Below are 57,671 nucleotides of genomic sequence, written 5' to 3' on the forward strand. Positions count from 1 at the left end.
TGAATGAAATCGAAACTGTGCCCATGTGGACTATGTCACGCAGTTTCGGTGACAAATTACGCAGGATACGGGCAATGAAAAAGATACTAGTCGGCTTGGCAGCGGTCATCGTTCTGGTCGTTGGCGGCCTTGTTTATGTCTATGTCAATCTTGATGACATCGTCAAAACCACCATTGAAAAGGCTGGCACACGTGTGACGCTGGCCGATGTGACGGTTGACAGTGTTGCGATTGAAACAACGCAAAACACGGCAGCAATCAACGGATTGGTTGTCGGTAACCCGGATGGGTTCAATACCGATTACGCGTTCTCGCTCGGCAATATCTCTGTCCGTCTGGACGGTTCGACGCTGACGAGTGACACGATCCGCATCATTGAAGTGATTGTTGAAGCCCCAAGTGTCACTTATGAACTTGGCAATGGCAGCTCCAACATCGCGACCATTCAGCGCAATGTTGAAAGCTTTGTTCAGCGCGTATCGGGCCCGACCGGTGCCGGTGGCGCCGAAGGTGAAGCTGCAGGCGACGAAGGTTCGGGCACCAAGATCATCATTGATGATGTCTATGTACGTAACGGTGATGTCGGTGTATCGGCGGGCTTCTTGCAGGGTAAAAAGCTGTCGGCATCCTTGCCTGAAATTCATCTGGAAGATGTTGGCAAGGAAGAAGGTGGCGCAACGCCGGCTGAGGTTGCTGGTGAAATCCTGACCGCGATCAATACCTCGGTCTTTAAGGCCGTATCGAGCCTCAATGTTGATGGCCTGATGCAGGGCGTTGGTGATCTGGGCAAAGGTGTCGTTGGGGCCGTTGGTGGTGCCGCGACCACGGGTGGCACCAAGCTTAAAGAAGGGGCCGATGCCCTTGGCGGTGCGGTGAAGGGTCTGTTTGGCGGTTCTTCGGACTGATCAACTTTTAAGACCTTATAGCGACAAGATTTTCTGGCCTGACGGGTGTTTTGTCATCCGTCAGGCCGTTTTATTTTGCGGTATGGGTGGGGGATTCTGCGCAGTCGTTTCGCGCGCTGTGCCAAGGAAACCGCAGGTCGTGGCGTGCTTACGCTGCCAAATGATGTAAGTGGAATGTGAATTTTCACTATCCCACTGCTTTTTTTCAGGAATTTGGCTTCTATATATGTCTGGATAAGGATAAGTATATCCTCATTCCGTGTTGTCTTGGGGCATTTGACTAGGGATTCTTAATCCAAGGTTGATATTCGGGGTCGGGTCTGACTGACCTGATTTACTACAAGAATGGCATGGAGCCAGATGGGCCAGAAGGCCTGCAAACGGGACATGAAAGGTCATCGAGAGAAGATGCCATCACGTTCCGGTATTTGAATGGGATTGGGTCCTGATTGTCGGTCAGACAAGGAGTAACACCGATGAAAGCTAAACTGCTTGCCGTTGTTTCCGCCGCTGCGTTCCTGAGCGCGTGCGCGAATATGAACATTCCAGGGGTACGTTCGATGGCCGACGAAGGTTCGGCATTCGACGCAGCCCTTCACCAGAATTACGCCGATCTTGCCCAGGCTGAATATGACGAAGCCGATTGGACTGATGCGCGTTACTTCACCAGCCGTTCGAAAATGGCTGCGATGAGCCAGGACACTGGCCCGCAGATGATTTCCGAGCGTACGCTTCCGGAAGGCACGATGAGCGAAGTCGAAGTCGCACGCAGCGACCTGATGGCAGCTCTTGATGCCGGTGGCCGCGAGAAAGCAGCAACTGCTGCAGCACGTGCCCAGTCGAGCTTCGATTGCTGGCTGCAGGAACTTGAAGAAAACATTCAGCAGGAAGACATCGACAATTGCCGTGCAGCTTTCTATCAGGCGCTGGCAATCGTTCAGGCTGAACTCGACGTCGCACCGGCACCGATGGCCGCTATGCCGATGCCGGTTCCGATGAATGTCTATTTCGGCTTTGACAGTGCAGCCATCGATGGCAAAGCAATGTCGGTCGTGAACGGTATCGTTGAAGCATATGCCAAATACGAACCGAAAATGATCAGCCTTGTTGCTTATGCTGACCGCGCAGGCGATGCGATGTATAATGACATCCTCGCAAAATCGCGTGTTGATGCTGTGGTCAAGGCGCTTCGTGACGGTGGTGTACCGGCAAGCAAGCTTGCCATTAGCATCAGCGGCGAAGCAAACGTTCCGGTCGCGACCGAAGACGGTGTTCCTGAACAGGGCAACCGCGTTGTGACCGTAACTTTCGAAGACGGCATGTAAGCGCGTCGAACTAACAAGGGGATTTCATCCATGCGTCTTTTGATCGCACTTCTTCTGCCCTGGTTGCTGTTCTTTACCATCGGGCGTCCGATCGCCGGAATCATCTGCCTGATCTTGCAGATCACTGTTGTTGGCTGGGTCCCGGCTGCGATCTGGGCTGTGTATTCGCTTAGTCAGTACAACACTGACAAGAAAATCAGCAATGCCATGGGTGGCGGTCAGGACTAACTGACCCTGTTTGGCGTAAGCACGACAGTTGCTTAAATCCAAAAAAGAAGGCAGGCCCTCTGGCCTGCCTTCTTTCGTTTATGCGTGTTGGCTAGTGCAGCCGACGCCGGACCCCGCCGACAAAGCGCGAAATGATGCGCGATACGATGAAACGGGTCAGAACAAAGGTCACAGCACTGGCGACTGCCGGCCAATACCAGTCCTGAATTTCCGGGCGTGTGCTTTGTTCAACCAATCCATAGATGACTGCAGCCAGCCCGGCGGCAGCAAAGAATGCGGTTCTGCGCCGATAGCGCGCAATAAAAGGACCCAGAAGCCACATCGATCAGTGCTGTCCGCCGCCAATGTCGCGCGCAAGGCGGGCGGCAAAGTCATCGGTCATGCCCGATACGTAATCAAGTATCACAAGATAAAGGTCATAAAGCGATGCGCCAATCGGCATGGCGTCGTTGCCGATCAATTCGCGCACGCGACCCGCGCGATAGGGAAGCTCCGCCTCAGATGAGGCGTGATGAACATCAAGTGCGGTTTTACAAAACGTATCAAGCAGCGTTTCAAGATGGGCGAAGGCACCGACTTCGATCTGGACCTTGCGCCGGTTTAGGATGATCTGCTTTTCCGAGAAGGATTTGGCGGTGGCGATCAGCTCGTTATAGGGGCCATCGGCACAGGCCAAAAGATCACCCTTCCACTCGCCAGCCAGAAGCGCATCTTCGTTGGCAACAAAGGCGTTTACCAGCGCATCCAAAAGGCCGCTCATGATCTTGCCGCGCAGGAAGGAAATCTTGCGACTGACATTGGGTTCGCGGTGATATTCAGCGGGAAGCTCGCCCTCGATACAGGGCAGAAGCATTGCTTCAAGCACGGTGAAATCGACCAGTTCCAGCTCAACACCGTCTTCGATATCAATCAGCGCATAGCAAACATCATCGGCCGCTTCGACCAGATAGACCAGTGGATGGCGGCAAAATGCCTGATCACTTGTGCGGATCAAGCCAGTGGCTTCGGCCACTTCTTCAAGCAGGCTGAATTCTTTTTGGAAGGCGCCGAATTTCTTCTTTTGCGGGAAGGGGCTTCCAGCCGCTGACCACGGATATTTCAGGAAGCTTGCCAATGTCGCATAGGTCAGGCGCATGCCGCCATCATACAGACCAGTCCGTTTGTTGGTCAGAAGGCGGAAACCCTGCGCATTGCCTTCATAGGTCGTCAAATCTGCAAACTGTGCAGCACTCAGACCTTGGGTGAATTCCGGTGCTGCGTCCTCGAACCATTGGCGGATAGCATATTCACCGGCATGGCCAAAGGGCGGGTTGCCGATGTCATGGCAAAGGGCCGCGGCCTGAACGATGGCGGCCAGATGATCCGGTTCGATGGTGTCAGGAAGGCTTCCCTTTTCATGCAAACGATGCCCCACCATCAGGCCAAGCGACCTGGCGATGCACGAAACTTCCAGACTGTGCGTCAGGCGGGTATGGACATTGTCGTTTTCCGGCAGGGGATGAACCTGCGTCTTACGTTGCAGACGGCGAAAGGCGGCCGAAAAGATGATCCGGTCATAATCCTTGTGGAAGTCGGATCGACCAAAGGCGCCAACACTGGAATGGCGCGTGCCAAGACGAGCGGGTGACAGCAGTTTTTGCCAGTTCATCATCTCTTTGGTTCCAATATCCTCATTCCTTTAGGCAATATGGCGTGTGAATGATGACATATGCTTAACACGGACCTCTAATTCGACGTTGGTCAGATTTCCGGGGTCGCAGCCGACCCGGCAAGCAATCCGCCATCGATATTGAGTTCTGCACCGGTCATATAGGCCGTCTCATCCGATGCCAGCATAACAGCAAGCGCTGCGACTTCTTCGGGTTTTCCAAAGCGTTTGACGGGTGTGTCTTCCACCAGCTTGGCCATGCGTGCTTCGCGGTCTGGGCCATCGCCCAGCATCGGTTCCCACATCGGGGTCAGGATGGCGGCGGGATGGATCGAGTTGCAGCGAATGTTATAGCCTTGCTGGGCGCAATAAAGTGCAACCGACTTGGTGTGATTGCGAATGGCGGCCTTTGACGCGGCATAGGCAGATGCAGCCGGGATTCCAACCAATCCTGATCGCGATGAAATATTTATGATCGCGCCACTTGGCCGGTTCTTCATCGCGCGAATGGCATAGCGGCAACCAAGAAAAGTACCGTCAAGATTGACCCGGTGCACTGCTTGCCAATCCTCAAGCGTTGAGTGTTCCGGATCATGATGGACAAATCCGTCTTCAAAGCCGGTGATGCCAGCATTGTTTACCAGAACATCAATTTCCGGAAAGTCGTCTTCGATTTTTGCCCAATGGTCGGGGCGGACGACATCAAGAAGGCGCGATTGGCAACCAAGGTCCTTGGCTGTTTGAAGGAGTGCTGCTTCATCCTTGTCCGTCGCAATCACGGTCGCACCTTCATCAATGAAAGCCTTGGCGATTGCCGCACCGATTCCGCGTGCTGCACCCGTGATCAGACAGGTCTTATTTGCCAGTCTTCCCATGAATTTGTTCCTCCGATCCTTATGCGCTGTCGTGAAAAAGCACAATCAGATCAGATAGATCAAATAGAAATGGCGGGATTAAGACCCCCGCCATTTCCTGTATTCAAATCTTATGAAGCCGATATGTGATCAGAGGCTTTTTTCCATCACCAGATCAAGGCGACGGGCAAAGCTGACCGGATCAGGCAGTGCTTCACCTTCAAGGATGCGCGCCTGATCAAGCAGAAGCAGTGCAGCATCATTGAGGATCGGTGCCTTGGCGTCCTTGATCGCGATGTCAGACAGCTTTTTGATCAGGCTGTGCTTCGGGTTGATCTCAAGGATGCGCGGGCTGATTTCATCAACACGATTGTGCTGCTTCATCAGGCGTTCCATCCGAAGATCCATACCCATTTCATCGGCAATCAGGCAGCAGGCCGAGCTGGTCAGGCGGTCTGACTGGCGAACGTCTTTCACGCCAGTGCCGAGGGCCAGTTTGATCGATGCGATCAGGGCATCAAGCGATGCGTTGCTGGTGGCATCGTCTTTTTTCTCGTCCTTGGCGTCATCCTTGTCATCGGACTTGACGTCATTGAGGTCCGCACCACCACGGGTGACCGATTTGAAGTCTTTTTCTTCAAATTGGCCAACGGATGGCATCCAGAATTCATCAACCGGATCGGTCAGAAGCAGAACTTCGATGCCCTTGGCAGCAAAGCCTTCAAGCTGCGGGCTGCGTTTGAGCGCATCAACATCTTCGCCGCTGATGTAATAGATCGCTTTCTGGCCTTCCTTCATGCGTTCAACATATTGGGAAAGAGTGGTCCAGCCATCACCATGGGTGGAGCGGAACTTGGCGATCTTGAGGATACGGTCACGATTGGACTGATCTTCGTACAGGCCTTCCTTGACCACAGAACCAAAGGTTTCCCAGAAGGTATCAAACCCTTCGACATCCTTTTGGGCGGCGGTTTCAAGTTCGGACAGGACCTTTTTGGTCAGGCCGTTCTTGATTTTGGTGAGAACCGGATTGTGCTGAAGCATCTCGCGCGAGACGTTAAGCGGAAGATCCTGGCTGTCGACCACACCGGAGACAAAACGCAGCCACGGCGGTAGAAGCTCGTCCGCGCCCTCGGTGATGAAGACCTTGCGCACATAAAGCTTCAGATGGCCTTTGCGCTGCGGATCATAAAGATCAAATGGGCGCATGGTCGGCAGATACAGAAGACCAGTATATTCAATAGCACCTTCGGCCTGATAGTGGATGGTTTTCCACGGATCATCAAAGGCGTGGGAATTGTGTTTGTAAAATTCCTTGTACTGTTCTTCGGTAACGTCCGATTTCGGTCGGGTCCAAAGCGCAGATGCCTCGTTCAGCGTTTCATCGCCGTCACCCTTCATCAGGACCACCGGAATACCGATATGGTCGGAGTAGGTTTTAACGATGTGACGCAGACGGTGTTCTTCGGTGAATTCCTTGAAGTCGTCGGTCAGATGCAGGGTGATCTGCGTGCCGCGACCTTCCATCTCGGTCTCGGAGATAGTGTATTCACCCTTGCCGTCCGATGACCATTTCCATGCCTGATCATCACCGGCTTTTTTACTGACGACATCAACCTGTTTGGCCACCATGAAGGCCGAATAGAAACCGACACCGAATTGGCCGATCAGGTCGACATCCTTTGCGCTATCGGATTTCGAAACAGCATCAAGGAACTTGGCAGTGCCGGAATTGGCGATCGTACCAAGGTTATCGATCAGGTCTTCCTTGTTCATCCCGATCCCGTTATCGGCAATCGTCAGAACATTGCGAACATTATCAGTCAGCAGGCGGACCTTGAATTCAGCGTCGCCAGCGAGCAGTTCCGGTTTGGCAATCGCTTCGTAACGCAGCTTGTCGCACGCATCAGAAGCGTTGGAGATCAGCTCGCGCAGGAAGATGTCCTTGTTCGAATAAAGGGAATGGACAACGATATCGAGAAGGCGGCTGACCTCGGCCTCGAACCGCATTTTTTCTTCCGTCATGACCTCTTTTTTCTCCTTTGTTTCAAGCGTCTGTGACCCATCCCCAGAAGCGGCAGAAGGGTCAACAATTCAACGGGCTAAAGCATAAACCGCGCTTGATATGCGTCAACGCACCTTGCAGCGCAAGTCCTGTATCCTAAGTATAAATATAGACGGTTTTAAACGGGGGCGACCAACCAGACAATAGCGCCCCCCTAAAGTCCCGAAACTGCAAAGGTTTCGGGGGTAAACGACAGGGTGCAACGCCCTGTTTTGCGTCCAAGGCTTTAAACAGGAGGCCGTATCATGAAGGTTCCCGTTCAAATCACCTACCGTGATGTTGATCAGTCTGATGCGCTTGATGAGCGTATTCGTTTCAAGGTGCAAAAACTGGAAGAAACCTTCGATCGCATGACCAGTTGTCATGTCGTAGTGGAACGCCCGCATGCGTCGCACAATCATGGAAACCGTTTTGCCGTCCATTTCGGGATTAATGTTCCCGGTAAGGAAATCATGGTGAAACGTGACAGTGCAGACCATGCCCATGAGGATGTCTATGTCGCACTGAAAAACAGTTTCCAGGCCGCGCGTCGTCAGTTGAAGGAATATGCAGACAAGATGCGCAACCACTAAGGTCCCTGAAAGAGTTTGAAAAGGCAGGCGGGGCGACCAGATGGTCGCCCCGCTTTGTTGTGTGGTGACACGAGGTGGTTGGGTCGCTGTATCAGCCCGACATCAGTCGGGGAGGGGCGGGGAATTAAACCGTGCCGGACTGATACAGGATGCTGAAACGGCTGGGAGATGCCGTTTCAATCAGGGGGCGGATGCGCGCCATATGTTCGCCAAACCGATCTGAACGGGCCCAGCTTTCAAGATCCTTGCGGGATCGGAAGCGCGACATGATGACAAAGGATTTGCCATCTTCTGCGGCATAAAACCGTCCGCCAAGAAGACCTTCAATTTCCGGGGCAACGCGCGTTTGAAACTGCGTTTGCATATCGACGAACTGGTCTTTCATCCCGGGCTTGGGGGTGACGTGACTGATGCTGATGATGGCATCATCATCCCGATCATTTGCGGCAATACTCATGATGCGACGACCTTTAGATGTTGGGGCTTACTTTGCGGATAGCGGGCATCACGAAGTGCACCTGCCCACCATTTCAAATCGGTCGTCATGTGATGCAGGGCTGCATTGGTGCCCTCAAGATCTTTGGGCTGACCGGCATCATCGAACTTGTCCCAGCCTTGGGCGAAGCTGACGACATCGCGCATTGTGACCGCATGCAATTCGGCAAACACCAGCCGCAGCTGTTCGACGGCACGAAGACCACCTGACATGCCGCCATAAGAGACAAAGGCAACCGGTTTGCGTTTCCATTGCTGCTTGGCGGCATCAATCACAAGCTTCAACTCGCCGGTGAAGCTGTGATTATACTCCGGCGTGACGACGATAAAGGCATCGGCGTCTGCCAGTGCGCTGTGCAACTGTTGAACTGCCGGGTGGTCTGCGCCGACATGAAAGGCCGGAAGACCAAGCGATGCCGGATCGATCACCTCGATTGAAACGTCCTGATCGGACTTCAGCGTTTCGACGACCCATGCGCCAACCGTGTCACAAAAGCGGCCTTCGCGTGCACTGCCATAGATGACGGCTACATTGAATGTCTCTTTCACGGCTTTGACTCCTTGCTAATTTCTCTTCAATGAGTAAGGTTCTAGAACCTCAACTAAAGTTAAGGTCAAGCGTGAATTTCAAACGCGCATTTTAAAGGGAGCAAGAGGCAGGAAATGGCGGAAAAAGGGGCATTGCAGCGCTATCTAAGTGTTGGCGAGGTCGCAGCACGTTGTGGCATTGCTGTATCGGCGGTGCATTTTTACGAACGCAAAGGTCTGATCAGCTCGATCCGTACTGACGGAAACCAGCGCCGATTTCATCGCGGGGTTTTGCGCAAACTTGCCATCATCAAGGTCGCGCAAAAGACCGGCATTCCCCTTGCCGAAATTTCCGATGCCTTTGACAAATTGCCGCACAACACCGTGCCGAATTCCAAGGACTGGGAAAAGCTGTCCTCGCAATGGCGCGATGATTTGAATGACCGGATCGAACAGCTCACCCGGCTTCGCGATCAGTTGGGCCAATGTATTGGTTGTGGCTGTTTGTCGATATCCGATTGCCCGCTGCGCAACCCTTATGATGCGCTTGCCGGTGACGGGCCGGGTGCACGGTTGCTTGAAGTCGAAGAAGAATAATCGGCTGATATCTTCTGCTTATCGATAATCCTGAAACTGATACAGCGCGAAGACCGCAAAGTTCTGCGCTTTGCGCATGGCCGGACGCGGGCAGAAAGCTTGACACAGCACAAGATCGCGTGTTGAAAGGCCCAATGATTGCGATAGCCCGGATCATTGGGCTGTCGATTGGAAAAGATTAATGCAGATTTCAACCCGAACCGGTCCTCGTATCCTTGCCATATTGGGGCCGACCAACACCGGCAAGACCCATCTGGCCATGGAACGGATGTTGGCGCATACCACCGGGATGATCGGGTTCCCGCTGCGTCTTCTGGCGCGCGAAAACTATGACCGCGCGGTTGCCAAGGTCGGCAAGGGCGCGGTGGCATTGATCACCGGCGAGGAACGAATCCTTCCGAAAACTGCACGCTATTATCTGTGTACGGTCGAAGCCATGCCGGTCGCCAAACAGGTCGACTTTCTGGCAATCGATGAAATTCAGATGTGTGCCGATCCCGAACGCGGTCACGTGTTTACCGATCGACTTTTGCATGCGCGCGGACGTCATGAAACCATGTTCATGGGCGCAGAAACCATTCGCCCGGTGATCCGCAAGCTGGTCGATAATGTTGAATTTGATACCCGCGCGCGCTTTTCGACCCTAACCTATAACGGGGCCAAGAAGATCCAGCGTCTTCCCGCACAGTCCGCCGTGGTTACGTTTTCGGCCCAGGAAGTCTATGCGGTGGCTGAATTGGTGCGTCGTCAAAAAGGTGGTGCTGCGGTGGTGCTCGGCGCGCTAAGCCCGCGCACGCGAAATGCCCAGGTCGAGATGTTCCAGAATGGCGAGGTCGAACACCTGATCGCGACGGATGCGATTGGCATGGGCCTTAACCTTGAACTCAATCACGTGGCTTTTGCCGCGATGAGCAAGTTTGATGGCAAGTTCAACCGGGGCCTGACGGCGGCAGAAACCGCACAGATCGCCGGGCGCGCCGGACGTCATATGAATGACGGTACATTTGGTGTGACGGGGAACCTTTCAGGCATCGATCCAGATATTATCGAGCAGATCGAAGCCCATGAATTCGAGCCGCTGGCAAAAGTGTTCTGGCGAAACGCACGACTGGAGTTCAGAACCGTTGATGCGCTGCAGAAATCATTGCGTCGTAGATCCGATGATCCGACCCTGATTTTGGCGCGCGAGCCGGTTGATGAAATCATGCTCGATCATTTGTCCCACAATGAAGACGTTGCGCGCATCGCAACTGCCCCGGATCGGGTGCAATTATTGTGGGAAGTCTGCCAGATTCCGGACTTCAGAAATATCCATACCGATGCCCATCCAAGGCTGCTAACATCTATCTATCGCTATCTTGCGAAACCCGGAAGTAAACTGCCAATCGACTGGTTGGGCGAACAGGTCTTGCGTCTGGATCGTTATGATGGTGATATCGACCAGTTGTCATCACGTTTGGCAGGTATTCGCGTCTGGACATATGTATCGCACAAGCATCATTGGCTCGAAGATGCCTATCATTGGCAGGAACGTACGCGGGCCATTGAGGATAAGCTCTCAGATGTGCTACATGAACGCCTGACCCAAAGGTTCGTTGACAGACGAACCTCGGTTTTATTGAAAAGTCTCAAGGACAAGTCTGAACTCATGTCTACCATCACTGCGAATGGTGAAGTACAGGTCGAAGGTGAATTTGTCGGCCGTCTTGAAGGATTCCGTTTCATCGCTGATGAAACCGATGCTGCTTTCGAAGGCAAGGCAATCGCCAGTGCCGCCCGTCGCGCGCTGACCGGTGAAATCGCCCAGCGTGTCAAACAACTTGAAACCGATGAAGATGACAAATTCGCGGTGAACGGGCAGCTTGATGTCCTTTGGAACGGTGCGCAGGTTGGCGTGCTGAAAAAAGGTGACACGGTTCTGTCCCCTGATGTCCAGGTGATTGACAGCGAGTTCTTTGACGGTCCGACACGCGAGCGTGTTCGCACCCGCCTGCAGAATTTTGTGAATTCCCACATCGAAAATCGTCTGAAGATGCTGACCCGCCTGCGCGATTGTCAGCTGTCAGGTCCAATTCGTGGTCTTCTGTTCCAGCTGAACGAAGGTCTGGGCTGCGTTCCGCGCTCGGAACTCGAAAGCCTGGTCAAGGATCTGTCCGATGATGACCGTAAGGCGCTTGCCAAGCTTGGCGTGCGTCTGGGCGTTGAAACTGTCCATGTGCTTGATGCGCTGAAACCCGATCCGGTTGAGCTGCGCGGCATTCTTTGGGCGGTGGCACGTGAACTTGATGCGCTTCCGGATCTTCCGCCGGCAGGCCGTACGTCGGTTCCGAACGATCGTGCAAACTCCAAGGGCTTCTATCTGGCTGCTGGCTATATGCCGGTTGGTCCGCTTGCTGCCCGTGTCGATATGCTTGAACGTTTTGCAGCGCTCCTGCGTCAGAAAGCCCGTGAAAACGATGGCAAGGTTCGTCCTGATCCTGATCTGCTGTCGCTTCTTGGCTGTACTGTCGAGCAGGCAGAAGGTGTGTTCACCGCACTTGGCTGGCGCGCAGAAGTAACCAAGGTCAAGAAATCCGAGCTTGAAGCCAAGGAAGCCGAGAAAAAGGCTGACGAAGCTGCAAAGGCTGCTCCGGCAGAAGCAGTTGCCGAAGCTGCTGCACCGGTAGAAGAAAAAGCCGAAGAAGCAACACCTGCTGCTGAAGCAGTCGAAGCTGTGGCTGTTGAAGCGGTTGAGGCATCTGATGCCCCGGCGGCTGAAACCGATGCAGATGGCGACGAGCTGGTTGAAGTTAAATACTTTGTCCGTGTTGATCGCCGCAAACGCGGTGGTGGTGCAGGTCGCGGTCAGCGCGGCCCGCGTCAGGAAGCACGTGGCAAAGGTGGCCCGAAAGGCAAGGGCGGTAACCGTCCGAACCAGGGCGGCAAAGGTGGTCGTGGTGGTAAACCGGGCGGTCGTGGTAACGCGCCTGAGAAGAACAACCAGATCAACGAAGATTCGCCTTTTGCCAAGCTTAAGGAAATGCTCGAAGCCAAAGGCTGATCGTAGCAGCATAATCTTTGAAACGGCGGCCCTTGCAGGTCGCCGTTTCGCGTTCTAAATGTAATATGATCAAACAGTTACAGGAAATGGGCGGCGGTGAAGGAACAGTCTGAGAAGCTCAGGATCGATAAATGGCTTTGGCATGCACGGTTTTACAAAACCCGTTCATTGGCCAGTAAGGCCTGTCAGTCGGGGCATATTGTTCTGAACGGTCAGTCGGTTTCCAAGGCTAGTGTGACGGTCGTTGCCGGTGATCGGTTGCAGTTCTTTCAGGGAACGCATTTGCGTGTGGTCGAGGTTGTCGCCATGGGCGAGCGCCGCGGCCCGGCCCCCGAAGCCCAGACCCTTTATGTCGATCATTCGCCGCCACGAGTCCCGAAAAAGGAAGTAGCAGCCGACATTCGAACAGCCCCGATTGCCGAACGCGAAGCCGGTGCCGGGCGACCGACCAAGGCAGAGCGTCGTGCAATCGACCGGTTGCGCGGAGATGGCGGAAGCGCATAGAGTTTGTTAAGTCTTGGCTGATATAGGTCGGGCGAATGAACCAAGGCCAGGTACGGCGAGTATAAACAGATATCAGGTTGTAGGCAGGGTACGATTTTCTTGCTTTGGATGGGTTGATCCGCTATGCATCCTATCTGATGGTATAAATACACCGCCTTTTGGATGGTATCACGCGCAGAGACCTGGAGCTTACCTGCCAGATGACACGTCGGCCGGGACTAAATATCGGTACATTGTCGCACTTGCGGACAGGCCGCTTTGCCTTGTTGGTTGCAGCTCTTGTGATCAACCTGCTTTCGCTTGCCTTGCCGATCACGCTTTTGCAGGTCTATGACCGTGTGTTGCCGCACAATTCCATCCCGACCCTGACGCTTCTGGTTTTGGGCGTGATGGGCGCGCTGATTCTTGAAGCAGTCTTGCGTCTTGGGCGTGCATATATCTCATCGCTTTCGGCGGCAAAATTCGAACATGAAAGTGCGCAAAAGGCTGTCGGTCATTTGCTTTCGGCAAGTTTGACTGACTATGACCGTACGGCACCCGGCCTTCATTTGCAGCGCTTGAACAGCCTTAACATGCTGCGTGATTTCTATTCCGGGCAGGCAATTGGCGCGATTGTCGATCTGCCGTTCATTGTCTTGTTCCTTGGCCTGATTGCGATCATCGGTGGGCAGCTGGTGATCGTGCCGCTTGGTATTCTGGTGGCGTTTTTCCTGACTGCGATGGTTCTTGGCGGGCAATTGCGCAAGGCGCTTGATGCGCGCAGCCAGTCAGATGAACGTCGTTATAACTTCATCATCGAAACTCTGACAGGCATCCACACCATCAAATCGATGGCGATGGAAAACCTGATGATCCGCCGCCATGAGCAGCTGCAAACCCAGTGCGCCAGCGATGATCTGGTTGCTGCACGCTCAGCCCATGCCGCGGTGAATGCCAGTGCGACTTTCTCGATGCTGACCATGGTGTTGGTGGCGTCAATCGGCAGCGTGCTTGTCATTGGTGGCAATCTGACCGTTGGTGGATTGGCGGCCTGTACCATGTTGGCCGGTCGTTCGATCCAGCCGCTTCAGCGCGCCATGAGCCTATGGACCCAGTTCCAGAACATTCGTGTTGCCCGCCAGCGCGTAAAAGAACTGTTTGAGATTGAAGAAGAAGACAAGCCCGGTGCGGCCGATATGCCGCTTCTTGATGGCAAGATCGAGTTGCTGAATGTCGCGTTCTCTCATGCCGATGGCAAAAAGATATTCGAGAACCTTGATCTGGTGATTGAGCCCGGCGATTCCGTTGCCATCACGGGCGATAACGGTACAGGCAAGACGACGCTTCTGTGGCTTCTGATGGGAGCCCTTCGCCCCGATCGTGGCGAGATATTGCTCGATGGCAAGAAGCCCGATGACTACACCGCTGAATTGACCCGCCGACAGATTGCTTACCTGCCGCAGCATGGGGTGATGTTCAAGGGTACCATTCTTGAAAACATCACAGGCTTCCGCAAGGAAATCGGGGTCGAGCGCGTGATTGAGATTGCCCGTCGCCTTGGCCTTGATGACATCGTCATGCGGATGCCCCAGGGCTATGACACCGAGGTCGGTGGTCAGGCATCGGAAACGCTTCCACGCGGTGTTAAGCAGCGTATTGCCGTTGCCCGTGCGCTGATTGACTATCCACGGATTGTGCTGTTTGACGAAGCGAATAGTTCGCTTGATATCGCCGGTGATAACATCATGGCCAGCCTGATGCTGGAGCTTAAAAAGCACTGCACGCTGGTGATGGTATCGCACCGTCCGTCCTTGATCGCACTTGCCAATAAACAATACCGGCTGGTGGATCAGCATCTTGTGCCGGTGCTGCGGCGGTCAAACAAACGCGTGACCAAGGCGCAATCCGCCTTCAGTGCACCGCTTAAGACGGGGGCACAATGAAGAAACTTGAAAACATGGACTACGCGTTGAATTACCGGATGGGCATGGCAAGCACCGACGCCCAGTCCGATTTCGACGCATGCCTTTGGCCGCTTCTTCAAGCGCTCGGCTGGCGCGGATTGCCGCGTCAGGTTGCCGAAGCCTTGCCGCATATGGATCAATCGCTTGATCTGACGGATTTCCGAAATGTGCTGGCGCATCTGAATTATCAATCGCGTGAAATCGATACGACGTTTGATCAGATTGATGAACGTATGATGCCGTGCCTGTTTGTGCCAGATGATGGCACGGCACTGGTCGTGATCCGTCCTGAAGATAATGGCGTGCGCGTGTTTGATGGCGGCACGGACCGTGAATTGGTGATTAAGCTGACCGCACTTCCGGGCAAGCTTTATCAATTCAGCGTGGCTGATCGTCGCGAACGTTTCTTTGAAGATGACAAGCGCGGCTGGTTTGGCGGGATTGCCGAACGGTTTTCCAAGCTTGGCTATCAGCTGTTGCTGCTGACCCTGATGCTGAACCTGATGGCGTTGGCGACGCCAATCTTTGTCATGGGCATCTATGACCGGGTGATTGGAACCCGGTCCATCCCGATGTTGATCCAGTTTTCCATCGGGATCGGGATTGTGCTGATCCTCACATGGGTCTTGCGCGCGCTGCGCAGTCAGATCGTAAGCCACTTTGGCGCACGTCTGGACAAGCTTGTCAGTGGGGCGATTTTCGAACGGCTTTTGTCTTTGCCGCCAGCTTTTACCGAACGCGCGCCGGTAGGCGTTCAGATTTCGCGTATTCGCGATTTTGAAAGTGTGCGCGAATTCTTTACCGGGCCGATGGCGCTGGTGATGATGGAAATGCCGTTTGTGCCGATTTTCCTGATCGTCATGTTCTATCTTGGCGGTTGGCTGGCCCTGATCCCGGTCGCATTGATTGGTGTTTTTGTTCTGATTGGCTTGGTCGCGTTCCCGATTGTTGCAAGACGCGTGTCCGAGCTTGGTCGTCATGGTGCGAACCGGCAGGAATTCCTTGTCGAGACGGTCGGCAAGATGTCTGCGCTTAAATACACTGCATCTGAAAAACGCTGGTTGTCGCGGTTCCGCGACATTTCGGCCGATACCGCCCATGCCGGTTTCCGTGTGGCGATGGTCAATAACGTGATCAATACATCTGCCCAGATTCTGATGATCAGTGCGGGCGCATTTGTCTTGGCATTTGGTGCCGATCGCGTAATGAACGCACAAATGAGCGTCGGTGCCTTGGTGGCATCGATGATGTTGGCATGGCGTGTTTTGGGGCCGATCAACCAGGCTTTCTTGGGGATGCCGCGTTTGGCTCAGCTTCGGGGCAGTGTGCGTCAGATCAACCGTTTGATGACGATTGCGCCGGAAGGCGACCTTGTGCCGCGCTCAGTCGATCAGCGCCGCTTTGAAGGGGCTGTTTCCTTCTCGCGTGTCAGCTTCCGTTACAGTGCGGATTCTGATCCGGCATTGGTGGGCGTTAATTTTGACGTCAAACCGGGGCAGGTGGTTGCGGTTGTTGGCGCAAACGGCGCAGGTAAGTCATCGCTGATCAAATTGATCGCCGGGATGTATCAGCCACAGGCCGGAGCTGTTCTGATTGACGGGGCAGATATCCGTCAGATGGATCCGCAAACGTTGCGTCAGGCGATTTCATATGTGCCGCAGGATATCGAATTTTTCCGCGGATCGATTGCCCAGAACTTGCGTTTGGCAAATCCGGTGGCATCTGTGGATGATCTGCGCATGGCGTGCATGTCAGCCGGGATCTTGCAGGAAATCGAAGCCTTGCCGAATGGATTTGATACCCGGGTCGGGGATCAGCATTCATCGCGGTTCTCGGCAAGCTTCCTGCAACGTTTGGCACTTGCGCGCGCCTTTGTTCGCGAAGCACCGGTTATTTTGTTTGATGAGCCGACCAACGGCCTTGATCAGCGTGCGGACCGTGCGTTCCAGCATACGATCAACCGCTTGCGTGGTGGTTCGACCATTTTCCTGATTACACACCGGCCAAGTCATCTTGATTTGGCGGACCGCATTCTTGTTCTTGAAGCAGGGCAGTTGCGTGGCGATGGCCCGCCATCCCGGATCAAGCAACAGGTGATAGACGGAGGCTTCCTATGAGTGATGCAGCAGTTCAGAACACTGCGATTGAGCGGTTCCGTCGGTCACGACGGATGGCGCGCTATCTTTCGCATGCGGTGTTGCTTGAAGAAGGTGGCATTTCCGTCTTTGTGCGCTCGGCCATGGTGATGTTGTCGATCGGGTTCCTGGCGCTGATTGCCTGGGCGGCAACCACTCAGATCAAGGAAACCGCAATTACCTTTGGTCAGGTCATGCCGACCAGTGCGGTCAACAAGATCCAGCATCTTGAAGGCGGCATTATCGAGCAGATCATGGTGCGCGATGGTGATCTTGTCGAAAAAGGGCAGGTTCTTATTCGTCTGAAGGCCGATGGCGCGCAGGCAGAACTTATTCAGACGGAAACCAAGCTTGGTAATTTGCAGCTTAAATCCGAGCGTTATCGCGCGCTGGCCGAGGGGCGGGAGCCCGACTTCACAAAGCTTATGGCGCAATATCCGGAACTTGCGCAAAATCAGCAGGAAATCTATTCGATCCAGACCGAGCTTGACGCCAACCAAAGCGAAATTCTGCAGGTCCAGATCAAGGAACGTAATGCCGAGCTCGCCCAGCTGAGCGAACAGGAAGCGACCCTTCGCAAATCGGTCGATCTGCTGAGCCAGGAAGTGACCATGCGTCGGTCCCTCTATGAGCAGGGGCTGAATTCCAAGGTATTGTTCCTGAATATCCAGCGTGAATTGAACGAAGCACAGGGCAACCTTTCCGGTGTGGTTGCGGAAAAGGCACGCGCACGCGAAACCATTGCCGAAGCCAATTTGCGCCTGAATGAGCTTGAAAAAACCCAGCGTGAGGAAGCAATTACCGAGCTTGGCCGTTTGGGCGGTGAAATTGCCCAGACCCGTGAAGCACTGCGTAAAACGCGTGATCGCGTCACGCGCCTCGAAATCACCGCGCCGACGCGCGGCTATATCAAGGGGCTGCAATTCACGACGATTGGCGGGGTGATTGCGCCTGCTCAGGTCGTGATGGAGCTGGTGCCGGTTGATGATGTTCTGATTGCCGAGACCCGTATCTCAACAGAGGATATCGGCCATGTTCACCTTGGTCAGCCGGTGACGGTCAAGGTCAGTGCGTTCGACTTTATACGATATGGTGGTATTTCCGGCGAATTGGTATCGATTTCTGCCTCTACTTTTGTAGACGAGGAAGGCCAACCGTATTATAAAGGCAAGGTTGCGTTACATGACGACTCTGTTGGCGAGGGCGCAACTGCTCAACGGATCATACCCGGAATGACGGTCCAGGCGGACATTCAAACCGGGGAGCGGACATTGCTTCAGTATCTTCTGAAACCGGTATATGTCTCGCTTGATCAAGCCTTTACGGAACGATGAGCATCATAATGGTCCCGCTGGAAATGACTGGTCATTTCTACTGCCTGGCCGCACAAATCCCTGGTTGAACTCAGGGAATCTATACTAATGTATAGAAGTGTGGGCTGGGGTATACTCATCTCATACTTCTCGGAGAGTGGGTTTAATGGCGGACGATCCTCGCGATACTGAAAATTCTCGCGGCGAAGGTAATGGCGACTTCAACAATGAAGAAGCGCCAAACGATCTTCAACGCGCGGACGGTCAGGAAAACGAAAACGAAGAGCTGGTCGAGCTCCATGACGATCAGGGCGATTCGGGTACCCCGCCGGAGCAGGAGCTGGGCTCTGTCCATTATGGCAACCAGGCCTTCAACCCGCAGGCAGAAGAGCAACAGGCTTTTCGTCGCCAGAACGCCGCGTCCCAACGCGAGGAACGCAGCCAGGCTGAAGAAGCCACCGAACAGCAAACCATTGCCCAAAACGAAGCCGCCGAGATCGAAAATGAGATCAATACCGGCGCGGACGAATTCGATTCGACCGATGGCAGCAGCGGTAATGACGATATTTCTCTAAAATCTGATCCGAGCACCGTAGAGCTCCCCGACGTTCAGCTTTCGACGAACGACACCAATGCGTTGCGCGGTGGTGACGAGAATGGGCCGGAAGAACGCGAGGCCCTCGAACCCGACTTTGTTCCAACCGCTGTCGAAGAAGCCATGGAGCTTCAGGAAGAAGTCGTTGAGGAAGTAGAGGAAGTCGAAGAAGAAGTCGCGGTCGAAGAGGTTGAGGAAGTCGTTGAAGTTCCCAAGGTTGCCAATGCGCCGCAGCTTTCTGCTGGCGATGTAACCGGATCGGAAGACGGTGCGATTTCGCTTAATGTGTCGGCATCGCTCAATGATCTTGATGGCGGCAGTGAAACGCTTTCCATCGTGATTTCCGGGGTGCCCGATGGCGCGACCTTGTCGGCAGGTACCAACAACGGCAGTGGTTCCTGGACGTTGACGCCCGGGCAGTTGTCCGGTCTCACCATCACGCCACCAGAAAACTATAGCGGCAGCTTCAACCTCAGCGTGACCGCGACCAGCCGCGAGGCAAATGGCAGTACCGCAACCAGCAGCTCAAGTTTCGCAGTCGAGGTCGAAGGTGTTGCTGATGGTGCAACGCTTGATGTTTCCGACGCCAGTGGCTCGGAAGACAGTGCCATTGCGCTCGATATCGATACCGAACTGCTTGATGACAGCGAAAGCCTCTCGATCACCATCGAAGGTGTGCCGGACGGTGCAACGCTTTCGGCCGGTACAGATAACGGTGATGGCACCTGGACGCTAACGCCTGATCAGCTCGAAGGTCTGACCATTAGACCTGCCGATGATTTCAGCGGCGAAATCGACCTGACCGTTCTGGTCTCCACCACGGATGGTGACGACACCGCTGTTGTGATGGAAGAGATCAAAGTTGATGTTGAGGGTGTGGCGGATACTCCGACTTTGGATGTTGCTGACGCATCTGGCTCTGAAGATAGCGCGATTGTACTTGATATTGATGCAGGTCTCACAGATTCCAGCGAGACGCTGACCATCACCATCTCTGGCGTTCCGGATGGTGCTGAGCTGTCAGCTGGTACCGATAATGGCGATGGCACCTGGACCTTGAGCTCGGATGATCTCGAAGGCCTGACCGTCACCCCGGCTGATGACTTCAGTGGTTCGTTTGATCTGAGTGTTAGTGCCCAGTCTGCGGATGGCGAAGACGTCGCGACCACGACCGGCAGCATCACGGTTGATGTTGCTGGCGTTGGCGATGCTCCTACGCTCGATGTTGCTCACGCTTCCGGCTCGGAAGACAGCGCTATTGCGCTGGATATCGATGCAGGTCTGACAGATTCCAGTGAGACACTGACGATCACGATCTCCGGAGTTCCGGATGGAGCGGAACTGTCTGCGGGTACCGATAATGGTGACGGCACCTGGACGCTGAGCTCAAGTGACCTTGAAGGTCTGACGATTACACCGGCCGATGACTTCTCTGGCAGCTTTGATCTGAGCGTCACCGCCCAGTCTGCGGATGGCGAAGACGTCGCGACGACCACTGGTTCGATTGCGGTTGATGTTGCCGGTGTTGCTGATGCGCCAACGCTTGATGTCGCCGATGCTTCGGGTTCGGAAGACAGTGCGATTGCGCTTGATATTGATGCAGGCCTTACAGATTCCAGCGAGAAGCTGACGATCACGATCTCCGGAGTTCCGGATGGAGCGGAACTGTCTGCGGGTACCGACAATGGTGATGGCACCTGGACTTTGAGTTCGGCTGACCTTGACGGTCTGACGATCACACCTGCTGATGACTTCAGTGGTTCGTTCGACTTGAGCGTTACCGCCCAGTCTGCGGATGGTGAAGACGTTGCGACCAAGACCGGTTCGATCACGGTTGATGTTGACGGTGTTGCGGATGCGCCGACGCTTGATGTTGCTGATGCTTCGGGCTCCGAAATTCCGCGATTGCTCTGGATATTGATGCTGGCCTTACAGATTCCAGCGAGACGCTTACCATCACGATCTCCGGTGTTCCGGATGGTGCGGAACTGTCGGCTGGTACGGATAATGGTGACGGCACCTGGACACTGTCGTCTTCTGACCTTGAAGGTCTGACGATCACGCCAGCGGATGACTTCAGTGGTTCATTTGATCTGAGCGTTAGTGCCCAGTCTGCGGATGGCGAAGACGTTGCGACCACGACGGGCTCAATAACGGTTGATGTTGCCGGTGTTGCCGATGTGCCAACGCTCGACGTTGCCGATGCTTCGGGCTCCGAAGACAGTGCGATTGCTCTGGATATCGATGCCGGCCTTACCGACAGCTCTGAAGTTCTGACGATCACGATCTCTGGTGTTCCGGATGGAGCAGAACTCTCTGCCGGTACCGACAATGGTGATGGCACCTGGACGCTTTCGTCTTCTGATCTCGAAGGTCTGACGATCACCCCGGCGGATGATTACAGCGGATCGTTCGACTTGAGCGTTGCCGCCCAGTCAGCTGATGGTGAAGACGTTGCTACCACCACCGGTTCGATCACCGTGGATGTTGCGGGTGTAGCTGACGCACCGACTTTGGATGTTGCTGATGCTTCCGGTTCCGAAGATGCAGCGATTGCACTTGATATCGACGCAGGCCTAACGGATTCCAGCGAGACACTGACGATCACGATCTCCGGCGTTCCGGATGGTGCGGAACTGTCTGCCGGTACGGACAATGGTGACGGTACCTGGACTCTGTCGTCCTCTGACCTCGAAGGTCTGACGATTACCTCGGCTGATGACTTCTCTGGCAGCTTCGATCTAGGTGTTACTGCGACCTCCGCAGATGGCGAGGATGTCGCAACCACGACCGGTTCGATCACGGTTGATGTTGCTGGTGTTGCTGATGCCCCGACTTTGGATGTTGCAGACGCTTCGGGTTCCGAAGACAGTGCGATTGCACTCAACATCGATACCGGTCTGACAGATTCCAGTGAGACGCTGACGATTACCATCTCCGGCGTGCCGGATGGGGCGGAACTGTCGGCCGGTACCGATAATGGTGACGGCATCTGGACACTGTCGTCCTCTGACCTTGAAGGTCTGACGATTACGCCGGCTGACGACTTCTCTGGCAGCTTCGATCTTGGTGTTACCGCGACTTCGGCAGATGGCGAAGACGTTGCAACCACCACGGGCAGCATCACGGTTGATGTGGCGGGTGTTGCCGACGCTCCGACTTTGGATGTCGCAAATGCTTCTGGCTCCGAAGACTTAGCCATCTCGCTTGATATTGATGCGGGACTTACCGACAGTTCCGAAGTTCTGACGATCACTATCTCCGGCGTTCCGGATGGTGCAGAGCTTTCTGCTGGTACGGATAATGGTGACGGCACCTGGACGCTGTCGTCCTCTGATCTCGAAGGTCTGACGATCACGCCTGCTGATGACTTCAGCGGATCGTTCGACTTGAGCGTTACCGCCCAGTCTGCGGATGGCGAGGACGTGGCAACCACCACCGGTTCGATCACGGTTGACGTTGCCGGTGTTGCCGATGCGCCGACGCTTGATGTTGCAGATGCTTCGGGTTCCGAAGACAGCGCAATCGCGCTTGATATTGATGCGAGTTTGACGGACAGCTCTGAAGTTCTGACGATCACGATCTCGGGCGTTCCGGACGGTGCCGAGCTTTCGGCTGGTACCGACAATGGCGACGGCACCTGGACTTTGAGCTCGGATGACCTCGAAGGTCTCACCATCACCCCTGCCGATGACTTCAGCGGTTCGTTTGATCTGAGCGTTACCGCCCAGTCCGCTGATGGCGAGGACGTCGCAACCACCACGGGCAGCATTACTGTTGATGTGGCTGGCGTTGCCGATGCACCAACGCTTGATGTTGCCGATGCTTCGGGTTCCGAAGATTCAGCCATCGCACTGAACATCGATGCCGGCCTTACCGACAGTTCCGAAGTTCTGACGATCACCATCTCCGGTGTTCCGGACGGTGCTGAACTGTCTGCGGGTACCGACAATGGTGATGGCACGTGGACCCTTTCGTCCTCTGACCTTGAAGGTCTGACGATCACGCCTGCCGATGACTTCTCTGGCAGCTTTGATCTTGGTGTCACTGCGACCTCTGCCGATGGCGAGGATATTGCGACCACGACGGGCAGCATTACAGTCGATGTCGCAGGCGTTGCAGACGCCCCGACTTTGGATGTCTCTGACGCTTCGGGTTCCGAAGACAGCGCGATTGCTCTTGATATCGATGCAGGCCTTACCGACAGTTCTGAAGTTTTGACGATCACCATCTCGGGTGTTCCGGATGGCGCGGAACTGTCTGCTGGTACCGATAATGGTGACGGTACCTGGACCCTGTCGTCTTCTGGCCTTGAAGGTCTGACGATTACTCCAGCTGATGACTTCTCTGGCAGCTTCGATCTTGGTGTGACAGCGACCTCCGCAGATGGCGAGGACGTTGCGACGACCACCGGATCGATCACGGTTGATGTTGCCGGTGTCGCCGATGCGCCGACACTCGATGTCGCGGATGCTTCGGGTTCGGAAGATAGTGCAATCGCTCTTAACATCGACGCAGGTCTTACGGATTCCAGTGAGACGCTGACCATCACGATCTCGGGCGTGCCGGATGGGGCAGAGCTGTCTGCCGGTACGGACAATGGTGATGGCACCTGGACGCTTTCGTCTTCTGACCTTGAAGGTCTGACCATTACCCCTGCTGATGACTTCAGCGGTTCGTTCGACTTGAGCGTGACCGCTCAGTCGGCTGATGGTGAAGATATCGCGACCACGACGGGCAGTATTACTGTTGATGTAGCTGGTGTTGCAGACGCGCCGACACTTGATGTTGCCGATGCCTCTGGCTCCGAAGACTCAGCCATCGCACTTGATATCGATGCCGGTCTTACTGACAGCTCGGAAGTTCTGACGATCACGATCTCTGGTGTGCCGGACGGTGCAGAACTGTCTGCCGGTACCGATAATGGTGACGGCACCTGGACGCTGTCATCGTCTGACCTTGAAGGTCTGACGATCACGCCTGCCGATGACTTCAGCGGTTCATTTGACCTGAGCGTTACCGCCCAGTCTGCGGATGGGGAAGACATTGCGACCACCACCGGTTCGATCACGGTCGATGTTGCCGGTGTAGCTGACGCGCCGACTTTGGATGTTGCTGATGCTTCGGGCTCCGAAGATTCAGCTATCGCTCTCGATATCGACGCAAGTCTGACGGATTCCAGCGAGACGCTGACCATCACGATCTCCGGTGTTCCGGATGGTGCCGAACTGTCTGCGGGTACGGATAACGGTGACGGCACCTGGACGCTTTCGTCTTCTGACCTTGAAGGTCTGACCATTACCCCGGCTGATGATTACAGCGGTTCGTTTGATCTGAGCGTCACCGTTCAGTCAGCGGATGGCGAAGACGTTGCGACCACGACGGGCAGTATCACCGTTGATGTTGCTGGTGTTGCTGACGCACCGACACTTGACGTTGCCGATGCTTCGGGTTCGGAAGATTTAGCCATTGCTCTGGATATTGATGCCGGCCTTACCGACAGCTCCGAAGTTCTGACGATCACCATCTCCGGCGTGCCGGACGGTGCGGAACTGTCAGCCGGTACTGATAACGGTGATGGCACCTGGACGTTGTCGTCTTCTGACCTTGAAGGTCTGACGATTACACCGGCTGATGATTATAGCGGTTCGTTTGATCTCGGCGTCACTGCTGAGTTTGCAGATGGTGAAGACGTTGCAACCACCACCGGTTCGATCACGGTCGATGTGGCTGGTGTTGCTGACGCGCCGACACTTGATGTTGCTGACGCTTCGGGTTCCGAAGACAGTGCCATCGCACTGGACATCGATGCCGGTCTTACTGACAGCTCGGAAGTTCTGACGATCACGATCTCTGGTGTGCCGGACGGTGCAGAACTGTCTGCCGGTACCGATAATGGTGACGGCACCTGGACGCTGTCATCGTCTGACCTTGAAGGTCTGACGATCACGCCTGCCGATGACTTCAGCGGTTCGTTTGATCTCGGCGTCACAGCGACCTCTGCGGATGGCGAAGACGTTGCGACCACGACGGGCAGTATCACCGTTGATGTTGCTGGTGTTGCTGACGCACCGACACTTGACGTTGCCGATGCTTCGGGTTCGGAAGATTTAGCCATTGCTCTGGATATTGATGCCGGCCTTACCGACAGCTCCGAAGTTCTGACGATCACCATCTCCGGCGTGCCGGACGGTGCGGAACTGTCAGCCGGTACTGATAACGGTGATGGCACCTGGACGTTGTCGTCTTCTGACCTTGAAGGTCTGACGATTACACCGGCTGATGATTATAGCGGTTCGTTTGATCTCGGCGTCACAGCGACCTCTGCGGATGGCGAAGACGTTGCGACCACCACCGGTTCGATCACTGTTGACGTTGCCGGTGTGGCTGACGCACCGACATTGGATGTTGCTGACGCTTCGGGTTCCGAAGACAGTGCCATCGCACTTGATATCGATGCCGGTCTTACTGACAGCTCGGAAGTTCTGACGATCACGATCTCTGGTGTGCCGGACGGTGCAGAACTGTCTGCCGGTACCGATAATGGTGACGGCACCTGGACGCTGTCATCGTCTGACCTTGAAGGTCTGACGATCACGCCTGCCGATGACTTCAGCGGTTCATTTGACCTGAGCGTTACCGCCCAGTCTGCGGATGGGGAAGACATTGCGACCACCACCGGTTCGATCTCGGTCGATGTTGCCGGTGTAGCTGACGCGCCGACTTTGGATGTCGCTGATGCTTCGGGTTCCGAAGATTTAGCGATTGCTCTGGATATCGATGCTGGCCTTACCGACAGCTCTGAAGTTCTGACGATCACGATCTCCGGTGTTCCGGATGGTGCCGAGCTCTCTGCCGGTACGGATAATGGTGACGGTACTTGGACCCTGTCGTCCTCTGATTTCGAAGGTCTGACCATCACCCCTGCTGATGACTTCAGCGGTTCGTTCGACTTGAGCGTGACCGCTCAGTCGGCTGATGGTGAAGATATCGCGACCACGACGGGCAGTATTACTGTTGATGTAGCTGGTGTTGCAGACGCGCCGACGCTTGATGTGGCGGATGCTTCGGGCTCCGAAGACTCTGCAACCGCTCTGAATATTGATGCAGGTCTTACCGACAGCTCTGAAGTTCTGACGATCACCATCTCGGGCGTTCCGGACGGTGCAGAGCTGTCTGCAGGTACCGACAATGGTGATGGCACCTGGACGTTGTCGTCTTCTGACCTTGAAGGTCTGACGATTACACCGGCTGATGATTATAGCGGTTCGTTTGATCTCGGCGTCACAGCGACCTCTGCGGATGGCGAAGACGTTGCGACCACCACCGGTTCGATCACGGTCGATGTGGCTGGTGTTGCTGACGCGCCGACACTTGATGTTGCCGATGCCTCTGGCTCCGAAGACTTAGCCATCGCACTTGATATCGATGCCGGTCTTACTGACAGCTCGGAAGTTCTGACGATCACGATCTCTGGTGTGCCGGACGGTGCAGAACTGTCTGCCGGTACCGATAATGGTGACGGCACCTGGACGCTGTCATCGTCTGACCTTGAAGGTCTGACGATCACGCCTGCCGATGACTTCAGCGGTTCATTTGACCTGAGCGTTACCGCCCAGTCTGCGGATGGGGAAGACATTGCGACCACCACCGGTTCGATCACGGTCGATGTTGCCGGTGTAGCTGACGCGCCGACTTTGGATGTTGCTGATGCTTCGGGCTCCGAAGATTTAGCTATCGCTCTCGATATCGACGCAAGTCTGACGGATTCCAGCGAGACGCTGACCATCACGATCTCCGGTGTTCCGGATGGTGCCGAACTGTCTGCGGGTACGGATAACGGTGACGGCACCTGGACGCTTTCGTCTTCTGACCTTGAAGGTCTGACCATTACCCCGGCTGATGATTACAGCGGTTCGTTTGATCTGAGCGTCACCGTTCAGTCAGCGGATGGCGAAGACGTTGCGACCACGACGGGCAGTATCACCGTTGATGTTGCTGGTGTTGCTGACGCACCGACACTTGACGTTGCCGATGCTTCGGGTTCGGAAGATTTAGCCATTGCTCTGGATATTGATGCCGGCCTTACCGACAGCTCCGAAGTTCTGACGATCACCATCTCCGGCGTTCCGAACGGTGCAGAACTGTCGGCGGGTACTGATAATGGTGATGGCACCTGGACACTGTCGTCCTCTGACCTTGAAGGTCTGACGATCACGCCTGCGGATGACTTCTCTGGCAGCTTTGATCTTGGTGTTACCGCGACCTCCGCAGATGGCGAAGACGTTGCGACCACCACCGGCTCAATCACGGTTGACGTAGCCGGTGTCGCTGATGTGCCGACGCTTGATGTTGCCGATGCTTCGGGTTCGGAAGACAGTGCCATTGCACTGGACATCGATGCAGGTCTTACCGACAGCTCTGAAGTTCTGACGATCACCATCTCCGGTGTGCCGGACGGTGCAGAACTGTCTGCGGGTACCGATAATGGTGATGGCACCTGGTCTCTGACTTCCGATGATCTTGAAGGGCTGACTGTAACGCCGCCGACGGATTACAGCGGAAGCTTCGATCTGGAAATCACGGCAAGCACGCAAGACGGTGTCGACATTGCCACCGTTACCGATACGGTCATGGTCAATGTCATTGGTGAAGCAGACCTGCCGACGCTTGAAGTGTCTGACGCATCGGGATCGGAAGACTCAGCCATTGCTCTTGATATTGATGCGGGTCTGACGGACAGCTCTGAAATTCTGACGATTACCATCTCTGGTGTTCCAGATGGGGCAGAACTCTCTGCCGGTACGGATAATGGTGACGGTACCTGGACACTGTCATCCTCCGACCTCGAAGGTCTGACGATTACGCCTGCTGATGACTATAGCGGATCGTTTGATCTAAGCGTTTCGGTTACTTCGACCGATGGTGCGGATACTGCGACGGTTACTGACACCATCACGGTTGATGTTGCCGGTGTCGCAGATGTTCCGACGCTTGATGTGGCTGATGCATCTGGCAGTGAAGAGGGCGATATTGCGCTGAGCATAGATGCCGGTCTGACCGATGCGTCCGAAGTTCTGTCGATCACCATTTCTGGTGTACCGGACGGTGCGACGCTGTCGGCTGGTACGGATAACGGTGATGGTACCTGGACGCTGAGTTCGGCTGATCTCGAAGGTCTGATGATCACACCTGCTGATGATTACAGCGGTTCGTTTGATCTAAGTGTTTCGGTTACTTCGACCGATGGTGAGGATACCGCAACCGTTACCGATACTCTGACGGTTGATGTCGCGGGCGTTGCTGACGCGCCGACGCTAGATGTGTCTGATGCATCTGGCAGTGAAGAGGGCGAGATTGCGCTTAGCATAGATGCCGGTCTGACTGATGCGTCCGAGGTTCTGTCGATCACGATCTCTGGCGTGCCGGATGGTGCGACGCTGTCGGCTGGTACCGATAATGGTGATGGCACCTGGACCCTGTCTGCAGACGACCTTGAGGGGCTGACGATTACGCCTGCGGATGATTACAGCGGTTCGTTTGATCTAAGCGTTTCGGTCACGTCGACCGATGGTGAGGATACCGCAACTGTTACAGATACTCTGACGGTTGATGTCGCGGGCGTTGCTGACGCGCCGACGCTTGATGTTGCAGATGCATCTGGCAGTGAAGAGGGCGAGATTGCGCTTAGCATTGACGCGGGTCTGACCGATGCCTCCGAGGTTCTGTCGATCACGATCTCTGGTGTACCGGATGGCGCGACGCTATCTTCTGGTACGGATAATGGCGACGGCACCTGGACACTGTCGTCTTCTGACCTCGAAGGTCTGACGATTACGCCTGCAGACGACTATAGCGGTTCGTTTGATCTGAGCGTTTCGGTTACTTCGACCGATGGTGAGGACACGGCGACGGTTTCGGAAACCATCACGGTGGATGTGGCCGGTGTTGCGGATGCACCGACGCTGGATGTGAGTGATGCTTCTGGCAATGAAGATACCGACATCGCACTTGATATTGATGCGGGTCTTACGGATGCGTCCGAGGTTCTCAGCATCACGATCAGCGGTGTGCCCGATGGTGCTGAACTGTCGGCTGGTACCGATAATGGCGACGGTACCTGGACATTGTCGGTTGCGGATCTTGAAGGTCTGACAATTCGGGCGGACGAGGATTACAGCGGATCGTTTGATCTGGGCATTACCGTGACCTCGACCGATGGCACGGATACCAGCAGCGTTTCTGATACCATCACGGTGGATGTCGCAGGGGTTGCTGATACGCCGTATCTTGATGTTACGGATGCGAGCGGTGATGAGGGCAGCAGTGTTGCCCTTGATATCGACGCCGCTGTCACCGATTCGAGTGAAACCATGACGGTGACCATTTCTGGCGTTCCGAATGGCGCGACCTTGTCGGCCGGGACGAATAATGGGGATGGTACCTGGACGCTAAGTGCTGCCCAGCTGGTCGGTCTGACCATTGCCGCGGCAAGTGATTATTCCGGCACGTTTGAGCTGACCGTATCGGTTCAGTCCCAGGACGGCGATGACACCGCAACCACAACGGCGATCCTTGAAGTCACGATGGAAGAAGTGGCCGCAGGCGATGAAACCCTGTGGGGCACGGAAAACAACGATGTCCTTGAAACCGGGGCAGGCAACGACACGATCGGCGCCGGTGGTGGTCATGACACGATTTCGTCGGGTGATGGGAATGACACCATCTGGGGCGGCGAAGGCAATGATGTGATCTATGCCGGTGACGGTGATAACTCCATCACCGGTGACGGTGGCAATGACTATATTGAAGCCGGATCAGGCAACGACACCATTCATGGTGGCGAGGGTACCAACACCATCTATGGCGGTGCGGGTAGCAACTACATCACCGGCGGCAGCGGCAATGACACCATCTATGCCAGCGACGGTGACAACATCATCTATGCCAATGAAGGCAACAACCATATCCAGACCGGATCGGGTGATGACAGCCTGTATGCCGGGTCTGGCGATGACACGATCCTGGGCGGTGATGGCGACAACTATGTCAGTGCCGGTGAAGGCAAAAACTATGTCGTGACCGGAACAGGCAATGACAACATCACCGCAGGCAGCAGTGATGACCAGATCAGTGCCGGTGACGGGAACAACAATATCAGTGCTGGCGAGGGTAAGAACACGATCTGGAGCGGGTCGGGTGATGACTCGATCAGTGTCGGTTCAGGCGATGACATCATTTCCGCCGGTGACGGCAACAACACGGTCAATGTTGGTGGCGGTCGTAACTATATCGACACGGGCAGTGGCAATGACACCATCACTGCAGGCAGCGACAACGATACCGTGTCGTCGGGTACCGGGAATGACAATATCGACGTTGATGGCGGCAAGAACACTGTCTGGGGTGGGGAAGGTAACGACTCCGTCCATGGCGGTTACGGAGATGACACCTTCTATGGCGGGGATGGCAATGACATTCTTAATGCCGATGGTGGTGACAACTATTTCGACGGTGGGGCGGATAACGATACCCTGACCGGCGGATGGGGCAAGGACACCTTCTATGGCGGTTCTGGCAACGACACGCTTGATAGCGGAGGCAGCGACGACAAGCTTTATGGCGAAGAGGGTGATGACACCCTTTATGGCGGCGCAGGCAAGGACACGCTAAGCGGTGGTGAAGGTAATGACCTGCTATATGGCGGGGATGATGACGACACGCTAATGGGCGGTATCGGTGACGATACGCTTTATGGCGGCGGTGGTTCGGATCTGTTCATCTTTAATATGGGTGAGGGCAGCGACCATGTTGATGGCGGTGCCAACGGCTGGACCACGGATACGATCGAGCTGAATGGCTATAATGGCGGCAAGCTCGACTCGAGTGACTGGACCCTTGTCCTTGATGAGGGCGAAGTCACGAAAAGCAAGGGGCACTCCCTTGAACTGTCCACCGATTCGTCGGGAACGATCGTATTTTCGGACGGTTCCGAGTTGACATTCTCCAATGTCGAACGTATCGAGTGGTGACGAATTCGCATTTCGGGTGCCGTCGGGACAAAATCCCGGCGGCATTGCCGGTTTTCTGGGGGTAATCACCTTGTCACGAGTTGACAGCTCTGGTGTGAAGCCCTATACAGCGGACCTCGAATTTTATCGGATTACCTTATTTAGAACGGAGTAAGTGCAGTGAAGCGCACCTACCAGCCAAGCAAACTCGTACGGAAACGCCGCCACGGCTTCCGTTCCCGCAGCGCGACCGTCGGTGGCCGCCGTGTGCTGACCGCACGCCGCGCCAAGGGCCGCAAGCGTCTGTCGGCCTAATGTTGTGACCATTTCGGTGGAACGCCTTAAAAAGCGTGCGGAATTCCTCCGTGTTGCGGGCACCCGCCGAAAATGGGTTACACAGGGATTGATCCTTCAGGGCGCCCCGCGCCCCGGGATCAAACCGAATACAGAATACGCCGGTGAAGATCGACTCGCCCGAGTCGGGTTTACCGTCACCAAAAAGGTGGGAAAGGCCGTCGTCCGCAATCGCGTTCGGCGGCGTTTGCGTGCTGTGGCAGAGCAATTGATGAGCGAACTCGCATTGCCCGGTTGGGACTATGTCGTGATCGGTCGTGCCCAAACCATTGATCGGCCTTTTGGAAAGCTGATTGATGATATGCGTTTTGCCCTGCGTCGGGTCCCTGATGCCAAGCCGTCTGCACCTGAGGCGCGCCGTCCCCGTAAAGGACGCGGTGCCAACCAGTCAGGCGGTTCGACGAAGGCAGGAGGTCAGGCGAAATGACCTTACCTAGTCCAGCACCCGGTCCCCTTGCCCGTCTTCTTCAAATCGCAGTTCGCGGTTACCAGCTCTTTTTATCGCCTTATATCGGGTGGTCATGCCGCTATCAGCCGACCTGTTCGGCTTTCATGATGGAAGCATTAGCCCGTCATGGGGCAATAAAAGGCGGCTGGATGGGAATTAAACGGATAATGCGTTGCCATCCATGGGGTGGTCATGGTTATGATCCCGTGCCCGGATGTGGCTGCGAACAAAACAAAGCGTCGTCGGATGGTGAAAACCGGTCCCCGGCGCTTTCGTCATGTAAATAGAATATGCGGTCGGCAAAGCTGGCTGAAAAAAGCGGAAAGAGGCGATGAACGAACAACGTAACCTGTGGGTAGCAATTGCATCGGCAGTTGTGATTCTTATCGGGTGGCAATTCTTCTTCGCGCCCGAACCTGATATGCAGGTTCGTGAAGCGCAAGTTCGTGAACAGCTTGATGCAAACGGCACCAACACGCCGCAGGTATCAACCGGACCGAGTGTTCCGGGTGGGCAGCCAGCTGTCCCGACTGTTAAGCGTGAAGATGCGTTGGCGAAATCGCCGCGTATCGCGATTGATACCCCGCGCATCGAAGGTTCGATTCGTCTTGTTGGTGGTGTGATCGACGATATCCAGCTGCAGGATTATCGTGAAACCGAAGAACCTGACAGCCCGCTGATCCATGTTCTGAACCCGACCGGCAGCAATGATGCGTATTTCGCAGAATTCGGCTGGGTTGGTGCAGACAAGTCGCTGAGCGTTCCAAACAGCGACACCCAGTGGACCGCAAGTGCCGACACCCTGACCCCGGACAGCCCGATTACGTTGAGCTGGGATAACGGTGCGGGCCTTACCTTCAAACGTGAAATCTCGATTGATGAGAACTATCTGTTCACCGTCAACCAGTCGGTCGAAAACAACAGCGGTGGCGACGTTACCCTGTATCCGTACGGTTTGATTTCGCGCAAGAACAAGCCGCAGACCGCTGGTTTCTACATCCTGCATGAAGGTCCGCTTGGCGTGATCGACGGCACCCTGACCGAGATCGACTATGACGATCTTGCTGATGATGGTGCAGTTGAAAAGAAAACCACCGGCGGCTGGCTTGGCATTACCGACAAATATTGGCTGGTTGCGCTGGCGCCGTCTGCGGACGAAGAGCTGACCACGCGCTTTAGCCACCATGTTGCTGAAAACGCCGACAAATACCAGACCGACTATCTGGGCGCTGCGCGTACCATTGCCAATGGTAGCGAAGGCAAAGCCGAGACCCGTCTGTTTGCCGGTGCAAAAGAAGTTACCCTTCTTGATACTTATGCCGAAGATTACGGCATCAAGAACTTCGATCTCGCGATCGACTTTGGCTGGTTCTACTTCCTGACCAAACCGTTCTTCCTGTTCCTGCAGTATCTGTATCATCTGGTTGGCAACTTCGGCGTTTCCATCCTGGTCATCACGGTCATCATCAAGGCGATCATGTTCCCGCTTGCGAACAAGTCGTACAAGTCGATGAGCGCGATGAAAAAGCTGCAGCCGCAGATCACCCAGATGCGCGAGCAGTTCAAGGATGATCGTCAGCGTCAGCAGCAGGAAATGATGGCCCTTTACAAGCGTGAGAAGATCAACCCGGCGTCGGGCTGTCTTCCGATCCTTGTTCAGATCCCGGTCTTCTTTGCCCTTTATAAGGTTCTGTTTGTTTCCATTGAAATGCGCCACGCGCCGTTCTTTGGCTGGATTCAGGATCTGTCTGCGCCCGATCCGACCTCGCTGTTCAACCTGTTTGGCCTGATCCCGTGGGATCCGCCGCAGATGCTGATGATCGGTATCTGGCCGTTGATCATGGGTATCACCATGTATCTGCAACAGAAGTTGAACCCGGCGCCGGCTGATCCGACCCAGGCGAAGATCATGATGTTCCTGCCGTTCATCTTTACCTTCATGCTGGCAAGCTTCCCGGCTGGTCTGGTGATCTACTGGGCATGGAACAACCTGCTGTCGATCGCTCAGCAACGTTACATCATGTACAAGATGGGGGTTTAACCCCCCATCTACCCCTTATGGGTTTAATTTCCCCTTGGGGAGAATCCCCGCACAGTCGGGGAAGGAATGACAATGACACAAGAAAACCTGCCGTCGGATACTGCTATTCCGAAGCATGAAGACTCAGTGATCGAAGCCGGGCGGAAGCTTTTTAGCCGCCCGGTTAACTTCGTTCTTGGCGTGGCTCAGCTTGAGCAACTCCCGCCTGAGGAAAAAACCGAGATCTGTTTTGCCGGTCGTTCAAACGTGGGCAAGTCCAGCCTGATCAACGCGATCACGGGCCGCAAGGACATTGCACGTACGTCAAACACGCCCGGTCGCACCCAGCAGCTCAACTATTTTGATCTCGATGGTGCATGCTATGTCGTGGACTTGCCGGGCTATGGCTTTGCCCAGGCGCCAAAGGACATTGTTGATACCTGGCACAATCTGATCAAACAGTATCTGCGTGGGCGCGTAACCCTGCGTCGCGTGTTTGTCCTGATTGATTCCAGACATGGCTTCAAAAAGGCCGATCTTGATATGATGAAGCTGCTTGATGAGTCGGCCGTGCCATATCAGGTTGTGCTGACCAAGTCGGACAAGCTAAAAAAGGGACAGCTTGAAAAACGCATCAAGGAAGTGGTTGAGGCATTGGTGAAACATCCGGCCGCCCTGCCACAGATTTTTGCAACTTCGAGTGAGAAAAATACCGGACTTGCCGAGCTGCGGGCAGAGATTTCGACACTGCTTTAGCATCACTGGGTTCATCGCTTAGATATGGGGAAGTGAGATGAACGAAGAAATCCGTTCTGAAGAAGATCAATCGGAATCCAGCGCCTACCGGACGCTGGCACGTGCCAAAGTTCTTTCCGAGGCTCTTCCCTATATGCGACAATTCAACGGTCAGACGATCGTGATCAAGTACGGCGGACATGCCATGGGTGATCCGGAACTGGCCCGTCTGTTTGCCCAGGACATGGTCCTGCTCAAGCAGGTCGGCATGAACCCGATCGTGGTGCATGGCGGTGGTCCGCAGATTGGCCAGATGCTCAAGCAGCTCAATATCCAGTCTGAATTCGTTGATGGTCTTCGTGTGACCGATCAGCAGACCATCGACGTTGTCGAAATGGTGCTGGCGGGCAAGATCAACAAGGAAATCGTCTCGAACATCAATGCGGCTGGTGGCATTGGTGTCGGCCTGTGTGGCAAGGATGCGCACCTGATTACGGCACGCAAACTGACGCGCACGAAGCGTGACCCGGAAAGCAATATCGAAAAAGTTCTCGATCTCGGCTTTGTTGGTGAACCTGAAAAGGTGAACCCGCATGTGCTTGATTGCTTCATCAATACCGACATTATTCCGGTTATTTCACCGATTGGTGTTGGTGAAGACGGTCAGACATACAATATCAATGCTGACACGGCTGCTGGTGCGATTGCCAAAGCCGTGGGCGCACGTCGCCTTTATATGCTGACGGACGTAAAAGGCATCCTTGATCAGGACAAGAACCTTGTTCGCGATGCCGACACGGACCACATAAATGCAATGATCGCCGATGGTACGATCCAGGGCGGCATGATCCCGAAAACTGAAACCTGCATGGATGCAGTTCAGAACGGGGTTGAGGCCGCTGTGATCGTCGATGGTCGTGCACCACATGCCGTCTTGCTGGAGCTGTTCACCGAGCGCGGTGCTGGAACGATGATCCGAGGGAACTAAAGTCGAGGACGAACCAGTACTTTGGTATAGCTTACTATGACGTATATCTGGCTCCGCGAGATGAATTAGGATATGTTGTGGTCAATTGTTGTGCAGTATATGCATAACTTATTGATTAGACTATTAAAAATAGCTGGAGCAACCGTTGTGCCGACGACGGAAAAACAGGTGACACGCCATTGGGATTACGCCGAAGCGACGCTTAAGGCGCTTCGCGACAGGGGCCTTCGACCTACCCCTGAACTATACCATGTCTGGTTCGTCTATTTCGCCGAAGAGAACCCCGAAATTCTCCGCGTCATCGACGCTGTACAGGCCAGTGGTGATGATCTGGCCGAAGACACGCTTCTTCAGCTTTATTACCGATATATCTTTGACCGCCAGGCGGCGGACTTCCTGCAGCGCGGGATGGAAGATTTCTCAGAACTGGTCGAAAACAGCGACGAGTGCCTGATGACCGCGCGCACCGGTCTGCGCGGTTATGGCGAACTTCTGCAAAAATCGGCCAAGACCCTTAAGAAGCATAAGGAAATTGCGCCGGTCATCGCGGAAATCGCCGAAAAAACCGACGATATGCATCAGACGATTGATAACCTTCATAAGCGTCTTGATAGCTATCTGAACCGGGTTGCCCTTCTGCAGCGTGAGCTGGATGAAACCCGCGAGCGGTCCTACACCGACGGTCTGACACGCGTTTCCAACCGCATGCATTTCGAAGAACAGCTGACGATGCTCGCTGCCGAATATGATAAGTCGGACACGCCGGAACCGTTCTGTGTGATGATGGTCGACCTTGATCAATTCAAGGCGGTCAATGACCGGTTTGGTCACCGGATCGGTGATGAAATTCTGGTTCTGATCGCATCGATGCTGAAAGCCAACATCAAGGGTCGTGACATTGTTGCGCGCTATGGCGGGGATGAATTCGCAATCCTGCTGCCACAGACGCCGTTGGCAGATGCCATGTCACTGGCCCAGGATATGAGCAAGCGCATCGCAGCACGCGAGATCAAGGCAAAGAATTCCGGCACCTCCTATGGTCAGATGACCGTATCGGTCGGCGCTGCTGAATACATTGCCGGCGAAGGTGGTGCGAAGCTGATTGACCGTGCTGATAGCGCGCTTTACCGGGCCAAGAAAGACGGGCGTAACCGCCATTTCGCCGCTGAGTAGGGCGAAATCTACTTTTGATATCAAAATGGCGCTTTGTTTTGCGCGCCTGATGCATGCGAGCCATGACAGCCGCAGACTTGCATTGAAGCGTTCAAAAGCGTATGTAACCAGCGCCCGGCACGGTCATTGATCCTGCCGGGCGTTCCGCACTTGGCGCATTGATTTGATTTGCGCAGGCGGAATGTTTCCCGAACTTGAGATAGATCGCAGAATGCCGAGCATGAAAGAGCCGCGCGTCGTTACATTTGGTTGCCGCCTTAACACCTACGAGTCCGAGGTGATGCGCGACCATGCCAAAAATGCCGGTCTGGATGACGCGATCATCATCAATACCTGTGCGGTCACGACCGAAGCCGAACGTCAGGCGCGTCAAAGCATTCGCCGCCTGCGTCGTGAAAACCCCGATGCCAAGATTTTCGTGACCGGCTGCGCGGTTCAGGTAAACCCGGAAAAATTCGCCAAGATGGGCGAAATCGACCGCATCTTTGGCAACGATGCCAAGATGAAGGCCGAAACGTTCCTGATGCCCGAACATGAACGTGTTGTCGTCAATGACATCATGTCGGTCGAAGAAACTGCAAGCCATCTGGTGTCGGGTTTTGAGGGCCGTGCACGCGCCTTTGTTCAGGTCCAGAATGGCTGCGATCATCGTTGTACCTTCTGCATCATCCCGTTCGGCCGCGGTAATTCACGCAGTGTTCCGATTGGCGAGATCGTAAGCCAGGTGCGTGAACTGGTTGCCAATGGCTATGGCGAAGTGGTTCTGACCGGCGTTGATATCACGTCCTATGGTCACGATCTTCCGGGCCAGCCGACATTGGGCCAGATGTCGCGCCGTCTTCTGGCACAGGTACCGGAACTGCCGCGCCTGCGCATTTCATCGATTGACCCGGTCGAGGTCGACGAAGACCTGTTCCGTCTGATCGAAACCGAACCGCGCCTGATGCCGCACATGCATATCAGCCTGCAGGCAGGTGATGACATGGTGCTGAAACGTATGAAGCGCCGCCATCTGCGTCAGGACGTAATTGATTTCTGCAATAAGGTCCGCGAGCTTCGCCCGGATGTGACCTTTGGGGCGGATATCATTGCCGGCTTCCCGACCGAAACCGACGAGATGGCGGAAAACACCCTTCGCCTTGTTGATGAATGCGGTCTGATTTACCTGCATGTCTTCCCGTATTCTTCGCGCCCGGGAACCCCGGCGGCAAAGATGCCCCAGGTGCCCAAGGACCTGCGCAAGGAACGCGCAGCGGCCCTTCGCGAGGCAGGTGACGTTCAACTGAACACCTTCCTGAAATCACGCATCGGCATGACCGAGAATGTGTTGGTTGAAAAGGAAAATACCGGCCATACGGAGCATTTTGCTCCCGTTCTGCTTGATCGCGTGATAGAAGCGGGCACGATAGCAAAAGCCAAGGTCACCGGCCTTGAAGATGGAAAACTAATTGCGGAGCTTGTGGGATGAGTGAAGAGGGGAAGAAAAGCTGGTTTAGCCGCCTGAAAGACGGGCTAAAACGGTCCTCCTCAAAACTAACCACCGGGATTTCCGACATCTTCACCAAGCGTCGTCTTGATGATGACGCGCTTGAAGAATTCGAAGACCTTCTCATAACATCGGATCTGGGTGTCACGACCGCTGCCAAGCTGAGCGCGGAACTGGCCAAAACCCGTTTCGACAAAGAAGTCGATTCCGCCGAAATCCAGGAATTCATTTCCGAAGAAGTCGCCAAAATCCTTGAGCCGGTGGCAAAGCCGCTGGTGATTGACGCAACCAAGAAGCCCCATGTGGTTCTGGTGGTTGGCGTGAATGGATCGGGTAAAACCACCACGATTGGCAAGCTTGCCAAATCTTACAAGGATCAGGGCCTTAAGGTCATGATGGCGGCAGGCGATACGTTCCGTGCAGCAGCCGTCGAGCAGCTTAAAGTCTGGGGTGAGCGCACCGATTGCCCGGTGATCGCACGCGATACTGGTGCGGATGCGGCGGGTCTTGCCTTTGATGCGATCGATCAGGCCCAGCGCGAAGGCTATGACCTTTTGCTGATTGATACGGCCGGTCGTTTGCAAAACAAGGCGCATCTGATGGATGAGCTTAAAAAGATCGTCCGCGTGATCAAGAAGCGCGATGAAAGCGCACCGCATGACACGCTTTTGGTGCTGGACGCCACCACCGGTCAGAACGCCCATTCACAGGTTGAAACCTTTGGCGAGGCGACCAATGTTTCCGGTCTGATCGTGACCAAGCTTGATGGCACGGCAAAGGGCGGTGTAGTCGTGGCGCTGGCCGAGAAGTTCGGCAAGCCTGTCCATGCGATCGGTGTCGGTGAATTTGCCGAAGATCTGCGTCCGTTCGAAGCCAAATCCTTTGCGCGCAGCCTTGCTGGATTGGCGGACTGATCTGTCTCAAAGCTGAGATGACGCAGAATTAAAAAAGGCAGCCCATCGGGCTGCCTTTGTCGTTTCTAAAGCGCTTTAAGGATGTCGCGAAGTCGCTGATTAAGATCGCTCATCACCCGATCCAATCCACGCATGGGTGTCTTGATATCATCAGGTAACTTATCGACCGGAAGGTCATCGATCTCGGTCGCCAGAAGTCCTGCTCGGTCTTTCAGGCCGTTGGCAAGGCGCTGATCGACATCTTCAAGTAGCCAGCCCATCACACGGTCCCGCAATTCTTCAAGGCTATGCAGGTCCGGATCCGGCGATGCGGACGGGATGCCATGCGGGCGCAGGCCCAATTCAAGCTGGCGGCAAATGTCACGCAGATGACGTATGCCGTCATGGCACAGTGCGCGAAGGTCACTGTTTTGTGCGACGGGAAAGATCGCCTCAAGCCGCAGGGCGAAATCAAGACTATCGCGTAAAATGTCATTGATCCGGGCGCGATGGGGCAGCGGGGCCTGATCGCTGGGCTCCAAACCCTGATCGGTTTGGTCGACAAAACTGTTGGGGGCAAAGACCGGCAAAACACCTGCGCGGATGGTAAATGTTGCCGGCAGTTCGCCAATGATCTCGCCATCGGCCAGAATGGGGGCGCCGTCTTCGCCTTTGACCGTGATGCTGTCGCATTCTATGGTCATGGCATAGGTGCTGTCATCGACCGAGCCAAACAAAAGGCCTGCTGCCACATCAAGGCCGCTTAGGGTATCGACACTGTCGCGGATGGCGAACATATGCAAAAGACCGTCTTCCGGGCTTTTGGTTTCACTCGGGCGCAGGCCGCCGCCAAAGTAACGACCATTGGTGATGGTCAATTGGCGCAGTTTGATGTTCAGGGCGTCTTCATCGCCACATGCAATCGACAGGTCCAGCGGATCCATTTCATGCCAGCTTTGCCAATTGGCAACCGCATAGCTGATTGCGCCCAGGGTACGTTTTAAATCCGGGTTGATGCGTTTGCGCGCATCGGCGGGCACACCGATGCTCGCAGCATTGATAAAGCTGTGATCATTGACGCGACCAACATCGAGCATCCTGATCTGTCCATGAATGGATGCGCGTGCCGCATCGATCAAATCATCGGGCAGGGTAAGGGTGCGGGCAAAATCATTGGCAGTGCCAAGCGGGATCGGGATCAGAACAACCTTATTGTCAATCACCGCATCAAGGATGGCATTGATCGTGCCATCACCGCCGCCAACGGCGACGATATCGCCGGGACTGGTGTGGTTGGTGATCTGATCGCAAATGGCGTCGGGATCATCGCAAAGGGTCAGCTCGGTCTGATACCCGGCATCTTCAAACACTTCGCGCAGCGGCAGTGCCGCATTGTCGCGCCATGCCTCAGGCAATTTTTCCTTGGTCAGAAAAAGACAGACTTTACCGGTCAGATCAGAGCTTTTCACAATGATGGTCCCTTATAAGGAAAGGTAAAAGGAATGGCTCGAAAGCCAGTGCGCATTGCACCAGCTTTCGAGCAAAATGTGGTTATGAAATGGTCGCGCGCAGCATCCAGGCTGCTTCTTCATGCACGCCGATGCGTTCTGTCAGCATGTCGGCGGTTTTGACGTCTTCGACGTCTTCTGCCGCGGCAACACCATCACGGATCAGGCGCGCCATCTTTTCATGGTCTTCAACCAGCTCCTTGACCATGTCATTGGCGGGAAGAAGTTTGGTCTGATCAGAAATGACGGAATTTTCCAGCATTTCCTTAAGCCCGGTTGGTGCCGAGAAGCCAATTGCACGAATGCGTTCTGCCATATCGTCAATTGCGTCATTGAGGTCTTCATATTCCTCCTCGGTCATTTTATGGAGCGAATAGAAGGCCGGACCGACAACGTTCCAGTGAACACCACGAACTTTGGCATAGAGTACATGCGATGAACCAATGATCTGGGTCAGCATCTTGGCCAGTTCGCGACGATCCTTGCGGTCCACGCCGGTTTCGACGGGAAATTCCTTCGCAACGGTCTGCATACTGCTATGTGCCATAAGTAAACTCCTTTGCTTATTACGCGTCCCCGAACATCAATGCGCTTTGATAGCCACATTGTGTTCCGCTTCGTAAGTAGGACGCTTTCCCTGAAAACGCGCATTTTTGGCAAAGGTTCCACGAAATAAAATAACCACAATTGGAACATCTTTTCGCACCAACCGTTGTTCAGGGTAAGCAGCGCACAAGTAATCGTGCCGCTTTCACAAATAAGGAGGTTGTGATGTTGAGCAAGAATGTATTGAAGATTGGTACTGTCCTTATGTCTGTTGGCCTGGTAGCGCCTGCATATGCGGGATCAAGCGATACATCCGGGACAATGGCAACCGACGATGCGATGAAATCTGACACCGACAAGCTCGGTGACAAGATTGCCACCCAATATAACGAAGCCAAGGAGTTTACCTTTGAGCAGAAGGAAGATTTCCTGGCATGGGTTGATGAAAAATCAGACCAGCTTGGCGATCAGTATGACGATGTGTCTGCCCGCGTGAAGCAGGACAGCGCAGAAGCCGTTGACGAGCTGGCAGAAGCCTGGGATAGCGCCAGTGATGATCTGAGCGATGCCATGGCCGACGCCAAGGATGCTTCTGCTGATACGTGGGAAGACGTGAAGGTAAATACGCTTAATGCGCTTGAAGATGCGCAGAAGGCTATCTCGGACAGTCAGTCCGCCGAATAAGACGTCACAACCTGAACTCGGCGACATGACGTCCGAGGATGACAGCCCGCCCGTTATGGGCGGGCTGTTCTTGTCTGGGGATACGAAGCGGAAGGACCGCGATATATGGCGCAGCAAAATCAAAAATCATCATCGGCACTCGTGCGTGGATGGCAATATGCGCAACAGAAACTGTCCAGGCTTGCGGATGGCCGAAAGGGACTTGGCGGGATTTCGGTGGCGTCCTTTTTGGAAACCACGATCATCCCCATTCCGATCGAGGTGATCATTGCACCGATCATGGCCGCATCGCGTGCGCGCGGCTTCATCATCGCAACCGTGACCCTGATTGGCAGCGTTGTCGGTGCAGTTGCCCTGTACCTGTTGGCGTGGGCTGTGTTTGATGATCTGGCACAGCCGCTGATCGACATGACTGGCGGGCAGGAACAGTTTGACGAACTGGAAACCAAGTTTGAGCAGGGCGGCTTTTGGGTGGTCTTTGCCATTAGTATTGCGCCTGTGCCAATGCAAATCGCCGCCTTGGCGGCCGGGGCTGCGTCCTATCCAATCTGGTTGTTCTTGATTGCGATTATTGCGTCGCGCGCGCTTCGTTATTACGGACTGTGGGTGTTGGTTTTGGGATTTGGTGCGGGAATCGCCAAGATATTTGAAGGGCAAAAGCCCGAGCTTGATGGGCAAAATCAATAAAACTGCTCACGTCAGGACGGATGAAAACGAAAAAGGCCCGGCATTTGCCGGGCCTTTTTCGTGGGGAGATAGATTTTTTATTCCGGTTCTACGCGGAAATCAGTGGTGCTTTTGCCTTCGGTATCGGGTTCATCGATGTCCTCGGCAACCAAACCGCGGCGAATGAGTTCGCGAATGGCAGCGGCACGGGTCGGCATACGATGTTCGAAACGCCAGTCATCAATGACCTTCAGCTCTTCGTCATCGAGCATGATCTGGAGTTTTTCTGTTCTCTTCGGGCTTGCCACGTGGGGTTTCCTGTCAATTTCAGAGGGTGTCAAAACCGCCTGAAGCCATTGAAAATCAATGTGTTCAAAAATTTTGGAGTAAGTGACGTTACCGCCATTTCCTCCATAAAACAACTATCTTGCGGAGGTGACATATCTTCGGTCACCTGTGTAAGTAATGTAAAGTAATTATAGTCCGTATATAATGTAAATGAATGAAGTTATCTAGATTGTGTCACATATGTGTTTTGATGTTGTTGTGTATATGCTGTGACTTCACTGTATTGCCTAAGTTAACTATACGATTTTACTTTAAATATTATTTTCATTTGTTACGGTTGGGGCATCCGAACAAGGAGGTTGTGATGTCTGAACAAGTGATGAATGAAATCGAAGACCATGTACCCGCGTTGCGCCGTCACGCATATCGTCTGACCGGCAGCACGGATATGGCGCAGGATCTGGTTCAGGACACCTTGCTTAAGGCGATCAGTAAAAAGGACCAGTTCGAAGAAGGCACGAGTCTGAAGGCCTGGTTGCACCGGATCCTGTTTAATACCTTTATTTCCGGCAAGCGCCGCGAAAAGACACGCGGCCCGCAGGTCGACTGGGATGATCTTGGTGATGTCTATGGTCATGGCAGCAATCAGATGGCCCGTCTGCAACTTCGTGATGCGGACCGTGTGCTTGAAGACCTGCCGGAACAGGAACGCGAAGCCATCATGCTGACCGCGGTTGAAGATGTGTCCTATCAGGATGCTGCTGATCGAATGTCGGTCGAGATCGGAACGGTGAAATCCCGTGTCGGACGGGCGCGCCGCAAGCTGCGTGCGTCTGTTGGTCAAATCGAAGCCCGCGAACATGCATCGCGTTACGTGGCGGAGGCCGCATGATATGAGCCCGGTTCTTGCGATATATGGCAGGGAAGACATTCTCGGCTATGTGCGCGGGACGCTTGATGACGACGAAGAAAAAAAGGAAATAGAAAGTCTGGTCGAAAGCGACCCGCGTGCTGCTGAAATTGTCTGTGGACTGCGTAAAGTGAATTTAGGTGACCATTGGGCATTTGATGATGCGGCGCATCGGCGGCTTAGAAAATTGCAGTCGATTGCGCAAAGCGCAGGCATATTAGCTTAGTTATGCGCTGGCGTCATACAAGGTGCGCGTCAAATAGATTTGACTTAAATGACCAATGGTCATATAAAGATCGATATCAGGGTTGACCGTCTTTTCCCTCAACGTCTAAGGCACCTCCCTGAAATTGCCGAAACCGTCCCCCGGTTTCGGCACTTTTTTTATCTGAATTCCGGATCTGCTTTCCCATCGCGGCCCAAAGATTGCCGTGATCCTGGGCCAAGTTATGAACAGCGCATCAAAACTGTCATTTGGAATTCTTGAAAATAAATCCGACATATAGACCATAACCTTCTGAAACCACCGGGAAAGCGGGCTTTATCGGAATTGGCTTATTTTCGCAAAATCGCGAATTCGCCCTCCGATTGAGAAAGGTCACAAAGTTTTCGGTTGTCAGAAGGCGGGCGGGCGGTGATAAATCTCTCGCTCCAAGGGCTTTTGTTATTGATCGGGCGCGATTTCGCGCACCTGGATCAGATGAAAGAACCCAAACAACAATAACAAAAAGGAGCATCCAATATGGTTTCTGGAGTCCACGGATCGGTACGCGATCTGTTTGAATTTACCGACGCTGACAAGGCACTTGCGCGCATCAAGGATATCTATGCGACCGGTGCCAATGCCGTCCAAGAGGCCTTTGACCGTTTCGGTCAGGGTCAGCAATCTTCCCCTGTGCGCGCCTATTATCCGTATCTCGGTATCGAGGTGCCGCCGGAAAAACTGCATGTCGAAAGTACCCTGTCATTTGGCGCACCGCGCGATCCGGGTGTCTATGGTACGACGCTGACCCGTCCCGACCTGTTTGAAGAATATTATCGTGAGCAGATCGAACTTCTGCTCAAAAACCATGACGTGCCTGTTGTGGTTGGTGTTTCGGACCGTCCGATCCCGTTGCCGTTCCTGGTTGCATCCGCAACCGACAGCATTGGCCCGACCGATATCCGTCCGATGCAGCTGATCTTTGATATGCCCGATCTGGCCCGTACCGATGATGATATCGCCAATGGCGTGCATTATGCTGCGGTTGCCAATAACGGGCCAAAGCCGCTGTCGCTGTTTTCTGGCGAACGTGTGGATTACTCGCTGGCCCGTTTGCGTCATTACACCGCAACCGCGCCCGAGCATTTTCAGAAGTTCGTGCTGTTCACCAACTATCAGCGCTATGTCGACGAGTTCATCGAATTCGCCAAGTCCCAGCTTGAAGACCCCAAAAGCCCCTATGTCGCGTTTGTCGAACCGGGGCCGAAGGTTCATGTGCGTAAAAACGCACCGAAAGCGTGGAAAGAAAGCGGTGAAGCCGTCAAACAGCTGCCACAGATGCCGTCCTATCACCTGATCCGTGAAGACGGTCTGGGTGTGACGCTGGTCAATATCGGTGTTGGTCCGTCAAATGCCAAAACCGCAACCGATCACATCGCGGTTCTGCGTCCGCATTGCTGGCTCATGTTGGGCCACTGTGCCGGTCTTCGTCGTAGCCAGCTTCTGGGCGATTATGTACTGGCCCACGGTTATGTCCGTGATGACCATGTGCTTGATTCCGATCTGCCGCTTTGGATTCCGGTTCCGCCGATTGCCGAAGTTCAGGTCGCCCTTGCAGACTCGGTTGCCAAAATCACCGGTCTTAAGGGCCGCGAGATGAAGGCACGCATGCGCACCGGTACGGTGGCAACGACCGATAACCGTAACTGGGAGCTGCGCTATAGCGAGCTGTTTGGTCGTCTTAACCAGTCACGTGCAATTGCCGTTGATATGGAAAGTGCGACCATTGCCGCGAACGGTTTCCGCTTCCGCGTTCCATATGGCACGCTTTTGTGTGTTTCGGACAAGCCGGTTCATGGCGAGTTGAAGCTGCCGGGCATGGCCAATAACTTCTATCGCCAGCGGATTGGTCAGCATCTTCAGGTGGGTCTTGATACGATCGATACCCTGCGTCAGGAAGTCAACCAGCTCCATTCGCGCAAGTTGCGTTCGCTTGACGAGCCTGCTTTCCGCTAAGCGCTGCTGGTGCCTGCTATCAGGTGTCCAGAAAGTTTGATCTTTTTACCCCTGCCATTGGTTGATCCCGGTGGCAGGGGTTTTGTTATGGTTTGATGACGAATGGTGGCGGGGGGGCTTTGGGCTTTGCCGCTTGGATGCGATTGCGTATGGTCAGGCAAAATCAAAACGCGCCATGTGATCATGGGGATATGACCCGCAATGTCGAACCCGACCGTCGAAAATAAAAAGGGCAGCGATCCCAAATCAGATGCGAATGGTGCGTCTTTGCCTGCTGATGGTGTTGGTCTGTGGCAGGTATTTCTGATCTTCCTGCGTCTTGGTTTGACAAGCTTCGGCGGCCCGGTCGCACATATCAGCTATTTCCGTGAAGAATTCGTCGCGCGCCGCAAATGGCTGAGCGATGCGCGCTATGCCGATCTTGTTGCCCTGTGTCAGTTCGCGCCCGGTCCTGCCAGTTCGCAAGTCGGCATGGGGATTGGCATGGCGCTTGGCGGTATTCGTGGATCGCTTGTGGCATGGCTTGGTTTTACCATGCCCTCGGCCATTGTTTTGGCTGTGCTTGGTATGGCGTTTGTCGGCTTTGACCTTGGCAGTGTTGATGGCGTTATCCGCGGTCTGAAACTTGTGGCGGTTGGGGTGGTTGCCCATGCGCTGCTTGGCATGGCGCGCAGCCTATGTCCTGATGTCCCGCGCGCAGCCATGGCCATTATTGCAGCCATCATCATGATCGCCAGTGATACGGTTCTGGCCCAGTTCGGTGTGATCATTGCCGGGATGATTGCGGGCTTTGTCCTGTTGCGTGGTCAAGCCGCCCCGGACAGCATGGATGGCCATCCGGTACGATCGGCAAAGGGTGCGATCGTTGCCCTTGTGCTGTTCTTTGCGCTTTTGGTGATCCTTCCTATCGCCGCACAGCTTGATGGCACCGGGCTTTTTGCCGTGATCGACGGATTTTATCGCAGTGGTGCGTTGGTATTTGGTGGCGGGCATGTTGTGTTGCCCCTGCTGCAAAATGCGGTTGTCGATCCGGGCTGGGTCGATGCAGATACTTTCCTGGCCGGTTATGGCGCGACACAGGCGGTACCGGGGCCAATCTTTACCTTCGCGGCCTATCTCGGTGCAGCGCTTCATACCGGGGCGGGTGGCACTGGTGTCATGATCAGTGCGGTGACATCACTTGTTACCCTGATCGCGATATTCTTGCCCGCTTGGCTGCTTGTGGTCGGGCTTCTGCCCTTCTGGGATCGCGTGCGTCACGTGCCATCCATGCGCGCCGGACTGATGGGGGTGAATGCCGCCGTTGTCGGATTGCTGGCAGCGGTTCTTTATGACCCGATCTGGACCGGCGCTATTCACGATCTGTTTGATATCGGCTGCGTCATCATTGCCTTTGCCGTTTTGCAATGGCGTGTGGTGCCGGTTTGGGCATTGGTGGGTATTGGCGCGCTTGCAGGCTTTATCGTTGGCCTGATTTAACCGTCTGACGGCTCGACTGCACTGTTATCGGAATTGATGTCATCGCTTGGTGGCATATCATCCGGAACAGTTGGTGCGTCCGGGAAGATATTGTTCAGATCGGCGATGAATTTGCGCAGATCAAATGCGCCACGTTTACGCGTGATGCCAAACCGGACAACCACCAGATCCTTTGATGGAATGATGCTCATCGATTGACCATCATGACCAAGCGCGAAATAGGCATCATCTGGCAATGTCGGTGCATCGGCGCGCGGATTTCCGTCTTCATCGCGTCCGCCAGGCAGATCAAGCCACCAATGCGCACCATAAGTGCCATTCGGGTCACCATCCGCCGGTCGGGTGGAATAGGAAACCCAGCCTTCGGGCAGGAGGCGTTCGCCATTCCAAACACCATCCTGAAGCATGAATTGGCCGATCTTGGCCCAATCGCGCGCGGTGGCATGCATGAAGCTTGAGGCAACGAAATAGCCATCCGGATCGGTTTCGATCACAGCATCATCAATTCCAAGCGGTCGGAACAGCAAATCGGTCGGACGGTTTAAATAGGTTGCGCGCGAACCGCTCAGGTTCCGGATCGCCGCAGACAGCACATTGCTGGCCCCGGAATTATAGCCAAACACTTCGCCAGGCTGATGCTCCAACGGCTTGGCAACCGCATAGCCCGCAGCTGCAGGTTCGATGAACAGCATTTGCACCACATCCGAAAGCGGGTTCCAGTAGCTTTCATCAAAGGCAAGGCCGCTTCTCATGCGCAGCAGATCGTCATAGGTGATGGCCGCGCGCGGATCGTTTGTCTGGGCTTGCCATTCATTGATCAGAACCGGGTCATGGACATCGGGCATCAGGCCTTGATGGCGCATGCGGCCCATCAAAACGTTAAACACGCTTTTGGTCATCGACCAGCCGGGCAGGGGAGTATCGGCATCAATGCCCTCGGCATAGCGTTCGGCAACCACTTTGCCCTGATGCAGGATCACGACCGCACGCGTGCGCCGTTCGGGGATAACGCCCGGCTCATCCATCGCATCAAACAGAATATTGTTAAGCGCGCGACGATCAACATTGGCCGGAAGAGCCGCAGTCAAAAGTGGTTGCGGCGTGATCGGGCGAATGACCGGTGTTGAGTTGCGCAGCAGCGCAATATGCGCCTGATCATCGGCAAGGGTACAGCCAAGATTCGGGCGGTAGACAGCAAACCGTTTTCGGAAGCCGAATGCGTGGGCGCTGACGGTTTGATTGCGCAAATCTACATTGGTGGTGATGAGTGACAGAAGGACGTTGTTATCGGCAAGAACGTCTTCTTCGCGTGCGCGGCTCGATGTCAGGCCATTCACAAAGATGGCGGAGCACATCACTTTGGCGCTGTAACCCGCACCCACCGGGGCCAGCCAGATGAAAAAGCCCGCAAGTACGGAAAGACCAATCAATATCGTCCCGATAAAGATGGCCTTAATCCACTGCATCCCGCTTCCTTATCCTGCGAAGTCGTCGCTGCCCAAGTATGAGGGCAGGAGGGTCGCCTGCTTCGCAGGATAGGTCAAGCCATCGTATCGTATAGGTAAACGCAGGTCCTAGTTGGCCGGGCGACTTGCCAGCCGTCTGAGCGGTGATTTGCCAACCGAAATCAGGAAACCGGCGAAGTAAAAACCAGACAGAACCAGCGCCGCACCAGCCCAGCCATCCTGATCAATCATCGCCCCCGTAATCGGCGGAACAATCACAACAAACACCTCGGCAAACTGGGCCAACATGCCCTGCAATGCAGGCATTGAAAGACCACCTTTGGCAATGGCTGGCAAAAGCGCAAAGCAGGTCCCGGCAACAGCCCCCTGACAGATGTTGAAAATGATCAGGGCTGCGATGCTAAGCGACATGCTGGTGCTGATGAAAAGGGTACCAATCGCAACCGACATGATCGGCAGGAACAGGATCAGGATCGCGCGACCAGATACGTCGCGGCCCAAAACCATACCCGCCCCGACACTGCCAACAATGTTTCCGGCAATGGCGGTGGTACCAATGATCCCTGCTGCCAGAGCAATACCGATATCAAGCTGATCAGCAAGCATCGCGGGCATGAAGGCAAGGGCAGCTGACGTCGCACCGGCAAAGGCCGAGAAGGTGAGTGCGACCTGAAGGGCTGCGCGTGATTTCAAAACGCCCATTACGCCAACGATCAGCGATTTGCGAACCGTGCTTACCGCAGGCTTTTCCATCATGGCAAGCAACGGCAACAGGATCACGACCGGCACGGTGCAGGCCGCAACCGCCAAGCGCCAGTCGAGCCAGACAACCATCGCCGCACTAACCCAGTTGCCCATCGCAATCCCGACCGGGATGAACGTGCCCCAGATCGCCATCGCCATCGCAACCAGCTTGGGATTGTTAAAGCCCGCCATCCAGCTTGGGGCACCAACGACAATCAAAAGATAACCAATACTTGTTACCAATCGACCGACATAAAGCATGGTCGCGACATTGGCGGTGGCAAAGATCGTTGCCCCGGCAATCATCATGATGCAGCCCAGAACAAGCGATTTACGCAAACCTGCACGTGCCGCCCAAACGCCGGTCGGAATGGCGGTCAGCGCACCGGCTGCGGTAATCAGCGACGCAACAAGGCCAAATTCGGCCTGGCTCAGACCAAATCCCGCACGAAGATCAGGCGCGATGGGGCCGATCAGGCCCACCTGCATCGAGGCGGTTAATCCAAGTCCGTAAAGAATGATGATGGCTGCAATCGGCGGCATGGGGCGTTTCCGTGGGGTATTTGTATATCGTTATGGGGCGTTCTTTCAGCCCGGATATGCCAATACCGGCAAAGCAAAAGGCTGCGTTTTATAACTACCCGAAAACGGTTGTGTATATCCACGTATGAAATATGCGCGGGCTTGGCCATGCCCTGCCGCGTCAGATATGCGTAGGTGCCTGATCAAACCCGGTGGTCAGGCGCACAGCCGTCCCGTCGGACAGGAAAAAGCGTTCCCACAGGATAAAGCTATCGACGATGCGCATTGGTGCGCCATCGCGCCGCGATGTCTGAAATGTCAGATGATCGGCCTGATCTTCATGCCAGCCCAACTCATGCAGGCTTTTTTCAGCCGTGGCGATTTCCGGTGTGGCAAAACGCCAAAGCGACGTCCCGATCAGCGAATTGCAATCACGTTGCCATTCTTCCTGACGGGCATTGGAGGCACAAAGAAGACGGTGCGATCGATCTTCGATCAGATGGACACGCTGATTGGAATGGGTGACAAGTCGCTTGATCGCCTGATCCAGACGGAAGTTGCGTTTGCGCGTCATCATCTGATCAATCAGGTCATATTGTAGCGGGGCCGGGCGTTGTGTGCCGTTTTCCCACCGTGAAACCGTTGCCTGCGTCACACCCAGAATATCGGCCAGACGCGACTGTTTAATGTCGCTCGTGCGGCGCCATTGGCGCAGCAAACGTCCGAATTCCTTATCTGGTGCTGTTTGCGATAGGGCTTTCATCACTACCAACTGATCTTCAATGGGCGCCAAAGGTAGCACAAAATACCAATGCTGGCAGCCATCGGGTGCGAATGGCTGGTCTGCGGCAATACGCTGGTGCTTGCAGGATGCCGTGACTAGCCGTTCAGGCGGCCAATATCAATCTGGCAACGGCCATATTTGCGGCTGTCGAGCAGATCAAACCCGGCAAGGCCGATTTCCGGATCACGCGGGTCACGTTCGGCTATGATTAGTGTATTGCTGCCAATCCAGCCGGCTTTCGCAAGGGCGGCAATGCTGGGTTCCAACAGTTCCTTGCCATAGGGCGGATCAAGAAAAACCATACTGGCAGGTGCATTTGCACGCGGCGGTTTGGTGGCATCCGCACGTTGTGCCTTGGCCTGATTGCTGACTTTAAGTGTCGCGATATTATCGCCGATTACCGAGATCGCCTTGCGGTCGGTGTCAAAAAACACCGCACTTGATGCGCCGCGTGACAGGGCCTCAAGCCCCAGGGCACCCGATCCGGCATAGGCATCAAGAATGATGCCGTCATAAAGTGGGTGGAAGTCATCCTCGTACCAGCGGGATGCGTGCGAAAGGATGTTAAAAAGCGCCTCGCGCACACGATCAAGGGTCGGGCGGGTATCACGGCCTTCTGGCGCGCTTAAAACCCGTCCACGATGACTTCCGCCAACAATCCGCATTGCTGATTAGTCCTTCTTGCCGCCGCGCGGACGATTGCCTGCCGGTTTGCGACCCGGTGCACTGTTGGTGCGGTTGCCGGTGTCAGAACGACCCGCTGGCTTGCCACCCGGCTTACCGGTCGGTTTACCACCCGGTTTGCCCATCGGCTTTCCACGACCACGGTTTTCGATGAAGCCCGGTTTGCCCTCGCGTCCACCTTCGCGACCCGTGTCACGGCTTGGTCCACGACCCGTATCGCGGCCTGTGCTGCGACCGCCATCGCGCCCGCTATCCCGACTTGGGCCACGGCCGGTATCACGACCAGTATCGCGTCCCATATCCCGACCGGTGCTGCGACCGGTATCACGTCCCGCATCGCGACCGGTATCACGGCCAAAATCGCGTCCGGCTGGGCGACCACCTTCGCGGTGGGTATTGCTACGACCACCAGATGGTTTGCCGTCAAACGAACGGTCATCGGATGCCTTGCCGCCTGCACCGTAACGACCGCGCCCCTTATTGGTCGGGCGTGCGTTGCCACGATCTTCGCGTTCTTCACGCTCCGGCCGATCAACTGCCGCCGCCGGTTTGCCGCGACCACCCGGACGCGGGGCTGCACCGATGCGCGGGCCTTTGCGCGCACTGCTGCCGGAACGTTCGCGGGTATCGCGCTTTTCCTCGGCTTCGGCATTCTGCGGTGCTGCGTTCGGACCACCTTGCGGGCGGCTGCGCTGGGCCGGTTGGCCAAAGACGGTGCGCGGGGCCTTCGGGCGGGACGTGCCGCCACGGGCAACTGATTTCTTTTCTGAAACCTTGCTGTAATCACCCCGGAAGAAGGCGGCGAGCTGTTCCTTCATCACCTTGCCGGTGATTTCTTCGCATTCGCCGGGAGCGAGATTGCCCAGCTGGAACGGACCATAGGAGACACGCATCAGGCGCGTCACCGGCCAGCCCAGATGTTCCATCACGCGACGGATTTCACGGTTCTTGCCTTCGCGAAGGGTCACGGTCATCCAGGCATTGGTGCCCTTCTGAACGTCGACTTCGGCCTGGATAGAGCCGTAATTCACGCCATCAACCGTGATGCCGTCTTCAAGCTGTTTAAGTTTTTCTTCCTCGATCCGGCCATGCACGCGCACACGATAGCGGCGCGCCCAGCCCGTGGCGGGAAGTTCAAGATAACGTGCCAGCTCGCCATCGTTGGTCAGCAAAAGCAAACCTTCGGAGTTCAAATCAAGACGACCGACCGAAATCACGCGCGGCACATAGCTTGGCAGATGTTCAAACACTGTATCACGGCCCTGTTCATCGCGGTGGCTTGTGACCAGACCGCGCTTTTTAAACAGGCGCCACAGACGCGGTTTTTCTTTTTCCGGCAACGGCTTGCCATCAACAATGATCTCGTCCTCGTCGGTGACGGTCACAGCTGGGCTATCAAGCTTTTTGCCGTTTAGACGCACCAAGCCTTCGGCGATCATGCGTTCGGCATCGCGCCTGGAACAAACACCGGAACGCGCAATGCGCTTGGCAATACGTTCGGGCTTGTTGTCGTCTTGGTTGTCGGTTTTGTCGCTCATTTGCGGGCCTCGGAAATCAGGGCGTCGAAAATCTTCGCATCGCCCGAACTGATATGGAATTCGGGATGCCACTGGACCCCGAGACAATAACGGTATTTCGGATGTTCAATCCCCTCGATCACGCCATCAGGCGCATAGGAATTGATGATGACATCCGGGCCAACCCCATCAACCGCCTGATGGTGGGCGGAGTTGACCGAAAGTGTTTTCACATCGCCAACGATCCTGGCCAGAAGGGTATCGGCCTCAACCGTGACATCATGGCCGGCTTCATCGCGCGGATTGGGCTGTTCGTGGGGCAGGCAGTTCTCAACGCGATCGGGGATATGCTGGATCAGCGATCCGCCCAGAATGACGTTCAGCAATTGCTGCCCACCACAAATGCCCAGAACCGGCATGTCGCGTTTAAGTGCACCTTCGGCCATTGCCCATTCAAATTTGGTGCGGCGATCCTTGGTGACAACCGTGTCGTGTTTTTCAGTCGCGCCAAACAGGCTCGGATCAACGTCAAACGCACCACCGGTCACAACCAGCCCGTCAATCAGATCAAGCAGATCGGGAACCAGTTCAACCTCATGGGGCAGCGGCATGGGAATGCCACCTGCGGCCGTCACGGCACCGGCATAGTTTTCACGCAGCGCATACCACGGGAATTTGGAATATCCCCCCGGTTCTTCGGAATCGAGTGTGATGCCAATGATCGGCTTGCGCGTGGTCATGACGAACTAAACCTTGATGTCGGTGACGGAATGGCGAATGAATTCTGGCGGAAACTACCTGTGTAACCCGTTTGGGGCAACGGCAATTCACGCCGACGGTCCATGCATTTCACGCAGGCAGTTTTGGTTCTGGTCACAGATTTGGCGCAAATGCGTGCCAGCATCATCATGGCTTGACCGATCCCACCTGAAATAGCACTCTGATATGTCAATGGCATGACCCTAATCAACGGGTCCTAAAATGAAGTAAAAACAACAGGCCAGGATCGACAATCATGCCATATGTCGACGGCGATTGCGGGATGGAAAAATCATGAGTGCAGACAGCTATATGGACATGGCCCTTGAAGAAGCACGCGCAGCAGCCCGTCGCGGCGAAGTGCCGGTCGGGGCGGTTCTTGTCGATGCTGATACCGGTGAAGTTTTGGCACGCGCCGGAAACCTGACCGAAGAAATGAACGATCCAACCGCCCATGCCGAAATTCTTGTGATCCGTGCTGCTGCCGGGGCCAAGGGTGAACCGCGGCTTCCCAATTGCGATCTGTATGTCACGCTTGAACCCTGCCCGATGTGCGCGACCGCCATCTCGTTTGCCCGCCTGCGCCGGGTTTATTTCGGGGCCTATGACCCCAAGGGCGGCGGTGTCGATCACGGTCCGCGCGTGTTTGAAAGCACTAGCTGCCATCACCGCCCCGAAGTCTATGGCGGGATTGGCGAGGTTGAGGCTGCCAAACTGCTTAAGGATTTCTTTGGGTCACTGCGTTAAGCACGAAGCCCTAATGCCTATGCGGGCCTTCATGGACCAGACTGTCTTTTGACAGACCAAGCTCCGCCAACCGCTTTTCAAAATCGTCGGCCAGATCGGCCATGGTGACCGATGACAGCACGTTGATGAATGTCTCGGACGCCAGTTGCAATGCACGTGTGGTCGCCGTATTGGCCGCCTTTTCCATCAAGCATTGCGATCCTTCATCGCCGCAACCGAGCGCAAAAAGGGTCGGTGCGCCCAGCGCCTGATAAATCTCGGCCAGTGTGATTTGATCAAGTGGTCGCGCCAGTTGCCAGCCGCCACCATGCCCCTTGATGGATGTTAGAATACCCTGATCACGAAGTCCCGCCATGGTGCGGCGAACCACAGCCGCATTGGTATTGAGCATCTCGGCCAGTTGGTCGGATGTGGCCGGGTCTTTCATCCCGCTTAGATGCAAAAGCGCATGTAAAACGCGCGGAAGGCGGTTGTCCTGACGCATGGGGTGGTCCTGTCTGGTAGTCAATTTTCCAGTCATTTCTAACACATGTAACTTTCAAAGATACATGAAATTGACAGGTGCACCGAATCATGTAACTTTTAATGTTACGTGATTCGCGAGCACGCCACCCTCAACAACCCCGAAAGACATGACATGAACATCGATCCAAAAATGGACCCAAGAAAGTTTTGGGAAGAAACCTATGAAAAGGCGTCGCCGAAAACGAGTGGCAAGCCATCCGCCATTCTTGAGCGCTTCGTCAAAGATCGTCCTACTGGCCACGCGCTGGAACTTGGTTGTGGCAAGGGGGATGATGCGGTTTGGCTTGCCAAGCAGGGTTGGACTGTGACCGCTGCCGATATCTCGGAAACCGCACTTGGTTATGCCAAGGCAAATGCAAAGCGTAATGGCGTTGAAAGCCAGATCACGTTCGAAGCACATGATCTGACCAAAAGCCTGCCGGAAGGTGTGTTTGATCTGGTCACTGCACAGTTTCTGCAATCCCCTGTCGAGTTTGCCCGTGAGGCAGTCTTGATCAAGGCCGCAGCCATGATCGCAACGGGCGGGTTGCTTCTGATCACCACCCACGGATCGCGTCCATCTTGGTCATGGGCACCGGAAGACACGATTTACCCAACCCCGCAAGAAGCCTTGGCGGCTTTGGCGCTTGATACCGGTCGCTGGTGTGAAATCGCGGTCGATAATTTCGAACGCATGGCAACCGGGCCAAAGGGTGAAAAGGGATCGGTTATCGATACCGTTATCGCCCTTGAACGATTGTAAAAAAGCGCAAGGGCAGGCAGCTTTCAATCTTGTGCCATAGTTAGCTCTGGTCTAAGTACTGGACGAACACTTGCGGGCACGCCCAACCTAAATGAAACTCTCTAAGTCAAGAGAGAGGCGTCTCAGCCAATCCCGAATGCCGCAGACTGCTGGAATGACACCAAAGCATTCAAGCAACTAATCCCTGTGCAGATCTGCGGCACCAGAAATTCAAATTCCCAAAGGTTTAGTTGAATGGTCAATATTTCTCACGAGACCGCAGAGCAAACGAAAGTCAGGCTTGAACGTGTTGTTCAGGAAAGCCGTTTGATGATTTTGGACCATTCCTATGCGTTCGAAGAGTTCCCCTTGGCCGAATTCTCCGCAAAGGCCAATCCGGAAGCATTGGCACTTGTTCGTGATGATCAAGTTTGGAGCCAATTAGTGAAAAGCAATGATGCCAATGCAGAGTTGTTCGCGATCTGGCGTTTTCACTTTCCGGCAGATGCTGACAATTCCGGTTTTGTCGGGTGGTTGGCGATGCATCTCAAAGAACTCTTTGGTACAGGCGTGTTTGTTGTTTGTGGGCAAAACAGTGCAGACGGCGGGATATTCGACTATTGGGGCTGCCCGTGGGAATTGCGCGAAAGTGTTTTCCGTGAAGTGCAGCGCCTGGTGTCGCCTAACTAAACGTGCGTTGAGCACCTAAAGGCGAATTGAACTGGCCTTAAGCATTTGTTGCCGACTCACGTAGCAGCCGAGAAATTCATTCGGCATTTGTCGCGCTGCTACTTGGGCTTCGGAACATCACCATGCCGCCGTGATACAGGACATCATTTTCGAAATAGCCATCGGCGGTAAAACCGGTGTCATCCTGATAGGTGATGTAATTCCCTGAAACCTGATAGTCGCCCTGATAGGCTGACTGACGTGTGCCACGGGCCTCGTCATAGCGGCCATCGGCACGCAGTTCCTGACGGATATGACCATCCTTGGTCACCCACATGCCGACATACGGGTGCGGGGCGATTTCAGCGCTTTTGTTCATACCGGCCTCCTGTTGGGGCCATGCTGGTGATGCGAACACCACCAGCACGGACAGAAAATACAAGGATTGCAGAATGATCTTCATCAGAATGCCGATGCCGTCGGACGGACAATGACTTCGTTGATGTCGACATCTGCGGGCTGATCAAGGGCATAAAGCACAGCACGTGCAATGGCATCCGGGGTCAGGGATACCTGACGGAACTGGGTCAGAAGCTCCTTGCTGTTCGGATCGGAAATATCGTGGCCCAGTTCGGTCTCGACCACGCCCGGTGAAATGGTGGTGACACGGACATTGGTGCTTTCCTGACGCAGGCCTTCGGAAATGGCCCAGACGGCATATTTGGTTGCGCAATAGACAACTCCGCTTGGTACGACCATGTGCGCAGCGATCGATGCGGTGTTGATCACATGCCCGCCGCCTTGTTCCTTAAAGATCGGAAGGACCGCGGCAATACCGTTCAGGACACCGCGAATATTCACATTGATCATGTTGTCCCATTCGTCGGTCTTAAGGGCGGACATCGGGGCAAGCGGCATCACACCGGCATTGTTAAAGATCGCGTCAACGCGGCCAAACATGTTGTGTGCGTTATAGACCAGTGCCTCGACACTTTCGGCATCCGTCACATCCACCGAACGGGCAAGGGCGGTACCACCGGCGGCTTCGATCTCGGTCGCGATCTGATCAAGGCGCTCTGTGCGACGCGCACCCAGAACGACCTTGGCACCTTTTGCTGCAAGGAGTTTGGCGGTGGCTTCACCAATGCCGCTGCTGGCCCCGGTGATGACGACGGTTTTGTTTTCGACAAAATTGATCGGGTTCGACATGACATCCTCCATGTGTTTGTGTCATGGCGCTTACTGTGTCGATAAAGCGGGCGTTGCTGAATACACAGAACTCGAAACCGATTGCCTATTCCTCCAAATTCGGGATCGCGGCCTTTTATGCGTGGTTGGGTGGTGTATAGTGCATGCTATGGAAATAAAGGGTTCTGGTG

At 54.8% G+C, this 57,671-nt stretch carries 48 protein-coding genes; 30 read left to right on the forward strand and 18 right to left on the reverse strand.

Annotation, left to right across the window (positions count from 1 at the left end; genetic code table 11):
* The first annotated feature begins 74 nt into the window (after nucleotides 1-74).
* The 3 genes from ACMZ66_RS09365 to ACMZ66_RS09375 all read left to right on the forward strand — a co-directional run bounded on the left by ACMZ66_RS09365 (nucleotide 75) and on the right by ACMZ66_RS09375 (nucleotide 2,458).
* Nucleotides 75-905, forward strand: coding sequence for a hypothetical protein (locus ACMZ66_RS09365; protein ID WP_416936684.1), 831 nt, complete (start codon nucleotides 75-77; stop codon nucleotides 903-905).
* A 476-nt stretch (nucleotides 906-1,381) separates the two neighbouring features.
* Complete coding sequence (locus ACMZ66_RS09370; protein WP_416936686.1) at nucleotides 1,382-2,230, forward strand: OmpA family protein; 849 nt, start codon at nucleotides 1,382-1,384, stop codon at nucleotides 2,228-2,230.
* 30 nt (nucleotides 2,231-2,260) lie between these two features.
* Nucleotides 2,261-2,458 (forward strand): YqaE/Pmp3 family membrane protein, encoded by a 198-nt coding sequence (locus tag ACMZ66_RS09375; protein WP_416936688.1) that lies wholly within the window; start codon nucleotides 2,261-2,263, stop codon nucleotides 2,456-2,458.
* 91 nt (nucleotides 2,459-2,549) lie between these two features.
* Here the strand turns inward: ACMZ66_RS09375 and ACMZ66_RS09380 are convergent, their stop codons facing one another.
* The 4 genes from ACMZ66_RS09380 to htpG all read right to left on the reverse strand — a co-directional run bounded on the left by ACMZ66_RS09380 (nucleotide 2,550) and on the right by htpG (nucleotide 6,985).
* On the reverse strand, nucleotides 2,550-2,780 hold the full coding sequence (locus tag ACMZ66_RS09380; protein ID WP_416936690.1) for a hypothetical protein: 231 nt from the start codon (nucleotides 2,778-2,780) through the stop codon (nucleotides 2,550-2,552).
* Nucleotides 2,781-2,783: 3 nt separating this feature from the next.
* On the reverse strand, nucleotides 2,784-4,109 hold the full coding sequence (locus ACMZ66_RS09385) for a deoxyguanosinetriphosphate triphosphohydrolase (protein WP_416936692.1): 1,326 nt from the start codon (nucleotides 4,107-4,109) through the stop codon (nucleotides 2,784-2,786).
* A gap of 89 nt (nucleotides 4,110-4,198) precedes the next feature.
* Entirely contained in the window at nucleotides 4,199-4,981 is a 783-nt protein-coding gene (locus tag ACMZ66_RS09390; RefSeq protein ID WP_416936694.1) for an SDR family oxidoreductase, read from the reverse strand.
* Nucleotides 4,982-5,110: 129 nt separating this feature from the next.
* On the reverse strand, nucleotides 5,111-6,985 hold the full coding sequence (gene htpG, locus ACMZ66_RS09395) for a molecular chaperone HtpG (RefSeq protein ID WP_416936696.1): 1,875 nt from the start codon (nucleotides 6,983-6,985) through the stop codon (nucleotides 5,111-5,113).
* A 285-nt stretch (nucleotides 6,986-7,270) separates the two neighbouring features.
* Between htpG and ACMZ66_RS09400 the strand changes: the two genes are divergently transcribed.
* Nucleotides 7,271-7,597, forward strand: a complete 327-nt coding sequence (locus ACMZ66_RS09400; protein WP_416936698.1) for an HPF/RaiA family ribosome-associated protein — start codon at nucleotides 7,271-7,273, stop codon at nucleotides 7,595-7,597.
* Nucleotides 7,598-7,721: 124 nt separating this feature from the next.
* Here ACMZ66_RS09400 and ACMZ66_RS09405 read toward each other — a convergent pair whose 3' ends face one another.
* Nucleotides 7,722-8,054, reverse strand: a complete 333-nt coding sequence (locus ACMZ66_RS09405; RefSeq protein ID WP_416936700.1) for a putative quinol monooxygenase — start codon at nucleotides 8,052-8,054, stop codon at nucleotides 7,722-7,724.
* A complete protein-coding gene (locus ACMZ66_RS09410) occupies nucleotides 8,051-8,641 on the reverse strand; it encodes an NADPH-dependent FMN reductase (protein WP_416936702.1) in 591 nt (196 codons plus the stop codon). Before ACMZ66_RS09410 ends, ACMZ66_RS09405 begins: the two co-directional genes overlap by 4 nt.
* A 114-nt stretch (nucleotides 8,642-8,755) precedes the next feature.
* Between ACMZ66_RS09410 and soxR the strand changes: the two genes are divergently transcribed.
* The 17 genes from soxR to ftsY all read left to right on the forward strand — a co-directional run bounded on the left by soxR (nucleotide 8,756) and on the right by ftsY (nucleotide 38,876).
* Nucleotides 8,756-9,217 carry a redox-sensitive transcriptional activator SoxR gene (gene soxR, locus ACMZ66_RS09415; protein WP_416936704.1) on the forward strand — a complete coding sequence of 154 codons (462 nt, stop codon included), beginning with the start codon at nucleotides 8,756-8,758 and terminating at the stop codon, nucleotides 9,215-9,217.
* Nucleotides 9,218-9,398: 181 nt separating this feature from the next.
* On the forward strand, nucleotides 9,399-12,257 hold the full coding sequence (locus ACMZ66_RS09420) for a helicase-related protein (protein ID WP_416936706.1): 2,859 nt from the start codon (nucleotides 9,399-9,401) through the stop codon (nucleotides 12,255-12,257).
* A 96-nt stretch (nucleotides 12,258-12,353) separates the two neighbouring features.
* The gene (locus ACMZ66_RS09425) at nucleotides 12,354-12,761 is read left to right on the forward strand and encodes an RNA-binding S4 domain-containing protein (RefSeq protein ID WP_416936708.1); all 408 of its coding nucleotides are present in this window, start codon (nucleotides 12,354-12,356) and stop codon (nucleotides 12,759-12,761) included.
* Between the two features lie 200 nt (nucleotides 12,762-12,961).
* Nucleotides 12,962-14,683 carry a peptidase domain-containing ABC transporter gene (locus ACMZ66_RS09430; protein ID WP_416936710.1) on the forward strand — a complete coding sequence of 574 codons (1,722 nt, stop codon included), beginning with the start codon at nucleotides 12,962-12,964 and terminating at the stop codon, nucleotides 14,681-14,683.
* Entirely contained in the window at nucleotides 14,680-16,821 is a 2,142-nt protein-coding gene (locus tag ACMZ66_RS09435; protein WP_416936712.1) for a peptidase domain-containing ABC transporter, read from the forward strand. The genes ACMZ66_RS09430 and ACMZ66_RS09435 overlap by 4 nt, the downstream gene beginning before the upstream one ends.
* Nucleotides 16,818-18,173, forward strand: a complete 1,356-nt coding sequence (locus ACMZ66_RS09440; RefSeq protein WP_416936714.1) for an HlyD family type I secretion periplasmic adaptor subunit — start codon at nucleotides 16,818-16,820, stop codon at nucleotides 18,171-18,173. Before ACMZ66_RS09435 ends, ACMZ66_RS09440 begins: the two co-directional genes overlap by 4 nt.
* 145 nt (nucleotides 18,174-18,318) lie before the next feature.
* On the forward strand, nucleotides 18,319-20,802 hold the full coding sequence (locus tag ACMZ66_RS09445; RefSeq protein WP_416936716.1) for a hypothetical protein: 2,484 nt from the start codon (nucleotides 18,319-18,321) through the stop codon (nucleotides 20,800-20,802).
* A 125-nt stretch (nucleotides 20,803-20,927) separates the two neighbouring features.
* A complete protein-coding gene (locus ACMZ66_RS09450) occupies nucleotides 20,928-30,779 on the forward strand; it encodes a hypothetical protein (RefSeq protein ID WP_416936718.1) in 9,852 nt (3,283 codons plus the stop codon).
* Nucleotides 30,780-30,938: 159 nt separating this feature from the next.
* Nucleotides 30,939-31,073 carry a 50S ribosomal protein L34 gene (rpmH, locus tag ACMZ66_RS09455; RefSeq protein WP_007091264.1) on the forward strand — a complete coding sequence of 45 codons (135 nt, stop codon included), beginning with the start codon at nucleotides 30,939-30,941 and terminating at the stop codon, nucleotides 31,071-31,073.
* Between the two features lie 4 nt (nucleotides 31,074-31,077).
* Nucleotides 31,078-31,539, forward strand: coding sequence for a ribonuclease P protein component (gene rnpA, locus ACMZ66_RS09460; RefSeq protein ID WP_416936721.1), 462 nt, complete (start codon nucleotides 31,078-31,080; stop codon nucleotides 31,537-31,539).
* Nucleotides 31,536-31,847, forward strand: a complete 312-nt coding sequence (gene yidD / locus ACMZ66_RS09465; protein ID WP_416936723.1) for a membrane protein insertion efficiency factor YidD — start codon at nucleotides 31,536-31,538, stop codon at nucleotides 31,845-31,847. The genes rnpA and yidD overlap by 4 nt, the downstream gene beginning before the upstream one ends.
* A gap of 44 nt (nucleotides 31,848-31,891) precedes the next feature.
* On the forward strand, nucleotides 31,892-33,601 hold the full coding sequence (gene yidC / locus ACMZ66_RS09470) for a membrane protein insertase YidC (protein WP_416936725.1): 1,710 nt from the start codon (nucleotides 31,892-31,894) through the stop codon (nucleotides 33,599-33,601).
* Between the two features lie 72 nt (nucleotides 33,602-33,673).
* Entirely contained in the window at nucleotides 33,674-34,336 is a 663-nt protein-coding gene (yihA, locus tag ACMZ66_RS09475) for a ribosome biogenesis GTP-binding protein YihA/YsxC (protein WP_416936727.1), read from the forward strand.
* 37 nt (nucleotides 34,337-34,373) lie between these two features.
* On the forward strand, nucleotides 34,374-35,303 hold the full coding sequence (gene argB, locus ACMZ66_RS09480; protein ID WP_416936729.1) for an acetylglutamate kinase: 930 nt from the start codon (nucleotides 34,374-34,376) through the stop codon (nucleotides 35,301-35,303).
* A 147-nt stretch (nucleotides 35,304-35,450) separates the two neighbouring features.
* A complete protein-coding gene (locus ACMZ66_RS09485; RefSeq protein ID WP_416936731.1) occupies nucleotides 35,451-36,476 on the forward strand; it encodes a GGDEF domain-containing protein in 1,026 nt (341 codons plus the stop codon).
* A 220-nt stretch (nucleotides 36,477-36,696) separates the two neighbouring features.
* Nucleotides 36,697-37,944 carry a tRNA (N(6)-L-threonylcarbamoyladenosine(37)-C(2))-methylthiotransferase MtaB gene (gene mtaB, locus ACMZ66_RS09490; protein ID WP_416936733.1) on the forward strand — a complete coding sequence of 416 codons (1,248 nt, stop codon included), beginning with the start codon at nucleotides 36,697-36,699 and terminating at the stop codon, nucleotides 37,942-37,944.
* Nucleotides 37,941-38,876: a signal recognition particle-docking protein FtsY gene (ftsY, locus tag ACMZ66_RS09495; protein ID WP_416936735.1), complete on the forward strand. Its 936-nt coding sequence runs from the start codon at nucleotides 37,941-37,943 to the stop codon at nucleotides 38,874-38,876. Before mtaB ends, ftsY begins: the two co-directional genes overlap by 4 nt.
* A gap of 65 nt (nucleotides 38,877-38,941) precedes the next feature.
* On the opposite strand, the gene ACMZ66_RS09500 is transcribed toward ftsY, so the two are convergent.
* Nucleotides 38,942-40,324 carry a diacylglycerol/lipid kinase family protein gene (locus ACMZ66_RS09500; RefSeq protein WP_416936737.1) on the reverse strand — a complete coding sequence of 461 codons (1,383 nt, stop codon included), beginning with the start codon at nucleotides 40,322-40,324 and terminating at the stop codon, nucleotides 38,942-38,944.
* A gap of 82 nt (nucleotides 40,325-40,406) precedes the next feature.
* A complete protein-coding gene (locus tag ACMZ66_RS09505) occupies nucleotides 40,407-40,910 on the reverse strand; it encodes a Dps family protein (RefSeq protein WP_416936739.1) in 504 nt (167 codons plus the stop codon).
* 224 nt (nucleotides 40,911-41,134) lie between these two features.
* On the opposite strand from ACMZ66_RS09505, the gene ACMZ66_RS09510 reads away from it, so the two are divergent.
* Nucleotides 41,135-41,593 carry a hypothetical protein gene (locus ACMZ66_RS09510; RefSeq protein WP_416936741.1) on the forward strand — a complete coding sequence of 153 codons (459 nt, stop codon included), beginning with the start codon at nucleotides 41,135-41,137 and terminating at the stop codon, nucleotides 41,591-41,593.
* Nucleotides 41,594-41,698: 105 nt separating this feature from the next.
* On the forward strand, nucleotides 41,699-42,280 hold the full coding sequence (locus ACMZ66_RS09515; RefSeq protein ID WP_416936743.1) for a YqaA family protein: 582 nt from the start codon (nucleotides 41,699-41,701) through the stop codon (nucleotides 42,278-42,280).
* Between the two features lie 77 nt (nucleotides 42,281-42,357).
* On the opposite strand, the gene ACMZ66_RS09520 is transcribed toward ACMZ66_RS09515, so the two are convergent.
* A complete protein-coding gene (locus ACMZ66_RS09520; protein ID WP_416936744.1) occupies nucleotides 42,358-42,567 on the reverse strand; it encodes a hypothetical protein in 210 nt (69 codons plus the stop codon).
* A 344-nt stretch (nucleotides 42,568-42,911) separates the two neighbouring features.
* On the opposite strand from ACMZ66_RS09520, the gene ACMZ66_RS09525 reads away from it, so the two are divergent.
* From ACMZ66_RS09525 to chrA, 4 genes are all read left to right on the forward strand, one after another.
* Nucleotides 42,912-43,439: a sigma-70 family RNA polymerase sigma factor gene (locus ACMZ66_RS09525; protein ID WP_416936746.1), complete on the forward strand. Its 528-nt coding sequence runs from the start codon at nucleotides 42,912-42,914 to the stop codon at nucleotides 43,437-43,439.
* A 1-nt stretch (nucleotide 43,440) separates the two neighbouring features.
* Entirely contained in the window at nucleotides 43,441-43,683 is a 243-nt protein-coding gene (locus ACMZ66_RS09530; RefSeq protein ID WP_416936748.1) for a hypothetical protein, read from the forward strand.
* A 516-nt stretch (nucleotides 43,684-44,199) separates the two neighbouring features.
* Nucleotides 44,200-45,675 carry an AMP nucleosidase gene (locus tag ACMZ66_RS09535; protein ID WP_416936750.1) on the forward strand — a complete coding sequence of 492 codons (1,476 nt, stop codon included), beginning with the start codon at nucleotides 44,200-44,202 and terminating at the stop codon, nucleotides 45,673-45,675.
* Between the two features lie 201 nt (nucleotides 45,676-45,876).
* Complete coding sequence (gene chrA, locus ACMZ66_RS09540) at nucleotides 45,877-47,154, forward strand: chromate efflux transporter (RefSeq protein ID WP_416936752.1); 1,278 nt, start codon at nucleotides 45,877-45,879, stop codon at nucleotides 47,152-47,154.
* Here the strand turns inward: chrA and ACMZ66_RS09545 are convergent.
* From ACMZ66_RS09545 to ACMZ66_RS09570, 6 genes are all read right to left on the reverse strand, one after another.
* Nucleotides 47,151-48,620, reverse strand: a complete 1,470-nt coding sequence (locus ACMZ66_RS09545) for a serine hydrolase domain-containing protein (RefSeq protein WP_416936754.1) — start codon at nucleotides 48,618-48,620, stop codon at nucleotides 47,151-47,153. The genes chrA and ACMZ66_RS09545 overlap by 4 nt on opposite strands.
* 108 nt (nucleotides 48,621-48,728) lie before the next feature.
* Complete coding sequence (locus ACMZ66_RS09550) at nucleotides 48,729-49,907, reverse strand: CynX/NimT family MFS transporter (RefSeq protein ID WP_416936756.1); 1,179 nt, start codon at nucleotides 49,905-49,907, stop codon at nucleotides 48,729-48,731.
* A 160-nt stretch (nucleotides 49,908-50,067) separates the two neighbouring features.
* Nucleotides 50,068-50,649, reverse strand: a complete 582-nt coding sequence (locus ACMZ66_RS09555; protein ID WP_416936758.1) for a helix-turn-helix domain-containing protein — start codon at nucleotides 50,647-50,649, stop codon at nucleotides 50,068-50,070.
* Between the two features lie 116 nt (nucleotides 50,650-50,765).
* Nucleotides 50,766-51,335 (reverse strand): 16S rRNA (guanine(966)-N(2))-methyltransferase RsmD, encoded by a 570-nt coding sequence (rsmD, locus tag ACMZ66_RS09560; protein ID WP_416936760.1) that lies wholly within the window; start codon nucleotides 51,333-51,335, stop codon nucleotides 50,766-50,768.
* Between the two features lie 6 nt (nucleotides 51,336-51,341).
* Nucleotides 51,342-52,892 carry a pseudouridine synthase gene (locus ACMZ66_RS09565; RefSeq protein ID WP_416936761.1) on the reverse strand — a complete coding sequence of 517 codons (1,551 nt, stop codon included), beginning with the start codon at nucleotides 52,890-52,892 and terminating at the stop codon, nucleotides 51,342-51,344.
* A complete protein-coding gene (locus ACMZ66_RS09570) occupies nucleotides 52,889-53,611 on the reverse strand; it encodes a gamma-glutamyl-gamma-aminobutyrate hydrolase family protein (RefSeq protein WP_416936763.1) in 723 nt (240 codons plus the stop codon). Before ACMZ66_RS09570 ends, ACMZ66_RS09565 begins: the two co-directional genes overlap by 4 nt.
* A gap of 313 nt (nucleotides 53,612-53,924) precedes the next feature.
* Between ACMZ66_RS09570 and ACMZ66_RS09575 the strand changes: the two genes are divergently transcribed.
* On the forward strand, nucleotides 53,925-54,377 hold the full coding sequence (locus tag ACMZ66_RS09575) for a nucleoside deaminase (RefSeq protein ID WP_297121981.1): 453 nt from the start codon (nucleotides 53,925-53,927) through the stop codon (nucleotides 54,375-54,377).
* A gap of 10 nt (nucleotides 54,378-54,387) precedes the next feature.
* On the opposite strand, the gene ACMZ66_RS09580 is transcribed toward ACMZ66_RS09575, so the two are convergent.
* Nucleotides 54,388-54,861, reverse strand: a complete 474-nt coding sequence (locus tag ACMZ66_RS09580) for an RrF2 family transcriptional regulator (RefSeq protein WP_416936765.1) — start codon at nucleotides 54,859-54,861, stop codon at nucleotides 54,388-54,390.
* A gap of 153 nt (nucleotides 54,862-55,014) precedes the next feature.
* Between ACMZ66_RS09580 and ACMZ66_RS09585 the strand changes: the two genes are divergently transcribed.
* A complete protein-coding gene (locus ACMZ66_RS09585) occupies nucleotides 55,015-55,644 on the forward strand; it encodes a class I SAM-dependent methyltransferase (RefSeq protein ID WP_416936767.1) in 630 nt (209 codons plus the stop codon).
* A gap of 234 nt (nucleotides 55,645-55,878) precedes the next feature.
* Nucleotides 55,879-56,313 carry a DUF6196 family protein gene (locus tag ACMZ66_RS09590; protein WP_416936769.1) on the forward strand — a complete coding sequence of 145 codons (435 nt, stop codon included), beginning with the start codon at nucleotides 55,879-55,881 and terminating at the stop codon, nucleotides 56,311-56,313.
* 76 nt (nucleotides 56,314-56,389) lie between these two features.
* Here the strand turns inward: ACMZ66_RS09590 and ACMZ66_RS09595 are convergent, their stop codons facing one another.
* Nucleotides 56,390-56,671, reverse strand: coding sequence for an Atu4866 domain-containing protein (locus tag ACMZ66_RS09595; protein ID WP_416936770.1), 282 nt, complete (start codon nucleotides 56,669-56,671; stop codon nucleotides 56,390-56,392).
* Between the two features lie 83 nt (nucleotides 56,672-56,754).
* On the reverse strand, nucleotides 56,755-57,501 hold the full coding sequence (locus ACMZ66_RS09600; protein ID WP_416936772.1) for an SDR family oxidoreductase: 747 nt from the start codon (nucleotides 57,499-57,501) through the stop codon (nucleotides 56,755-56,757).
* Nucleotides 57,502-57,671 lie beyond the last annotated feature (170 nt).

Origin of the sequence: Thalassospira sp. (genome assembly GCF_048059015.1) — a bacterium.
Lineage (GTDB): Bacteria > Pseudomonadota > Alphaproteobacteria > Rhodospirillales > Thalassospiraceae > Thalassospira.

Excerpts from the sequence above, each read along its gene's own strand:
- soxR (WP_416936704.1), top strand. The coding sequence starts at position 8,756 with ATGGCGGAAAAAGGGGCATTGCAGCGCTATCTAAGTGTTGGCGAGGTC.
- ACMZ66_RS09435 (WP_416936712.1), top strand. The coding sequence starts at position 14,680 with ATGAAGAAACTTGAAAACATGGACTACGCGTTGAATTACCGGATGGGC.
- ACMZ66_RS09525 (WP_416936746.1), top strand. The coding sequence starts at position 42,912 with ATGTCTGAACAAGTGATGAATGAAATCGAAGACCATGTACCCGCGTTG.
- ACMZ66_RS09375 (WP_416936688.1), top strand. The coding sequence starts at position 2,261 with ATGCGTCTTTTGATCGCACTTCTTCTGCCCTGGTTGCTGTTCTTTACC.
- ACMZ66_RS09400 (WP_416936698.1), top strand. The coding sequence starts at position 7,271 with ATGAAGGTTCCCGTTCAAATCACCTACCGTGATGTTGATCAGTCTGAT.
- htpG (WP_416936696.1), bottom strand. The coding sequence starts at position 6,985 with ATGACGGAAGAAAAAATGCGGTTCGAGGCCGAGGTCAGCCGCCTTCTC.
- ACMZ66_RS09430 (WP_416936710.1), top strand. The coding sequence starts at position 12,962 with ATGACACGTCGGCCGGGACTAAATATCGGTACATTGTCGCACTTGCGG.
- ACMZ66_RS09510 (WP_416936741.1), top strand. The coding sequence starts at position 41,135 with ATGTTGAGCAAGAATGTATTGAAGATTGGTACTGTCCTTATGTCTGTT.
- ftsY (WP_416936735.1), top strand. The coding sequence starts at position 37,941 with ATGAGTGAAGAGGGGAAGAAAAGCTGGTTTAGCCGCCTGAAAGACGGG.
- ACMZ66_RS09420 (WP_416936706.1), top strand. The coding sequence starts at position 9,399 with ATGCAGATTTCAACCCGAACCGGTCCTCGTATCCTTGCCATATTGGGG.
- ACMZ66_RS09380 (WP_416936690.1), bottom strand. The coding sequence starts at position 2,780 with ATGTGGCTTCTGGGTCCTTTTATTGCGCGCTATCGGCGCAGAACCGCA.
- ACMZ66_RS09580 (WP_416936765.1), bottom strand. The coding sequence starts at position 54,861 with ATGCGTCAGGACAACCGCCTTCCGCGCGTTTTACATGCGCTTTTGCAT.
- ACMZ66_RS09405 (WP_416936700.1), bottom strand. The coding sequence starts at position 8,054 with ATGAGTATTGCCGCAAATGATCGGGATGATGATGCCATCATCAGCATC.
- ACMZ66_RS09370 (WP_416936686.1), top strand. The coding sequence starts at position 1,382 with ATGAAAGCTAAACTGCTTGCCGTTGTTTCCGCCGCTGCGTTCCTGAGC.
- ACMZ66_RS09545 (WP_416936754.1), bottom strand. The coding sequence starts at position 48,620 with ATGCAGTGGATTAAGGCCATCTTTATCGGGACGATATTGATTGGTCTT.
- ACMZ66_RS09575 (WP_297121981.1), top strand. The coding sequence starts at position 53,925 with ATGAGTGCAGACAGCTATATGGACATGGCCCTTGAAGAAGCACGCGCA.
- rsmD (WP_416936760.1), bottom strand. The coding sequence starts at position 51,335 with ATGCGGATTGTTGGCGGAAGTCATCGTGGACGGGTTTTAAGCGCGCCA.
- ACMZ66_RS09570 (WP_416936763.1), bottom strand. The coding sequence starts at position 53,611 with ATGACCACGCGCAAGCCGATCATTGGCATCACACTCGATTCCGAAGAA.
- ACMZ66_RS09555 (WP_416936758.1), bottom strand. The coding sequence starts at position 50,649 with ATGAAAGCCCTATCGCAAACAGCACCAGATAAGGAATTCGGACGTTTG.
- ACMZ66_RS09365 (WP_416936684.1), top strand. The coding sequence starts at position 75 with ATGAAAAAGATACTAGTCGGCTTGGCAGCGGTCATCGTTCTGGTCGTT.
- ACMZ66_RS09535 (WP_416936750.1), top strand. The coding sequence starts at position 44,200 with ATGGTTTCTGGAGTCCACGGATCGGTACGCGATCTGTTTGAATTTACC.
- ACMZ66_RS09590 (WP_416936769.1), top strand. The coding sequence starts at position 55,879 with ATGGTCAATATTTCTCACGAGACCGCAGAGCAAACGAAAGTCAGGCTT.
- ACMZ66_RS09440 (WP_416936714.1), top strand. The coding sequence starts at position 16,818 with ATGAGTGATGCAGCAGTTCAGAACACTGCGATTGAGCGGTTCCGTCGG.
- yihA (WP_416936727.1), top strand. The coding sequence starts at position 33,674 with ATGACACAAGAAAACCTGCCGTCGGATACTGCTATTCCGAAGCATGAA.
- ACMZ66_RS09585 (WP_416936767.1), top strand. The coding sequence starts at position 55,015 with ATGAACATCGATCCAAAAATGGACCCAAGAAAGTTTTGGGAAGAAACC.
- chrA (WP_416936752.1), top strand. The coding sequence starts at position 45,877 with ATGTCGAACCCGACCGTCGAAAATAAAAAGGGCAGCGATCCCAAATCA.
- ACMZ66_RS09505 (WP_416936739.1), bottom strand. The coding sequence starts at position 40,910 with ATGGCACATAGCAGTATGCAGACCGTTGCGAAGGAATTTCCCGTCGAA.
- ACMZ66_RS09445 (WP_416936716.1), top strand. The coding sequence starts at position 18,319 with ATGGCGGACGATCCTCGCGATACTGAAAATTCTCGCGGCGAAGGTAAT.
- ACMZ66_RS09390 (WP_416936694.1), bottom strand. The coding sequence starts at position 4,981 with ATGGGAAGACTGGCAAATAAGACCTGTCTGATCACGGGTGCAGCACGC.
- yidD (WP_416936723.1), top strand. The coding sequence starts at position 31,536 with ATGACCTTACCTAGTCCAGCACCCGGTCCCCTTGCCCGTCTTCTTCAA.
- yidC (WP_416936725.1), top strand. The coding sequence starts at position 31,892 with ATGAACGAACAACGTAACCTGTGGGTAGCAATTGCATCGGCAGTTGTG.
- ACMZ66_RS09600 (WP_416936772.1), bottom strand. The coding sequence starts at position 57,501 with ATGTCGAACCCGATCAATTTTGTCGAAAACAAAACCGTCGTCATCACC.
- ACMZ66_RS09385 (WP_416936692.1), bottom strand. The coding sequence starts at position 4,109 with ATGATGAACTGGCAAAAACTGCTGTCACCCGCTCGTCTTGGCACGCGC.
- ACMZ66_RS09550 (WP_416936756.1), bottom strand. The coding sequence starts at position 49,907 with ATGCCGCCGATTGCAGCCATCATCATTCTTTACGGACTTGGATTAACC.
- argB (WP_416936729.1), top strand. The coding sequence starts at position 34,374 with ATGAACGAAGAAATCCGTTCTGAAGAAGATCAATCGGAATCCAGCGCC.
- ACMZ66_RS09530 (WP_416936748.1), top strand. The coding sequence starts at position 43,441 with ATGAGCCCGGTTCTTGCGATATATGGCAGGGAAGACATTCTCGGCTAT.
- ACMZ66_RS09595 (WP_416936770.1), bottom strand. The coding sequence starts at position 56,671 with ATGAACAAAAGCGCTGAAATCGCCCCGCACCCGTATGTCGGCATGTGG.
- ACMZ66_RS09565 (WP_416936761.1), bottom strand. The coding sequence starts at position 52,892 with ATGAGCGACAAAACCGACAACCAAGACGACAACAAGCCCGAACGTATT.
- ACMZ66_RS09515 (WP_416936743.1), top strand. The coding sequence starts at position 41,699 with ATGGCGCAGCAAAATCAAAAATCATCATCGGCACTCGTGCGTGGATGG.
- mtaB (WP_416936733.1), top strand. The coding sequence starts at position 36,697 with ATGAAAGAGCCGCGCGTCGTTACATTTGGTTGCCGCCTTAACACCTAC.